27 protein-coding genes are annotated in these 43,327 nt (G+C 56.1%); 5 read left to right on the top strand and 22 right to left on the bottom strand.

The window, feature by feature from the left end; genetic code table 11:
* From J7M22_18260 to J7M22_18230, 7 genes are all read right to left on the bottom strand, one after another.
* A partial coding sequence (locus J7M22_18260) for a hypothetical protein (GenBank protein ID MCD6508550.1) occupies positions 1 to 207 on the bottom strand: 207 nt, incomplete at its 3' end.
* 272 nt (positions 208 to 479) lie between these two features.
* Positions 480 to 1,547 carry a hypothetical protein gene (locus tag J7M22_18255; GenBank protein ID MCD6508549.1) on the bottom strand — a complete coding sequence of 356 codons (1,068 nt, stop codon included), beginning with the start codon at positions 1,545 to 1,547 and terminating at the stop codon, positions 480 to 482.
* Between the two features lie 202 nt (positions 1,548 to 1,749).
* Positions 1,750 to 2,727, bottom strand: coding sequence for a hypothetical protein (locus J7M22_18250; GenBank protein ID MCD6508548.1), 978 nt, complete (start codon positions 2,725 to 2,727; stop codon positions 1,750 to 1,752).
* Positions 2,728 to 2,736: 9 nt separating this feature from the next.
* Positions 2,737 to 8,718, bottom strand: coding sequence for a tetratricopeptide repeat protein (locus J7M22_18245; GenBank protein MCD6508547.1), 5,982 nt, complete (start codon positions 8,716 to 8,718; stop codon positions 2,737 to 2,739).
* Complete coding sequence (locus J7M22_18240) at positions 8,700 to 9,320, bottom strand: tetratricopeptide repeat protein (GenBank protein MCD6508546.1); 621 nt, start codon at positions 9,318 to 9,320, stop codon at positions 8,700 to 8,702. The genes J7M22_18245 and J7M22_18240 overlap by 19 nt, the downstream gene beginning before the upstream one ends.
* Before the next feature lie 27 nt (positions 9,321 to 9,347).
* Complete coding sequence (locus tag J7M22_18235; protein ID MCD6508545.1) at positions 9,348 to 9,734, bottom strand: hypothetical protein; 387 nt, start codon at positions 9,732 to 9,734, stop codon at positions 9,348 to 9,350.
* 284 nt (positions 9,735 to 10,018) lie between these two features.
* A complete protein-coding gene (locus J7M22_18230) occupies positions 10,019 to 11,239 on the bottom strand; it encodes a PD40 domain-containing protein (GenBank protein MCD6508544.1) in 1,221 nt (406 codons plus the stop codon).
* A gap of 324 nt (positions 11,240 to 11,563) precedes the next feature.
* On the opposite strand from J7M22_18230, the gene J7M22_18225 reads away from it, so the two are divergent.
* Positions 11,564 to 12,223: a hypothetical protein gene (locus J7M22_18225; GenBank protein MCD6508543.1), complete on the top strand. Its 660-nt coding sequence runs from the start codon at positions 11,564 to 11,566 to the stop codon at positions 12,221 to 12,223.
* On the opposite strand, the gene J7M22_18220 is transcribed toward J7M22_18225, so the two are convergent.
* From J7M22_18220 to J7M22_18200, 5 genes are all read right to left on the bottom strand, one after another.
* Positions 12,170 to 20,020: a hypothetical protein gene (locus tag J7M22_18220; GenBank protein ID MCD6508542.1), complete on the bottom strand. Its 7,851-nt coding sequence runs from the start codon at positions 20,018 to 20,020 to the stop codon at positions 12,170 to 12,172. The two genes, J7M22_18225 and J7M22_18220, sit on opposite strands and share 54 nt — an antisense overlap.
* Complete coding sequence (locus J7M22_18215; GenBank protein ID MCD6508541.1) at positions 20,017 to 20,838, bottom strand: hypothetical protein; 822 nt, start codon at positions 20,836 to 20,838, stop codon at positions 20,017 to 20,019. Before J7M22_18215 ends, J7M22_18220 begins: the two co-directional genes overlap by 4 nt.
* On the bottom strand, positions 20,835 to 22,142 hold the full coding sequence (locus J7M22_18210; protein ID MCD6508540.1) for an AAA family ATPase: 1,308 nt from the start codon (positions 22,140 to 22,142) through the stop codon (positions 20,835 to 20,837). Before J7M22_18210 ends, J7M22_18215 begins: the two co-directional genes overlap by 4 nt.
* Entirely contained in the window at positions 22,132 to 23,769 is a 1,638-nt protein-coding gene (locus tag J7M22_18205; protein ID MCD6508539.1) for an MBL fold metallo-hydrolase, read from the bottom strand. The genes J7M22_18210 and J7M22_18205 overlap by 11 nt, the downstream gene beginning before the upstream one ends.
* A gap of 172 nt (positions 23,770 to 23,941) precedes the next feature.
* Complete coding sequence (locus J7M22_18200; GenBank protein MCD6508538.1) at positions 23,942 to 25,258, bottom strand: acetylxylan esterase; 1,317 nt, start codon at positions 25,256 to 25,258, stop codon at positions 23,942 to 23,944.
* A 168-nt stretch (positions 25,259 to 25,426) separates the two neighbouring features.
* Between J7M22_18200 and larA the strand changes: the two genes are divergently transcribed.
* Genes larA through minE form a run of 4 tightly spaced genes read left to right on the top strand, consistent with a single transcriptional unit; the run spans position 25,427 to position 28,535 of the window.
* Positions 25,427 to 26,701, top strand: a complete 1,275-nt coding sequence (gene larA / locus J7M22_18195; protein MCD6508537.1) for a nickel-dependent lactate racemase — start codon at positions 25,427 to 25,429, stop codon at positions 26,699 to 26,701.
* A gap of 4 nt (positions 26,702 to 26,705) precedes the next feature.
* Positions 26,706 to 27,395, top strand: a complete 690-nt coding sequence (minC, locus tag J7M22_18190; GenBank protein MCD6508536.1) for a septum site-determining protein MinC — start codon at positions 26,706 to 26,708, stop codon at positions 27,393 to 27,395.
* 33 nt (positions 27,396 to 27,428) lie between these two features.
* Complete coding sequence (gene minD, locus J7M22_18185) at positions 27,429 to 28,232, top strand: septum site-determining protein MinD (protein ID MCD6508535.1); 804 nt, start codon at positions 27,429 to 27,431, stop codon at positions 28,230 to 28,232.
* Between the two features lie 3 nt (positions 28,233 to 28,235).
* Positions 28,236 to 28,535: a cell division topological specificity factor MinE gene (gene minE, locus J7M22_18180; GenBank protein ID MCD6508534.1), complete on the top strand. Its 300-nt coding sequence runs from the start codon at positions 28,236 to 28,238 to the stop codon at positions 28,533 to 28,535.
* Here the strand turns inward: minE and J7M22_18175 are convergent.
* From J7M22_18175 to J7M22_18130, 10 genes are all read right to left on the bottom strand, one after another.
* Positions 28,502 to 29,932 carry a B12-binding domain-containing radical SAM protein gene (locus tag J7M22_18175; protein MCD6508533.1) on the bottom strand — a complete coding sequence of 477 codons (1,431 nt, stop codon included), beginning with the start codon at positions 29,930 to 29,932 and terminating at the stop codon, positions 28,502 to 28,504. The genes minE and J7M22_18175 overlap by 34 nt on opposite strands.
* A gap of 41 nt (positions 29,933 to 29,973) precedes the next feature.
* Positions 29,974 to 32,868, bottom strand: a complete 2,895-nt coding sequence (locus tag J7M22_18170) for a hypothetical protein (GenBank protein MCD6508532.1) — start codon at positions 32,866 to 32,868, stop codon at positions 29,974 to 29,976.
* Between the two features lie 440 nt (positions 32,869 to 33,308).
* The gene (locus J7M22_18165) at positions 33,309 to 37,811 is read right to left on the bottom strand and encodes an FAD-dependent oxidoreductase (protein MCD6508531.1); all 4,503 of its coding nucleotides are present in this window, start codon (positions 37,809 to 37,811) and stop codon (positions 33,309 to 33,311) included.
* A complete protein-coding gene (locus J7M22_18160; protein ID MCD6508530.1) occupies positions 37,763 to 38,599 on the bottom strand; it encodes a CoB--CoM heterodisulfide reductase iron-sulfur subunit B family protein in 837 nt (278 codons plus the stop codon). The genes J7M22_18165 and J7M22_18160 overlap by 49 nt, the downstream gene beginning before the upstream one ends.
* Positions 38,600 to 38,610: 11 nt before the next feature.
* Positions 38,611 to 39,138 (bottom strand): 4Fe-4S dicluster domain-containing protein, encoded by a 528-nt coding sequence (locus tag J7M22_18155; GenBank protein MCD6508529.1) that lies wholly within the window; start codon positions 39,136 to 39,138, stop codon positions 38,611 to 38,613.
* Positions 39,139 to 39,198: 60 nt separating this feature from the next.
* Positions 39,199 to 40,239 (bottom strand): GGDEF domain-containing protein, encoded by a 1,041-nt coding sequence (locus tag J7M22_18150; protein MCD6508528.1) that lies wholly within the window; start codon positions 40,237 to 40,239, stop codon positions 39,199 to 39,201.
* 12 nt (positions 40,240 to 40,251) lie between these two features.
* Complete coding sequence (locus tag J7M22_18145; GenBank protein MCD6508527.1) at positions 40,252 to 41,568, bottom strand: 4Fe-4S dicluster domain-containing protein; 1,317 nt, start codon at positions 41,566 to 41,568, stop codon at positions 40,252 to 40,254.
* Between the two features lie 10 nt (positions 41,569 to 41,578).
* A complete protein-coding gene (locus J7M22_18140) occupies positions 41,579 to 41,878 on the bottom strand; it encodes a BMC domain-containing protein (protein MCD6508526.1) in 300 nt (99 codons plus the stop codon).
* 1 nt (position 41,879) lies between these two features.
* The gene (gene pduL / locus J7M22_18135) at positions 41,880 to 42,824 is read right to left on the bottom strand and encodes a phosphate propanoyltransferase (protein ID MCD6508525.1); all 945 of its coding nucleotides are present in this window, start codon (positions 42,822 to 42,824) and stop codon (positions 41,880 to 41,882) included.
* Between the two features lie 6 nt (positions 42,825 to 42,830).
* Complete coding sequence (locus J7M22_18130; protein MCD6508524.1) at positions 42,831 to 43,118, bottom strand: BMC domain-containing protein; 288 nt, start codon at positions 43,116 to 43,118, stop codon at positions 42,831 to 42,833.
* Between the last annotated feature and the right edge of the window lie 209 nt (positions 43,119 to 43,327).

Here is a 43,327-nt window from a genome sequence, read left to right as displayed (position 1 = left end):
ACCTTCATTCGTATCCACAGGGGAGTTGCAAAATACAATCTCCCTCTTTATGTGAGTTTGTATCAGTTGCACATCAGGGTTGCGAGTATGAATCTGTTTGATGGTTTCAGGTATGTAATGGAGGTGACACTCTCTGAGGAACCTTCTCATCCCACCAACATCCTCGGTAAATAAGAGCGTTGAGGATATATCTCTCATGATCTTCATACATGAGCCTCTGACTCCCCTTCATCAGTATCACCGATAGGGGGCAGGAAGCAGGAAGCAGGGGAGACAGGGTGACAAGGAGACAAGGGGACAAGGAGAGGAAAGAGACGTATTGCGTAGGGCGTATTGCGACCGGCATGAGCAAGATCATAAGCGTGGGAAAACCTGCCTCCTGCTTCCTGTTTCCTGTCTCCTTCCAACTCTGAGAAATAAGCTCTTCTGACCTCTCAGATCTCCGCTACACTTAACGATAATATAAGCGAAGCCGATTGTCAGGGGATACCCCAGGAGGATAGGGCTTCGCCCCAGAATTCCACCCCACCGTCTCTTAAAAGCACAACGCTTTGTTTCTCAGCGTAATCCCTTCCCCCCTTAGTCACCTCTTCCCCACAGACCACAGGAACTGCTGAATAACCCGCCTTTCTCAGTAATTTCGCACGTTGGACAGCGCGAAGCACATCATTCCTATCCACTACAGATGAGATCTCCACCGCCAGCATAATCTCCGGCGATTCAGGAAGATGCCGTAATCTTCCGCTCACGAGGAGGTCTATTTGAAGCATATCGCGAAGCTCTTCAGAGGTGAGCGCGGAGGTTAAAACATCATCTATTGAGGAGAGGTCTACGACTTTCACCCGTCGCAGCAGAAGGCCGAAATATGCTGATGCTTTCCTTTGATAGTTCATCTCTAGGAGAGTGCCTTTCATCCTGCCAACCGTATCGGTCAACAAATCCACCCGTTCAGTCAGCCGTTGTTGTCCTTCGGTTAGCGATCGGACTTGTTCTGTCAGCCGTTGTTGCCCTTCAGTTAGCGCACGGACCTGCTCAGTCAGCCGCTGTTGCTCCTCCCTCAGCTGTTGCTGTCCCTCGGTTAGCAAGCGAACCTGTTCTGTCAGCCGTCGTTGTCCTTCGGTTAGCGATCGGACTTGTTCTGTCAGCCGTTGTTGCCCTTCAGTTAGCGCACGGACCTGCTCAGTCAGCCGTTGTTGTTCCTCCCTCAGCTGTTGCTGTCCCTCGGTTAGCAAGCGAACCTGTTCTGTCAGCCGTTGCTGTCCTTCGGTTAGCGCACGGACCTGCTCAGTCAGGCGCTGCTGTTCTTCCGTCAGCCGTTGTTGCCCTTGAGTTAATATGCTAACTTGCTTGGCCAGCCCTCTTACCTCTTCAGCAAGAGCGCTTAACCTCCTCTCGGTCTCCCGCTGTGCTTTAGTTAAATCCTTAACCATCTCAGGCAGAGCAAGCAGTTCTGAAGTAAGGAGCAAGCGTCGTAGCTCTTCCCTCCACTCCGGATGTTCCCAAAGGAGCCTTACCAAATCATGGTAATCTTCCACGGTAAAAGCCATTCGTCTTCTTCCACCTCTCTTAACAGCCTTTAGCTTTCTCAAGTCCACAGCTATATTTTATCAACCTGTAGGAGATGATGTCAACATCCCAAGGTTTTCCGTTAATCCCCATCCGGTATTAAAGTAGATCCCTGAGGTAGCCTTTTCACCCCTCATGTTTCCCCCATCTCATCTGACAGCCTTATCCATGGTGATATAAAGCTCACGGTTCTCCCCTTATCCTCCCCCAGGTGGTTATCAGCTTATCACCGGGGATGACATCGAAAGCCCTGCCTGATATCAAAATGTTGCCGTTTCCCGATGAATCCTCATATCTAAGGCTTCTTGGAGGCTCATCGAAATGCCACAATGCCAGAGTGTGAAGGTCACTCGCGAAACCGCCCTTCGGTATCGGCGGCATATCGTGATATCGAGCGATATCTGAGATCCGAAGCTCGTCTATCATCGCCTCGGTCGGCACGATTCTCGGCAGAGCGACCCTGATCCACACGGGCTCAACGAAGGGCTCGTCAAGTGCTCTCCCTCCCAAGTAAAAGGGCCTATCGCTGTCCAAGGTATCCACCTTCTCCCATCCTTTCAGCTCGCCTTCATAGCACCATTTCCCATCTATACTTATCAAGGTTTTCCTTCCTTCCTGTTGAAAGACCATATAGTGCCATTTACCGGGTTCTATAACGGGCATATTGATTACCTTCCTCTGACCTACCTCTGGAAGAGAAGTCACCTGGATTTGGAGGATAGGTATGTTCTCCTCCTCAACATATTTCGTGAATGCCCAGTCCACAAGCCAGTCTTTTCCTTTCCCCCACACGGCATAATAGCTCGCCAGATATACGACATAGCTTCCCGCTTTCTCGATGATAACTGATACCGCTGCCCTCATAGGTGAACCGCGTAGCTCAGAATCAGGCGGTGGAGGTGGAATTCTCTTCGGATAAATCCAGAACTCTATCGTCCACTCGTTCCCCAAAAGGGCATCTAAAGAGGGGTTATCCTCTGCCAGGTAATATCCCTCCGACAGATCCAGATAGTTTCCCCCAGCAGGTGATAGCTCCGGCTCCTGAGCGCCTGTGAAAGGAATGGCGCAGCCTATAACGACAACGATCGTCCATACCAAGCTACCGCCGAACCCCATGGAGCTCACCTTTCGGATTTGGAACGCTGAGCTTCCGGGAGACACCCTCACCCCTCAACGGTTGATCGACAGAGGATTGCCGTCCACATCCGTGAATCGCAGGTAGAAACCCCAATACCCGGCTTCATCGCAGACTTTGACCAGGATTGAATTCTCCCCCTGCTTGAGCGTTACCGTAACGGTGTCCTGGTCGATGGACGCCGGGCGAGCCTGATCATATGTGAAGACCAGCTTGCCGTTAAGCCAGACCTTGATTTGATCGTCGCTGCCGATCCGCATCTGCGCGTTCCTCTCCTCCGGAGATGTGACCGTCGTGAAGGCATAGGCTGTGACCCAATCCAGCTTCCCGCCGAAGATCTCGTTCAGATCCACGAACCCGTCGAACACCTTATCCTGTAATTTCCGCCATTTGACCGTACCGTCCAGACCGGGATATTCGGCCTTCAGATCGATCTGAGTTGCCTCCTCGGGGATGAACTCTCGTTCGTAGCCTATACCGCCCGTGTTATCGAACGGGCCGATGATCCACCAGGCGTCCTCCATGATGAATCCCGTCCTGTTCATATAAGCCTTGGCCTTCTCCTCATCTCCCCTCTCCCGATGGAAGCTCGCCAGGGCGATGTCGGTGTACAGCCTTGATTTGCCCTCCTCCGGGACGAGCTTCGCCAGATCCATCACCAACTGGGCGAACCGCTGATCGTCCTTAAGGGTCCTACCGGCCTTGATCACCTCCGTCCACGTCTGTCGGACGTAATCCTCGACGATACCCCCCGGTCGGTCGAGCCCCTCCTTTAGCTTCTCAACTGCCTTTTCGTAATCCCCGTTCGCAAGATAGGCGCGCGCCAGGGTGAGGGGCGAGTAGTAATAGTTCAGATTGAGGTTATAGGCCCGTTTGGCCAGCTCCAGCGCCTTTCGGGGCATAACCCCCTTGTCGAGGATCTGCCGGGCGAGGTAATCGTAATTCCAGGCGTTCCCGCTCTTATTGACCTCAGCCTCCCTCAACTCGATCCACCTGGCGTAGGCGGCGTTCGCACTCTCCTGATCTCCGATCTCCCTGTAGGCATCCCCCAGCAGCTCGTAGAACGTGGAGTTCCCCTTCATCTGCGGCTCAAGCTCCTTCAGAGCGGCGATCCCCTCCTTCTCCCGCTTGGCCTCGACATAGAGATCCCAGAGCCCCGTCAATGCGGCGTTTTTCTCGGATCGGTTCGATGAGGAGGTGATGGTGTTTCGCAGTTCGGATATGGCGGCATCTATCTCGCCGGATCGCTTGTAGAGATCGATCAGGACGTTTCGCTTCTGGATCCTCTCACCCGCCGTGTCCGTCAGGCGAATAAGGCGCCTGTAAATACCCTTCGCCTCCCGTAAGTCCTCGTCCCCGCCTCTGGCTAGATACATCCTTGCCAGCGATTCCAGGATGATCTTGTTATCCGGGCTGAGCTCATCGGCGCGCTTATAGGCACTTATCGCCTCATCGTACATCTCATTCCACTCATAGACCTGTCCCAGGGCGTAATATGCGTCGGGATCATCGGGGTTGTCCTTAACGGCCTGCTGTCGTTTGGCTATCAGCTTGTCGTACATCCCGCTCTCCTTGTAGATCTTTCTTATCGCCTGTTCGGCCTCCCGGCGATCGCTTTCGCTCTGTGCCACGTTCGCCACCTGCTGATAGGTTCGTATAGCGTCCTCATACCTTTTAGCTCCGAGGTAGCTCCGAGCAAGCCCGCGGTATACCATCACCCGTTCGCTCCCCCAATGGTAGAAACCGCTTTGAGAGAGGGCGTCCTCGAACAGCTTGATGGCGGCGTCATACAGCTCGCCCTCGAGGCAGATGGTTCCGAGCGCTGCGAGGAAATAGAAATCCCCTCTCCAATTGCTGGTGGAGAGGGCGGCTTCGCCGCTTTTCACCATCTCCAGCGCCTTCTCCTTCTCCCCGCATCGGTTGAACTCCGCCGCCGCGTGATAAAAGGCGAGCACATCCGCTGAGCCGAGCTTGTATATCCTCCAGTAAGCCTCGGCGGCCTTGGCGTGTTCTCCCCTTACCCTGTGGATCTCCGCCACCATCCTGAGGAGGGCTGGATCTTTGGGATTCTCCTCGAGCTTCTTCTCGAAGCGTTTTAGCAGGTCCCCCAACCTTCCCTGATCCTTATACGCGTTTATGAGCGTATCTCTGACCCGGCCGCCGCCGATCTGAACCTTGATACCGGTTGAGCTCGTGGAGATCGACATGCCTCCGCTTGAAGAGGTGCGGAAGATCTGTTCGTAGAGCCCTATCGCCTCATCATCCTTTCCCTGGCGGGCGTAGATCCCTATCAGCTCGTTGGCGACGTTCTCCCGATCCCAGCTCTGCGTCGCCATATCCATCGCCCTCCTGTAAGAGGCAGCCGCCTTCTCCAGATCGCCCCGGTTCAGGTAGTATCGCGCCCGTTCCTGCCACATGTCGAACGTCATCCTGTCCTCCTGTTCCGCCTTCTGGAACATCTCCTCGAGTTTCCCCTGTCGCCGGTATATCTCCATTATCTGTCGCTGGATCTGCCGTCGCTGCCAGTCCTGTCCGGTGTATTTCAGCGCCTCCCTGAAGGATCGCTCGGCCGATTCAAGATCGCCTTTACGCATGTAAAGTCGGGCGAGCTCCTGATGGACGCGCTGATCGCCGGGGTTGAGCTCGATGGATTTGCGATATGCCTCGATGGCATCGTCGACCCTGCCACAGGAGGTGTAGATCCGTCCCAGACGGGCGTAGTTGAAGCTATCGGGGTTTTTCTTGAGATACCCCTGGGCGAGCTTGAGCGCCTCGTCGAGCCTGCCCGCCGACTGATACGCCTCTATGAGGCCGTCCTGGTATCTCGTGTTTTCGGGATCGACCTTCAGCAGGGTCTTCCACAGGGCTATCGCTCTCTCGTGCTCGCCCTCTCGGGAGTAGATCTGGGCGAGCATCCTCTGCGACTCGTAATCCTCAGGCACCTCTTTGACGATCTGCAGCAGCAATTTCCTCGCCTTGTCGAGCTCGTTCCGCTGCATGTATTGCTGGGCCAGCGATCGTTTGACGCCCACGCTCATCCGTGAGGTCTTCCTCTCGATCCGTGTCGTCGCGGACACCCCTGATATGCGTTTCTCGATCTCCACCAGTTGACGCTGGGCCTCATCGCGGAAGAACCGATACGCTAAGGGATCGTTCATTATCTCCATGTACATCGCCTTGGCCTCCTCCCACATCTCGTTCTGCCTGAATAGATCGGCCAGCCGCCGTTTATCCCAGGGGTTGTTGTTTCTCATAAGCGTGATGCCGGCCATCTTGCGGAAGATCCCCTTCGCCCTCTCCTTATCCCCCGACTGAGCGTAGAGCGTCCCGAGCCTCTCATAGATCCGGGTGAGCTCATACGAGCTGTAAAGTTCACCTCCCGCTGCCCGCTCAAGCAGCCGGATCTCCCGCTTTCTATCGCCCACCTTGCGATAGGCATCCGCCAGCGAGAGTAGCCAATTGGAGCTGAGAGGGGCGGTCCCGCCCATCAGTTTTTCGACGAGCGCATCGGCTCCCTCGAGATCCCCCCTTCTTATCTTTATCATGGCGACGACGTAGTTGAGGAACCTGTCGTCGGGATTCGAGGTCAGCTTGCCCTCATATTCCTCCGCCAACGAGGCGATATCACCTGATCTCTCATACAGCTCTATCAACTTCATCGCCAAATGGGATCTTAAGTATGTGTCCTGAGCGATCATCGGGTCATCCGATTCCAGCTTCTCCCTGATGAACTGAATCGCTCTCTCCCGCTCCCCTGCCGAGGCGTAAGCGGTTGCGAGCTGGCGGCATGCATAGGAGTCATTTGGGTTTATCTCCAACACTCTCTCATATATCTCCACGGCCTCTCTCGGCCTGTTGTTCTGCAGACATCGGTCTGCTACCGAATAGGCGAAGGATAAGCTGAAGTTCGTCCCGACGGTGGGTCTCATCATATCCTTCGTCAGCGAGACGAGCTCATCCACCTTACCCGCCTGGAAGAAAAGGTTCGTAACCTCCCAGTAGTTATAGCCGAGGATGTTCGGACGTTCTCTGAGTAGGATCGTGTACTGTTCGACCGCTTCAGCGAGCTTGCCGGCCTGCCCCAGCATCTGTGCGTATCGCATGCGCGTGCTGATATCCTTCGGACGCAACTCGAGCGCCCTTTTGAAATATAGGGACGCCTTGTCGAACTGCTTGATGCTCTCATAATAGGTGGCTAGATCGAGCTGCGCACGGAAGGAATCGGGGTTTTTCCCGGCGATCTCGATCAGTCGTGCCTCCCTCTCCTTGGAGGCTCTGCTGCCGCGGATCAGGTTCAGCGCCTGCCCGTAATAATAGCCGCTCATCATCCGACCATATCCGCTCCAGTTCATAAGCCGTACCGCCCGCTCGGCCAGGATGGCGGCATCCTGGCCCCTTCCCAGATCTTCCAGATGTCGGCTCAGCTCCATCATGAAGTTCGGATCGCCCTTCCACATCGCCAGCTTCATCGCTTTTTTAGCGGCCGCTATGGCGTACTGAGTCAAGCCTCCCTGTTGGAGCTTCCGCGAATACTGATAAAGCTCGCGCTCGGTGGCGAAGGAGCTGAGCAGCTTCGATAGAACCTCCCGAATCTTGACCGTATCGCCCATATAGGTGGCCAACTGGAGGATAAGATCGTAGTATCGGCCGCGATGCCTGGGATCCTCATCGGCGATTTGACTCAGCAGGTCTATCGCCTCCCTGTGTTTGCCCGTATTGATGGAGACGAAGGCGGCGTTGAGCTTAAGGGTGAGATCATCCGGATTCTCCCTTTGAATTTGTGCGAGTATCTCCTGGGCCTTCTCGCGCTTCCCCTCCCACCAGTAGAAGTAGCTCAGGGCCAGTCCGGGAAATATCCGATCCCTGCCCTCCGCCCCATCGAACTCGGCCTGGAACTTCGCATATAGCGGCTCAAGCTGATTCCTGATCCAAAGCCGTATGAAGATCTCCTTCAAAAGCCTCATCCGGTTATCGTCGTAGTAGAGGTTCGAGGAGGGGAAAGCGGTGTTGACGGGGGTATAGCCGGAGTATGAGATCGGGGCGTAAGAGAGAGGGGTCAAATATCGGCCCGTCGATATCTCCGGTTTCGTCCGCTCAAGGGTTTCCCAGAGGAAATCGACGGCCTCCTTCATCCTCCCCTCGCGCAGATAGGCGGTGATGAGGTTTTGGCATGCGTCGATGTAAATCGTCGGAATGGGAGCGGTCTTCAGGGAGCCGGCCATCGCACGGACGTCCGAGACGGAGATACCATCGAATATCCTCCTGGCAAGATCAGGTTTACCCGCCCGGGCGAGCGATATGACGAGCGTCAAACCCGACTGCGGGCTTTTTATCTCTATGGATTCGATATCGGGGAGCATCTTCTGAGCCTTCTCCGGCATCCCCCGCCTTTCGAGGTGAGATGTGTAGGTGGCGAGACAGGAGAGCCATGTCTGTGGGTCGATCTCTTTCAGCTTCTTCAGCGCCTTTTCAGCCGATTCCTCATCGGATCTTCGCAGCGAGAGTGTGAACACCAGGTATTGATACGTCGGATCGTCGGGCGAAAGGGAGGCCATGCGCTTGACGGCCTTCAGGGCTTTATCGTTCTCCTCGGTGAGCATGTAGATCTGAACGAGCCTCTCAAGAACCTTCAGGTCATTCGGGTTCTCCCTCGCCTTAGTTTCGAGCTGTGTGATCAGATCGTTCAGTTTACCCTCCATGGCGGATATCATGACGATCCGTGCCAGCGCTCCCGCCTGTGCCTCCTCGAAATTGCTCGGCGTCCAGGGCCGTCCCGCGGTTCCATATCGTCTCCCTATCTGATTTGTCAACCTCTGTGGCAGCAGGAACCGATTGACGCCGGCGGGGACCAAGGTGCCGTAGGAAGGAAGGCTCCCTGTCGTCTTACGCTTTTGAACGGTAGCGGCGGGCTTGGGCATCTCGACCACCTTCCAGAAGGTCCGGAGGGCGCGATCCGGCTCGTTTATCTCGGCGAACGCCGCGCCGATCTGATAGAGCGTCACCGCGTCCAGCGCCAATATTGCTCGATGGCCAGACGGTAATCGCCCGCTTTGACACAGATCTCCGCCAGATCCCTTCGTAGCTCGGTGGATTCAGGGCGGAGTCGGACGGCCTGTTTGAGGTTATCGATCGCCCCCTTATAATCGCCTTTCCGCCCGGCGATCTCCGCCGCCAGCCGATATCCTTCGGGATTCCTCGGGCTGTGTGCGATCACCTCCCTGGCCATCTTCATCGCCGAGTCGAGATCTCCGATCCTCATGTAAGATCTGGCGATACGCGAGTAGTACTCGCGGGCGTTCCCCCTGTCGAGCTCGGCAAGACGCTTGCCCCACAATATCTTATCGAAATGCCACAACGCTATCGTCTTGGAATCGTCTTTGAAGCGTCTTTCAGGGTTAATCTTCACGGCTCTCAACTGAAAGGGGTATCGCAGCCCCTCTGATATCCGCACCTCATCTATCATCCCCTTAAAGGTTCTGCTTCCCGAACTCCATGGTATCTGCCCTTCCAAGGTAGGTTTCACTCCGCCTATGAAAAGAGGCTCGTTGTTTTCAAATGGAGGAGCGTCAGATGTGTTCATCCCATGTGACCATCCATCCACGAACCCGTTACTAAGCACTCCCTTGATCTGAAAGGCGATATGTATCTATCTGCCGGCGGGAGATTGGCCACCTCTCATCAAGGTGGTGAAGCCGCCCCATGAATTTGGCCTCCGGCAGGTCCAAAAGCTCACGAAGGTTGCGCCCTCTGGCAGATCGGCATCGAGGGGTGAATGTGGATCCTTCCCTCTGAGCAGTATGACATAAGAGTCGGGCTTTGCGATCACAACTTGAGCTTCACGCCAATCCCTGGGCGGCTCCTCGATCAATATCCACGCCTCGATCGTCATACCCTCCTTTATGGGATCGAAATCGCCGTTGTCCTCCACATATGCGTATCCGCCCGGTTTAAACGTTATGGCGTCGTCAATCGGCAGCTCCCAGTTTCCCCCGAAGTCCAAATAAGACAGAGCAAAGCAAGACTGTAAACCCACATATCATCTCACCTCCCGGATTATCAAGAAGGATTACGCAACAACCGTGCCAGTGATGAGATCCGATTTAATGCGGCCCGCGGATAAGATAAGTGCCCCAAATCGTGCACATGCACCCTAAAAGTGCCCCATTTCGGGCAGTTAGGCCTGGCGTAGCAGCAGCATCGACAACCCCTAGTATCTTCACATCCTCCGCCGCCGGGACGTCGAACCAATACAATGCCTATCTTACTTGGAAAATTGAAATCCCACCTTCAACATCCCCCAAAGGGTTAATCTCTTATCTAACGGTTATCTAACGGTCCCACCTCCATCTCACCCAAAAACGGGGAACAGTGGGGATAGAACTCATTGACGAAAGGGGTCTTAGTCAGATTAACCAGACCCTTACCCCCGAAGTCTATCGAGTAGAGATCCCACGGAGCATCTCCTTCCCTACCGCTAAAGAAGATCCTACGCCCATCCGGGGAAACGGCCAACCTGTCCCAACACACGATCGATATCCTCGGATCAACGAGAATCCTCCTGATGTGCCTTGTCTCAAGATCCATAACCGCTATATCCCACCTGGTATGATCAAACATATTCGAGAGAAAAAGCAGCCTGTCCCCATCAGGCGTGAATATCGGTGACCTCTCTTTCGTGGTGCGATTAGTCAGATCGATCGCATCCTCCCCATCCACGTCGCAGATGAAGATATCAGGATCATTCTGATTTTTATACCTCGTGAAAGCTATCCTTCTCCCATCAGGTGACCAGCAGGCTCCTACCCCATCTGTTATCTTTCTCGTTTCACCACTTTCAAGATCCAAAAACCATATCTCTCCCTTAAGTGGAAGGATTCTGGTTGTGAAGCTGATCTTCTTTCCGTCGGGAGACCAAGCTTCCTTCCCCTTAAAGGTTATCACCCCGCCATCTGGTAACACAGCTGGCCTCCAAGTAGCAACGACCTTCCCTCCTACAGGCAGCCGCTTCACTTCCCTCCCCGTTAGGTTCAAAACGAAAAGCGAGGGGGTATCTTCTCTCCTGGACACGAACACCACCTTCTTACCATCGGGGGTGAAGACAGGTTGTTGATCCGAGGAGGGATGATTGGTCAGCCTCCTTCTATTTCTCCCATCGGCATCGCATATGAATATCTCAGCGTTTCCGGATAGAATCGACTCAAAAAGTATCTTCTTACCATCGGGAGACCATGAGGGATAAAAGTCACAAGAGTTCGGAGGCGATATCCTTTTGCGCTGTCCTGTTTCCAGATCCAAGATGTGGATCGCCATCTCCGAGATGAAAGCTATCCTCCTCCCATCCGGCGGCCAAGAGGGGTTTCGTTCCCAATCCATGGGCGTATCGGTCAGATTTTTCAGATTCCTTCCGTTGATATCCATCATGAATATGTCCGTTGGGGCACCCTGTACGGCGGATGCTTCGAAGACGATCCATCTGCCATCTGGTGAGAATGATGGATGGCCTGGAGAGGAAACGCTAGGTATTGTGATTTGTCTCACATCAGCTCCATCCGGATTTATGAGGCGGACCCCACCTCCAGCGATGAAAGCAAGCTTATAACTTGCCCCTCCATGTTGGGCAGACCAGCTAAGTAATAAGAAGGTAACTGCTAATAAGCTTCCGGCAAACCTCGCCGTACTCCGGGGCAATAGATATACCAACCCCCTCCTAGCCATTTCCATTCCTCCTATCCCATTTTACCCTTTTCGTCTTGGATTTTGGGGATGGTTCATAGTTATGGTAGCAGATTACAGAGAACCTGAGATCAGCCCATCAGCCTCAGCCTCTTTTGCGCTTAATCAGAGAGGGAGGCTCTGGAATTTTTGAAAAGTCGAGGAGTCACGCATATCGTCCTCAGCTATTCTGACTTGAAGAGGCTGGATATGATATCCGCTTTGGGCTCTGATGAGAAGTTCGATAGGCTCTTTCGGTTGATACCATTGACACCCCTGAGGAGTGGAATCGAAAAGGATGTTCTTCGCCTATCCCCCATCGCCTCACAGGGAGAGATAATCGAGGTGAGGTTTTCCAAGGTCAAGCCTGAAGAGGCCAGCTTGGTTAGGGGCAGCGATGTTTTTCCCATTAAGTATATCTGGTATAGAGGGGTTGAGCTTAAATCGGATTCCCCTTCTGCGAAAAGGGCTTTGATTCTCTTCAAATCTCCATCGAAACGAGAGCGTTGGCGTGGGTTTCTCCTTCCGGAATATGGCTATCGTTCCCTTATTATTCAGCTTCTATTGTTGAACCATCCTTCATCCCACTTCACACTTGTCTACAGAAACGATGAGGTATACATCTGGCAGGTTAAGTATCTCAAAGGAATAGCCCCGAATCCATCTTACCTCGTCCAGCACTTCCCCGATAACGAACTGAGGAAAAGCTGGATGTTCGCAGGTTACCGGCACATCCACGGCGGATTCCCCCTCAAGCTACTTGAATACGACGACCACCCTCCGGACCGAGAAGGACCTCCCGGAATGTGATGCGGTAATGATCAGGAAATATCTGCCGTTGTGAACCAGATCGCCGTCCTTATCCCTGCAATCCCACATCTCAAGGTTGCGTCCCGGATATCTGGCGACTTCCTTCACGATCGTCGCCACCACCCCATTCATCCCGATCAGCCTCATCGTCACCTCAGCCGGGCCGCCGTCGGGCGTTATGAGCGTGTATCCTATCGACATCCTGTTGACATCGGGGGCGTAAAAGGGATTGGGCCATATCTTCACATCCTCCACCCTAAGATCGCCCCTAATCCGAAACTCCCTGCCTGAAACGAGGGCGAAAGTGCCGAGATGGTTAACGGCGATCTCCACCCCATCGCCGATACACCTGCCGGCCAGTTTAACCCATCTCTCGGAGAAGTCGTCCCAGAAGGCCGGGACCACCGTTTCAGTCTCCACGGGACGGTTGGGACGTATCATGAGCGAAGCGGGCCTGTGAAGTATCATCCCCTCAGGCTCGATCCGGTAGACCCTGCTGTAAACCCTCTCGTTCCGGCTGAACCCGAAAGGGGGAACGATGGAGAATCTTATCTCCGTCCCGCCGTCGATCGCCCCCGGTGGGAGGATCAGCTCCATCTCGGCGCATTTGATCCTACCCCCTTCCCTGCCGATCGTTATCCTTTCAGGCTCGACCTTGACCGGTATCTCGGCCGAGACGCCGCCCGATGAAGCCCATATCTTACCGCTGCCGATGAAGGTGGCGAGGAAGCTTATCAGGTCGCCCTCCTGGGACATCTCACCTACATCCCCGCGCACCTCGCATCTGGGGGATTCGAGCTTTATCTCGTTGCCCATCTCGTCCGCACCGGATATCAGCACAGTGTAGCTCCTGCCCGATTCGGCCTCGAGCCGGGTGATCCTCTCCCCTGAGAGGTAGAACCTTATCTCCTTCAGGGCGCCCGGCATGACCTCGATCGTGGAGGTGGCCTTGAGATCTTTGTATCTCGCCGTGATCTCCGCCCTGCCCGATCTGCGAGCGATGAAGTCCGCCCCCATTTCTGAAGGCTTCAACTCTCCCACCCCTTTGAGCTCCCATGAGATCCGGATCGTGCCGATGGAGTTATCGAACCTATCCGAGGAGAGGGCCTTGATATGGAGGTTCTCCCCGGCGTGAATCCGGACGGAGGCGGGCTCCAGCCTCAGCTCGACCGGCTCGGAGGGGGAGATCCTGAGGACGGCCTCGCCTGAGATGCCGGACTGCGATGCACGGATCCTCTCCGATCCCGCTTTCCTCGCCGTGTAGCGGATCTTTTCTCCCTCGCCGGCGATTCGACCGAGCCCTTCGATCAGGCTCCATGTGGGCGAGAGGGAGATGGGATTTCCGAAGGCGTCGAACCCCTTAGCTATGATCTCAACCGATGAGCCCGCCTCCAGGTCGATCGATAAGGGCTCCAGCTTGATCTCGCTCAGGTTCGCCGGGACGAGTTTGACCTTCATCTCATCCTTCAGCTCGCCCATCTCGGCCACGAAGGAGATCTCATTCACATCCAGTCCCTGTGGCGCCGTGTAGCTCCATAGGTTCTCCGATACCCTCTCCAGCTTCCCGACGTTCGGCTCGACTCTGAGGTCCGCCTTTTCCAGCCCTTTCGTCACGACGTTTCCGTTGCGATCTATCCCGGTCAACCTCACGTCGGCCCTTCCGCCCGCCGGTATCTCCCGCGGTTCCACCTTGAACGACAGCTTCACCGGCTCGCCTATCTCACTGGCCACCGAGACGGTTGCCATCCCGAGGATCCCATCCGTTTCAGCCGTCACCATGCTTATGCCTTCCGATCGGGATGCCCTGAAGAGGCCCGTTTCATCTATCTCGCCCCTCCCCGCGACCTCCCATCTGACAGTTATCCCTTGAATCGGATTTCCGAACCGATCGAATCCCTCGGCTGAAAATCTGATCGTCTCGCCGGGTTTAAGGGAGACGGATTCGGGCGAGATGGATATCCGCGCCAGATCCCCCGGCAGAACGATCAGGTTCAGCTCGTCGCTTATACCATCCCGCTCAGCCACGACCTTATAACTTCCCGTTCTCGTGATTGAAACCCTCCCGTCGGGGCTCACCATCCCCTCGCCACCTTCCAGGCGCAGTTTGGCGGGGCCGGGCGGCGAAAGGGCTAAGGTTAGGAGGTCACCGGCCCTGACGTGCACGGGGGACGAGGACGATCCGAGTTCAGGGTTCCCCGGCCAGAAGAGATCCAGCTCGCCCTGGGGGGACTCGACCTCTATCTCGGCATATCCATATATGCCATTGGATCTCGCCGTCAGGAACGCGCTGCCCGGCCTCTCACCCCTGATCCTCACGCCATTTCCGTCGCTTCCCTCGACGGAGATCCCCCCAGAACCCTCCCATCTCAGCGATCGTAGTTCCGTCGAATTGCCGAAAGCGTCGTATCCATAGGCGGTCAGCTTAGCCGATTCCCTCACCTTAACCGTGAGATGTGAGGGACGGATCTCTATCCGATTTGGCGGACCGGCGATGACCTTCAGAAACGCCTCGCCCCAGGTCCCTTCGGCGATCGCCCTCACCCTGAAGGTTCGGCCAAGGGGAAGGGAATCGGTCGAGACGGTCCCGTCCTGCGACATCTCTCCCGCCTTTCCCCCCGACTCGTCGAGCAGCTCCCATGAGACCTCGATCGGAATCATTCTGCCGGCGGAGTCCGTCCCGATCGCCCTGAATCTCACCCTTTCGCCCCTGACCGCCTCGTATGATCCAGGCTCAACCCTGATGGAGCTTATCGTTCCCTCACCTTCGACGATCACGCGCGCCCGCGCGCTGAGATTGAGCTTCGGCGCGATGACCACAACCTCGCCCATATCGGGCGCTTTGAGATCCGTTTTCAACCTCAGGGTCCCCGTCCCATCCATCTCCCCGATATCCCCGATTAACCTCCAGATCAGATCGGGTCTCCCCGGGATCAGATCGCCGCTTTGATCGAGGAGATGCACGTTGAACTTCAGGGATCTCCCCTCCCCAGGGCGGACGAAGACATATCTGGGCGTGATCTCCATCCTGACGGGGAGATCCGAGCCTTCCGTTTCCCCGGCGAGGGCGGGTTCATCCCAAAACTCCTTTCCCGCTCCCGCTTCGACCGTATATCCGGCGACCGCTCGCCACCCGTTTGAATCCTCGGCCAGAAGATATCCCAGCCCGTCCCCCTCGACCCGCAGGACCTTCGCCACATCCATCCTCCTCCCCGAAAGGCCGTAGCAGAGGGAGGAGGAGGGTTCCAGCAGGTTGATCTCATCGAGGGTCAGAAGCTCGGCCTGAGCTCTCACGCCTCCGAGGGCGGACTCAACGGTGAAGTTGCCGGGGGTTTCAGGGCGAACCACGCCGGTGGGTGAGACGGATCGGATCGGGAAGAGCTCATCCCCTTCCAGACCGATCTCCAGGAACCTCTGAAACATGCGGGTTGGTATGGATGTGTGATCGGGAAACAGGAAGCAGGAGGCAGGAGGCAGGATTTCCCTTTCCGATCTTATCTCGACGATCGCAACGGTTGAAAGTCCCTGGAACTGTGCCGTCACATATCCGCCGGACGATCCCTCCCTCATCTTCAGAACCCCGTCGTCAGAGATCTCCCCCAGCTCGCCCGCGCATCTCCAGGTCGGGTTGATCCTCGTCTCGTTGCCCATCTCGTCGAGGGCGTAAGCGGCGAAATGTATCACATCGCCTTCCCTCGCCCTGACGAAGGGAGGGGATATGCAGAGCTCGACCGGATCGCCCGGCGTCACCTCGATCTCAACCTCATCCTCGAGCCCATCCTGGTATGCCACGATCCGTCCCTTCCCCGCTCTGATCGCCAGGAAGGTTCCGTCCGGGGATATCCTGCCCACGTTTCCCTCAACCCGCCAGCCCGGAATGATGCTCATTCGGTTACCGCCCGCATCGTATCCGTCCGCCTCCAGCGATATCGTCTCGCCGGCCCTGAGCTTTAGAGGGCCGGAGGGACGTATCTCCAATTTCCGTGGCGATGATCCGACCGCCCTCACATAAACCATGGCGTATCCCTTCACGCCGTCCGATTCCGCCTCGACGGAGTGATATCCCGGCCTTGAGGCCATGAAGAGGCCGTCCGGAACCGACCATCTGAGTGAGCCGAGTGGGATGATATCGCCGAAGCTGTCATATCCCCGCGCTGTGAAGCGGATCGATTCGCCGGGATGGAGCTCGACGTATCGGGGGAGGACGGATATACGGGCCAGATCTCCGGGGGTCACCTCGATCGAGATCGAGTCCGAACATCCCAAGGCGCTGGCCGTCACCCGACCTCTACCCGGCCTTGAGGCCACGAAGGTGCACTCGCCGGTGATGTATCCCACCCCGCCCATCACCTGCCAGGAGGGCAGGACAGACATCCGGTTTCCCCTCGCGTCGAACCCCGTCACCTCCAGGTCAACCCTCTCGCCCACTGTGAGAAGAAGGGGATCGGGCTTGGATGGGAAACCCTCAGGCGATATCTGAAGCCTGGAGATCGGTCCAGGAGGATTTAGCTGGATCACGACCACGCTCTTGGCGAAGTGTCCGCCGGAGAAGGCGAAAACGCTGCCGTTTATGACCACGTTTCCCACGGCCGCCCCGCCGGTCTGATCGGTCGCCGTGAAGAGCCCGCTGCCGTCGATCTTCCCTGCGAGCGGATCGGTCTGCCATCTGACATCGCCATAGGGGACCGGATTCCATTCCGAATCCCAGCCGAAGAGCAAAAACAGCTTCCTCCTGATCCGATCCGGCCTTGAGAGCGGCAGGTATTCGACATACGGCTCGAGCGTCAGCCGCTCTAATTCCCCGCTTTTGACCTCAATCGTGGCCGAGGCGGATATGTCGCCCAGGAGCGCGACCACCTTCCCTTTGCCCGGCCGCTTGGCCCTGAACCGTCCCTCTCCATCCACCTCCCCCACCCCTCCCTGCACGAGCCAGACGGGATGGAGTTTTTCGATCTCGTTCCCCGCCCCGTCAAAGCCTCTCACATGAAACCCCACCCTCTCGCCGACACGTAAGGTCGCTTCAGGAGGATCGATCTCCATCTTGAGGACCTCCCCGGGATAGACCTCGACGGGGACGGAGGCGGAGAGTTTTTCGTACTTGAGCTTGATCTCGCCTCTCCCTGTCCTATCGGCGACGAAGAGGTTTCCCTCAACCCGCCCCAGATCCGGCGGATCGAGGGAGATCGTCAGCTCGGACGGATCGAACTCCACCTCATTGCCGAACCTATCGAGGATCAGGATCAACATCGGCATTCGATCGCCCGATGAGGCGCGGATATGTTTGGGGATAACGGATATCCGATAGGGATCGGCGGGGATGACCTTCACCATGATCTTCCCGACGACGGGCCGCCCATCAGCTCCCGGCCGCATCGTGACGGCGCCGATCCATCCCTCCCTCCCCTTCGGCTCAACGCATTTTGTAGCCACCAGCTCCCCTCTTCCCAGCATCATGCCCACGCCGTTCGATGAAAACCACCTGACGGGCACGTCCAGCCTCGCCCCCTCCTCGTCCATCACCTCAGCCTCAAAGGAGATCCTTTCGCCGGCCCGTATCACGAGAGGCTGGGGCGAGGAGGGATGGATCCGCACGGCGGCGGGGGATTTCGGCGTGTAGATCAGATATCCGGAGGGCGGAAACCTCGTCGAGCGCGTCGATCCCGAATCACCGGGCAGATCTCTCGCCTCAACGGCGTATCTCACGCTCCCCGACAGCGCCAGCTCGGCGCTGAAGAGACCGTCGACGCCGGTCATTCGGACGGGACCTCTCCCCTTAACGAGCAGGTTTACCTCGCTGATTCCCCTGTTATCCGAGGCGAGAGCCTCGAACCTGACCTTTCCGTCTGCCTCAAACACCCTGAGATCGGATATCCGCGGCGGGGTCGTATCCTGGAAATTGATCTGAACCCGATCGCTCGAGCCGACGTTGCCGGATCGATCCCTCGCGAAGGCCTTCAGGAAAAGGAGCGGATGTGCTTCGGAGGGGGATATGCAGAAGAGGAGGTAAGGCGTAAGGCGTAGGGCGTAAAGCGTAAGACGTTCCGCTCCGGAGGCCGACTCACCCCTATCGATCTCAAGCCATGCCGAATCGAGGGAATCGTTCTCATCGACCCTCACCCTCACCTCCACAGGCATACCCCACTCGGCCGGAGAGGGGGACTGGAGGATCAGCCGAGGCGGACTCGTATCCCCGACATCGATCTCGCCCTCCCTGACGGTTGAGCTTCCATCGTTCCCGGTGAGTTTCATCCTCCAGCTCCACCTCCCGATTTGGGGAAGCGAGGGTTTCCAGATGATCTTCTCGCCTCCCATGAGATCCGGGTCGAAGGAGAGAGAGATTTCGCCGAGGCGGAAGGAGAGAGTGGCCGAGGTGGGGCTCACGGAGGACGTTCGAACGACGACGTTGAAGGATGAACCTACCTCGACCCTGGCGGGGATCTGAACCGATTCGATCTGGATCTGAGCCCGGGGGATCGTCACGTCGAAATGGGCGATATCCTTAAGCTCGCCGTATATCCCTCCTTCCATCGAGGTCTCGACCGTATATCTGCCCGCGATCGCCGTTTTGGAGAGGGAGAAAGTGAAATGGAAGAACCTATCCGGTATGGGATCGCTGACGATCTCGTATCGGTTGTCGGCGATGACCCTCCCCTCGGGATCTCGGACGATGGCGTAGGGGAAGATGAGGCGTGCGCTTGAAAAGTCGAACGCCCTGGTCATCCGGTTTCCCCTCGTGTCGGTGATCCGAAACGTCAGGGTCACCTGATCTCCGGGGCGATATGATTCCCTCCCCGTCTCCGCCTTCAGCTCGAAGGGTTCCTTTCCCGTATTTCCCATCCGATACTCGCCCGGCGTAAGCACCTTACCGGGAGGTCGGATCTCGTATGCGTATGACTCGCCGTTACGGGTGACGACGTAGCTGAGGCTGATCGTATAATTCTGGCCGGCCGAGAGGATCACGGGGATCTGAGGGGTTATCAGGGAGTAGACCTTCGTGTATGCGGCGTCATACCCAACCGTCTTCTCGATCGCCTGGACGATCTCATAGGTGTGATCGGTCTCCAGAACCTCGTATATGGCGGGAAAGCTGCCGGGAGGGATATCGAAACGAACCTTGGCCGTGGTCTGAGGTGACGGTGCGAATCGTAGGATCATCCTCCGGCCTTTGACCTCTACGGCGGGCCGGACGAGATAGAGGTAATGGAAGGAGCTGGCCAGAACCACGTTATAAGTCCCTGGGGAGACGAGGCAGCGAAGCTTTCCGTCGTTTCCCACAAAGCCCACGTTTCCCCGAGCGCGCCTGCAGGGTCGGAAGAAGATCTCTGAGGCGTCGGCGGGAGAGCCCGATTCGGTGAGGGCCTCCACGATCACCTCCGTCGCCTTCGCTGCCGAGAGGGTCAGATCGGTACTCACCCCGTTCAGTTGAACTCGATCGAGAAGCGCGAACCGATGAACGTCCCGATTGGAGAAGGCGAAGACGGTATACGTCCCGGAGGGCAGATCCAGCTTAAGCGAACCGTCCTGGGAGGTCTCGAACCCGACCACACCGTCGGATCGGGGTTTGGAGGGCTTGATCGGCTCCGTGTCATCGTCAGGCGAGGGCGTTCCGGGGAAGATCTGCACCAGAGCCCCCGCCGCCGGCTCCCCCGATTCCGTCAGCACGGATATCCTGAGCTCGGACGAGAGGGCCGAGGATGTGAGGAGAAACAGGAGCGCTATCGTTAATGGGATTTTGGCACGTGGACTCACCTTCCTTATCAACTTAACGGCTATGTCGTGGATGTGAGCCCTCATCATCATGGCCAATCCATCACGCGTCCATCCACGACCCTGATCACCCCCATCTCCGCGGCCAGTATGTCGGCATCCTCCATAATCACTTTCCCGGCCACAACGGGCAAAGCCTCAAATCCCACCTTCCTCAGTATCCCCGCTCTTTTCTTCGCCCTCTCAACGTCACTAACCCCGACCCCCCAAGACACTTCGACCACAAGGTATATCTCCTTATCATCCTTCCATTTTCTGCCTCGAAGTATCACGTCCGCCTGCCCTATCTCATCGGCTTCTTCTCTGGAGATCAGACCATCATCCACCCAATCGGCTATCATCCCCGCCAGCTCATTTGACGAAAAGACATATGCTCGTTTTACGATACGACCGAAGTATGAGAAGGCCTTCTGCCTGTACTGCTGTTCCAGCATATAACCCTTCAATTGTCCCACATCTCCCGTAAGAACATGGAGAGTTCTTTCCGTCTTTTCCTGTGCTTCAGCCAGTGCATCCACTCTTGCCGTCAGGCTCTCCAGCTTCTCAGCCAGTGCATTCACTCTTGCCGTCAGGCTCTCCAGCTTCTCAGCCAGTGCGTCCACTCTTGCCGCAAGGCTCTCCAATCTCTCCTCTGTTCTTCTCTGTGCTTCAGCCAGTGCGTCTACTCTTGCCGCAAGGCTCTCCAGTCTCTCCTCTGTTCTTCTCTGCGCCTCCACGAGCTCCTTAACCATCTCCGGCAGCTTCAGGAGCTCATCGGTCAGCACCAGGCGTCTCAGTTCCTCTCTCCACTCCGGTCTTTCCTCCAGAATCTTTATGAAGTCATGAAACTCCCTCACGGTGAAACCCTTCATCTTCGATCCTCCTCAATGCGTATCCGTTTGGCTATCTTCCTCTCATATCCCTGATCGCCCGGCTTATACCATCCTCCCTCGACGCCTTCGGGGAGATATCTCTGTTCGATCCAATGGCCGGGGTAATCGTGTGGGTATTTGTATCCCCTGCCGTGTCCCAAGGCACGGCCATCGCGTGAGGGATCTTTAAGGTGATCGGGCACCTCCTTGGCACCATGCTCCTCGATCTCCTTAAGGGCCTTGAAGTATGCTCCGACGCTGTTGGATTTCGGGGCAGTGGCTAGATACAATGTGGCCTCTGCCAGGTGATACTGAGCTTCAGGCAACCCCACCCATTCGAGCGCCCTCGCACAGGCCGACGTGATCACGACCGCCATCGGATCGGCCAGACCTATATCCTCGGCGGCCAGGATAAGCAGCCTTCGCATGATGAACTTCGGATCCTCGCCGGCGTGGATCATCTTGGCGAGCCAGTAAAGGGCAGCGTCCGGATCAGATCCCCTCACGCTTTTTATGAAGGCGGAGATCGTGTCATAATGTTCGTCCGCTCCCTTATCGTAATGGATCGTTCGCCTCTGGATGGCCTGCTGTGCTATCTCCATGTCTATCCTTATCAGGCCGTCCGAGTCGGGCGGGGTGGATTCGACGGCCAGCTCGAGGGCGTTGAGGGCACAGCGAGCATCTCCGTCCGAGACGTCGGCCCAGAACTCCAGCACCTCCTCTTCGACCTCCACCTTTTGTCCGCCGTATCCCCTGACGGGGTCCTCGAGCGCCCGGCGCATCAGGAGGATCAGATCCTCCTTCGAGAGCGGTTTAAACTGGAAGACGCGCGCCCGGCTGAGCAGGGGAGGGATCACCTCGAAGAAGGGGTTTTCGGTCGTGGCGCCGATGAGCACGATCGTGCCGTCCTCCACATGAGGCAGCAACGCGTCCTGTTGCGCCTTGTTCCAGCGATGGATCTCGTCCACCAGAAGTATCGTCCTCCGTCCCGATCCACGTCGGCGTTTCCGGGCCTCGGTGATGATCCTACGCAATTCGCTCACCCCGGCGAGCACGGCGCTTAACCTTTCAAAATGTCCCTTCGTGCGATTGGCGATGATGGAGGCGAGGGTCGTCTTTCCGGTTCCGGGGGGCCCCCAGAGGATCAGGCTCGAATATAGTCTATCTAACTCTATCGCCCGTCTGAGCGGCTTTCCGGGGCCGAGGATGTGCTCCTGGCCGATGAACTCGTCCAGATCTCTGGGCCTCATCCTCAGCGCAAGCGGCTTTCTCTCCTCCTCGAACAGCGTCAGCTCATTCCTCATCCTCCGCTCCCTCCTCATCTTCCTCGTCTGAGGGCAGTTTCGCCCTGATCTGGAGCCGCTTGCCGAAGAACTTGGCCCTTACCTCCTCATATCCCTCGAAGAACTGCCTCCACTGAGGGGACTCGACCAGATCGGGGCCGAACTTGATCGCCACCCCGCCGTCCACCGTATACTCAAGCGTGCCGAAGAACTGGTTCCTCTCGGCATCTATCTGCAGAAGCCTATGTTCCGTCAGCCAGTCCGGCGCCCTGAGCGGATCTATGGTCTTGCCGTTCGGTGCGACGAAGACGAGGCTCTTGAGGACGAGCTTCTCCCTGAGCTCTTTGATCGATCCGGGTTCGCCGTGGACGAGTATGATCGATTGGGGCTTCATATAGCTTACCTGTTGGCAGAGCTGCACCTGGTCGGCATGGGCCGAGAGGTTATATCTGCTAACCTTGCATTTCACCTCCACCTCCTGGCCGTCCAGCTCTATCGTGCCCCCCTGCTCCAGCTCCTGTAACCTCCTTCCGGGCGATTCCTCGTCCTGATATCCGGTCAGGAATATGGCGTTTCTGGGGTTTGATGCGAGCCATTTGGCGTAATAGACGCTCGGCCCGCCGGTGAGCATCCCCGATGAGGAGATGATACACTTGGGCTCCGGCAGGAGCAGCGATTGTCTCTCCTCATGCGACAGTATCTTGGTCACCTTGGGCATTCCCCTCCCCTCAGCCGACCAGAAGACGGGCTGACGGGAGTTGGCGATGAAGTTCTGCAACCTTTCGGGCAGGAAATCTATGAGCTCCGTGTAGAGATCACATATGGATCTCACCAGCCCGTCCACATATATCGGGAACTTCGGTATCACCCCGCTGAGCATGCTGAACTTGAGGATCAGGATTATCTCCTGAGCCCTCCCGAAGGCGAAGGCAGGTATGAGGACCGTTCCACCTTCCTCTATCACCTCCGCCACCGCCTTCGCAAGGCTTCCCTCCTCCGCCTTTCTGGAGGGATGTTGCGAATCCCCGTATGTGGATTCGAGTATCAGCAGATCGGGATGGAAGAAGTCTATCGGGGTCATCCCGGCAACCGTCCTCTGAGATACGGTCGCTATATCGCCGCTGTAGACGACGGTAGCTTCGGGGGTTTTCAGGAGTATCGAGGCCGCTCCCATGACATGGCCCGCGGGGTGAAAGTGGAACTCATACTCCGGATCGTCGAACGGTCTGATCCACTCATGATACGACGCCGTCCGGATCGCCCATACGGCGCTTTTGACCATATCCAGCGTGTAGAGCTGTGCCTCCGAGTCCCTGTCCTCCGCCTCCTTCTCCATGATCTTGACCGTATCCTGTAGCAGTATGGCTGCTATGAGCTTGGTCGGGGTTGTGGAGTAAACCGGGGTTGCGGGGAAGAGCTCATGGAAGATCGGAAGGGCGCCGCAGTGGTCCAGATGGGCATGTGAGATGAGGATCAGATCGAGCCTGTCATCGGTTAGATCGCGCAGCAGCTCGATATCGGGTAGGGCCTCCTCGCCCCGTCTGTTAACCCTTATACCGGCGTCAAGCAATATATTTTTGCCCGCTATCTGCAGGAGGTAACAGCTTGCGCCGACCTCCATCCCGCCGCCGAGGGCCGTGAATTTCATCCGATCGCACCTGCCTTCGGAGGGGCAAAAGATCTTTTGCCCTTACTTACGAAGGAAATTATAACACCAAGCCGATATTGAAACAAGCTGGGCCGGTGAGCTGCACCCCTTTCCGGAACCTCCTCGCCGAATCGAGACAAGTCAGGATAGACTCAGCAGCGGAACCTTCATCTCACCTCCTGTGACCATAATGCAAATCTGCGAAATCCATGTACCTCTCCCAGTCATATTCGGTGAGAGCGTGTCCGCCTGAGCGGATGTGATAACCGATCCTACCCATTACGGGCGTATCAAGCGGAGGCATCCCATCCGCGGGAAGCCCATCGGTTCCCAGAAGTCTATAAACCGGATCGGCCGCCTTTGCGGCGAGAAATTCACCTCTTGGGTCCGCCCATAGATCCTCATCGGCGCTGGCGACATACACCGGTCGGGGAGCGATCAGAGCGATGAGCATGTGCTGATCTATCGGCAGTTCATCCTCCTTATCGTTGTATCGCTTGAAATTCTCGCAAAACCAGTGGGGGAAAGCCTTGTTTATCAATGTCACCGTTTCGCCAAATCGGCGACGGCTCAATGCCGCTCCGCCGCATCCTGAATCGTTGGATATAACGATGGCGAACCTTTCGTCCTGAGCTCCCGCCCACAACGCCGTTTTCCCAAGCCTGGAGTGACCTAAGACGGCAACGCGCTTCGAATCGATCTCCTCATCTAACTCGATATAATCCATCGCCCTGCTTAACCCCCAGGCCCATGCCCCTATAGCGCCCCATGCGTCGGCAGGACGTTCCTCGCCGAACGCTCTATCAAATGCGGCGAAAACTCCGTGATCGAGCGAGCCGGGAAAATCCGGGGCGATATCCCCATAGTAGATCGTCGCAAGCCCGTAACCGCGGGAGAGGATTCTCCCGAGGGGAAACGAGCTGGCATCCTGACCACGGCTGTTTTCATCCGGCATCATCGCCTCTCCGGTCCTTCGGTCAAAGATCGGTTTTACACGGATAGCTGAATCATCGCAGATCGCGTGATTGCCGTTGAAATTGAGGAGCAGGAAAAGAGGCACCGGACGGGGAATATCGTTAGGCAGATAGATGAGCAGATCCATGTTCGGTCCGTCGGCCTTGCCCGTGAAGCGGATTTGAACCTGTTTTCGGGTCGCTTTCCCGTCGAAGGCGTTTCTATCGTAGTCGAAGAGCTCAAAGCTCATCCCCTCCGGCCTGCCGATAGGCGCTCGCCCGTACATATGCGAGCGGAAGAGCTCAAGGATCTCAGGGCGGCGTTTCTCCCGCCAGATCTCCGGCGTGGTTACCTTCGTACCATCAAGGCAGGTGAGGAGATCCGGAAGTGTATATTTCGGCACTTTCGCCTCATCATAGATGACGTTAGGTTGCCTCTCGCTCAGCCTTTTAACCAGATCCGGTTTCGGTTGCCAGCCGATCCGCCCGCTACCAGCGAGTTGAGATGTGGCGGCGATAAACGTCAATGTCAACATATTACCCTCCTTAAAGCTCAAGTGACACGGATACCTTTTAGAGTGTAGCACACCGATTTCTCTCCGTCAATGTTCCGGGCGGGGCTGGATCAAAGATGTTTAGACGGAGAATTGACTTAGGCGAAGTATTGATTTATAATTTAGCTACCACGTCCTGGAGGTGTTCAGGTGAAGGTTCCCATCAGGTTCGGCAGGGGAGAGGTGCAGATCGAGATTCCGGATGAAAACCTCGGCGGAATTTTGAAGATGAATCCGGTTTCACCGATAGATGATCCTGTCTCCGCCGTATACACCGCCCTGCGACGTCCCATAAAAACTCCTCCGCTTTCGGAGCTTGCTAGGGGAAAAAGCTCCGCATGTGTGGTGATCTCCGATATAACCAGACCGGTACCGAATAGGATAATCCTGCCACCTATCCTGGAGACGCTTGAGAAAAGCGGAATCTCACGGGAGAGGATCGCAATCCTCATAGCAACCGGTATCCACCGGCCCAATCTGGGCGATGAGCTTAAGGAGCTGGTGGGTGAGGAGATCATGCGGAATTACAGGATCGTCAATCATTACTCCGGCAAACCCGAGACACACCTTTATCTGGGCAGGACGAAACGGGGCACGCCTGTATACCTCGATAGAACCTATCTGGAAGCTGATTTGAAAATACTTACCGGCCTGATAGAACCTCATCTGATGGCGGGTTTCTCCGGCGGCAGAAAGTCTATCTGCCCCGGCATATCCTCAGTGGAGACGATGAAATACGCCCACGGTCCGATGTTGCTGGAGGATGAGCGGGCCGCTCCGGGGATACTGGAGGGCAACCCCTTTCACGAGGAGGCCACGGAGGTGGCCATGATGGCTGGCGTGGATTTCATCCTCAACGTCACCATAGATGAGAAACGTCGGATAACGGGGGTATTCGCGGGGGATCTTGTGGAGGCCCATCTGGCCGGAGTAAGGTTCTGCGAAAAGGCCGTTAAGGTGGTGGTGGATGAGCCTGCTGATATCGTTGTCACATCTTCGGCGGGATATCCGCTGGATACCACCTTCTATCAGGCGATCAAGGGAGCCGTGGGTGTTCTGGACGTGGTTAAACCCGGCGGAACGATAATCCTTATAGCCGAATGCAGCGAGGGGATAGGCAGCGAGCCCTTCACAAAGCTTATGATCGAGACGAAAGACCTTGACAAATTCATACGAGACCTTTATGATCTGGATAAATTCGTCGTGGATCAGTGGCAGTTTGAGGAGCTGGTAAAGGTGCTGAGAAAAGCTGAGGTTTACTGTTACTCGACCGGGATAGATTACGAAACCCTGAAGGAACTCTTCGTCATTCCACTTCGTTCTCCGCAGGAAGGGCTCGATCGGGCGCTTGGAAAACATGGGTCCCGTGCCAGGGTATATGCTGTGCCGGAGGGACCATATGTCCTTCCAATGGTGAGGAGATGACCGAATGGAGGAGTTGATCCAACTTAAAGGATATAGAGGAGGATTGAGAGTCATAATAGATGAGGAGGTTCCTCTGGCCGAGGTGGAGATCGCTCTGATCAAAAAGCTCGAGGGTTTAGGGGACTTCATCGTCGGAAGTGCTATCACGCTGGATGCAGGCAAGAGAGCCCTTTCGGACGACGATATCCGAAGGCTTCAGAACGTGCTCCTCAGAAAGTTCGATGTGAGGATCCAGGGTATCATCTCCTCATCCACCAAGACGAGACGCCTGGCAGGAGTTCTCGATATACCCGCCTTTGAAAAGGCTGAGCCGGTTCGGAGCGAGGTGGCCGAGATGTTGGAGGAATTCCCGACGGCCAACGCCCGACTGGTCAAGCGAACTTTAAGGGCGGGACAGGAGGAGAGATTCCTGGAGGGTAGCGTGATTTTGATGGGAGATGTCAACCCGGGGGCGGATGTGATAGCCTCCGGCGATATCATCGTATTGGGCTCTCTCAGGGGAAGGGCCTTCGCCGGAGCACTGGGGGATAGATCCGCCGTAATAGCCGCCTTGAACTTCGATCCCGTCCAGATAAGGATCGCCGATTGCATAAGCATCCGACCGGAGGAGGGGGGAAGACGAAGGCGATTCCGATCGGCGATGGAGATCGCCAGAATCGAGGACGATAGGATCGTGGTCAGCAGATATAAGTGAAATTTATCCGATCAAGGAGGGGAGATAGAGTTCATGGGAAGATCTATCGTTATCACCTCAGGCAAAGGGGGTGTCGGCAAGACCACCGCCACCGCCAATCTGGGCACAGCCCTTGCCAAGATGGGAAAGAGCGTGGCTTTGGTGGACGCCGACATCGGACTGAGAAACCTGGACGTGGTTATGGGGCTTGAAAGCAGGGTGGTTTACACCTCGATGGACGTCATCGAGGGCAAGTGCGAGCTGAAAAAGGCGCTTGTCACCGACAGACGCATCCCAAACCTGAAGCTGCTCGCAGCGTCGCAGAAGGCCAACAAGGAGGATATCTCGCCCGAGCAGATGAAGGAGATCTGCGGAAAGCTTAAGGAGGAGTTCGATTACGTCCTGATAGACTCGCCGGCCGGTATCGAGAGGGGATTCAAAAACGCTGCAGCAGGGGCTGAGGAAGCGATCGTCATTACCACGCCGGACGTCGCCGCCGTCAGAGACGCCGATAAGATCATCGGACTGCTTCAAAATGAGGGTATTCAGAACCCGGGCCTGATCCTCAACAGGTTCTCCCCCCAAATGGTCAAAAAGGGAGATATGCTCAGCCAGGAGGATGTGCTTGAGATACTCGCCATAGAGCTTTTAGGGATCGTGCCCGAAGATAAGAACATCTTGATCTCATCTAACAGGGGGCTTCCGCTGATGTTGAATGCGAGCTCGATCGCCGCCGAGGCTTTCAGCAGGATAGCGAGAAAACTGGAGGGAGAAGAGGTGGATTTCCGGGATATCATCGAGCCCGAGGGTCTGATCGCTAAAATCAGAAGGTTCTTCGGCAAGAACGGAAGGGGGTGAACCTTGATACTCGACAGAATACTCAAGTTTCTCAGAAAACAGCCCGAAAGCCGACAGATCGCCAAGAGCAGGCTGAAACTGGTCATAATACAGGATAGAACGGGAGTCGATCCGGAGATAATAGATGTGCTGAAAGAGGAGATGTTGAAACTGCTATCGAAATACTTTGAGATAAACGTCGAAGGGGTTGAGGTCGACCTGCATAGGGAGGACGAGTCAGTAGCGCTCGTGGCTAACATACCGATTCTGAGCATGAAGACGAGGAAGATTCAGCCTGAGGAACCCGTCCAGGCCGAAAGCTGATCGGAGGCGAAATCGCACCAAAACCTCAGAAATCCCCTGACGAGCAACCTCACGAATTTACGGTTTTTATATCCTCCAAGCTTTCGAAGGTATCTCATCCATAGCTTCGGCCTGAGGTAAAATCGGATCTGTGCCTCCGAAGCCCTCCTTTTGAGATATTCGGAGGGAAATCGTCCCAATCCTCTGGCGCTGTCTGCGAGCACCTCTTCCTCATCCTCCCTTATCAACCCCTTATCCACCGCCTCGGCCCATAGATCCGATCCTCTCGCGTAATTGAGCACACTGAAGAAAACCACGTCGAGTGGAATCTCATAAGCGTATCTTACCGTCCGAGCCAGATGAGCTTCCGTCTCTATCGGAGCACCAAGTATGAAACTTCCGCTGGTGAAGATCCCATATCTATCGGCCAATTCCACCGCTCTGATCCCCTGTTCTACGGTCGTCCCCTTGCGATAGAAATCCAACACATCCTGGTTTCCAGATTCCAGACCGAAGGAGATCAAGACGAAACCGGCCTCTTTCATCTTGGCGAAAAGCTCGTCCGATGCCGTCGAGACCCTCCCTTGTGCTAGGATTGCCAACCTTATCCCGCGGGATATGATCCCATCCAATATCCTGTTAACCCTTCTGATATTGACCGTGAAATTGTCGTCCACTATGTAGAGCACGTGATATCCCTGTTGATAGATCCTCTCTATCTCATCTATGACGTTTTCGGCCGATCGCTCCCTATATCCGTCAAGCCTGAAGGCGGATCGGGTGCAGAAACGGCATCTGAAGGGGCAGCCTCGCGAGGTTACGATGGAAGCGCCCACGCCCGGATTTCTCAGCCCGAAGATCGTGTATAAGTCTTTTTCAGCGATTCCTCTTTCAGGTTCACGGAGTGAATCGAGGTCGAGGTTGGGCTGATATGGTCGGCCATGGCGTATTCGTCCGGCGCTATCCCTGAAGATCACGCCGGGACATCCCGAAAGCATCTCGTCGCGGCGGGGTTCAGGCTGTGTGAGGGCCTCGAAGATCTTCACAACTGTCAGCTCCGCTTCGCCGAACGCCACAAGGTCTGCCCCTTTAGGCAGATGGGGATGATATGGATCGAACTCCGGCCCGCCCAGGGCTATAGGGATAGAGGGATTTACCGATCTTATGATCTCGATAAGCCGGATGGCTTGATCTCTCGTGTAGCTCGTCACGGAGATCCCCACCGCATCAGCCCCGTTTAGCGACCGCTCAAGCCTCGATCGATCGAAACCTCCAGCGGAGAAATCCAGGAACTCCACCTGGAATCGCTCCTTCAGGTGGGCGGCGAGATATAGCGGGCCGAGCGGCGGAGCATAGCTCCGAATACGTGTGCCAAAGGCGCTTAAAGGCTCATCCACATCCGGGAAGATCAGCAACACCTTCATCATCTGTAGCTTACGGATCCAAGCTGAACGAAGAGTTAGATATCCGAGGAGGGATCCCTACCTTTCCCTTTCCTATCATGAGTGCCTGAGAGGATATAGCTAAATGCTCCTTTCATAGGCGTTACGTAGATAAGGCCGCATGAGCGGCGCAGCTCAACCTTACCGATAGGTTTACGGTTATAGTCAATAGCGGTGGCATCGGTCGCGTCGATGGCAAAGCCACATTTGGAGCCGTTGTAGAGGATAATTTCGCATCTGTTGTCACCGAGGATTCGGCAGACTCCGATGCCATTGCCCGCGGCTTTCGGCATTCGCACGAAGTGTCCGCGTCCGTCGATATATATGTAGGTTGGCGTTGCTGCGTAATCGAAGCGATGGCCATCTACATCAGCGCTGAGAACATCGATATCGCCGTCCTCGCTCCATCCGGCGTAGCCGTTCGGCGGTAGGTCCAGCTTACGACCGAAAGCCTCCACCTTCATGCGTTCTGTCTTATTGCCGTTGGCCGCCACGACGCAGCCGTTGGTATATCTGACGACGACCTGTGATCGCTTATAGGCCCCTGTGGCCACGGCCATGGTCGTGTCGAGAAGCCGTCCGTGCTCGTCGACATAACGGATCTCCCCAACGCTGGCTTGGGTATATCGGCTGGCGAGCTGCTGGATCATATAATAGCTCCGCAGGGCCTTATCGAAACCGCCACTCATCACCAGGAAACCCGGATGGCCGAAGGCTACGGTGGCGGCGAGGAACCGGTCGACATAAGCGTCGATGCCGCCGTACTCCTCCGGACCCTTACGCACATAGAACATCCCGGGGTTGCCCATACCGAAATTACAACATAGATCATGCAGGCGACGTAGATCGAAATCCACAAGCCACGGATTGTCGGCGATACGGTAATCCTGATCCTGAGCGTAGTTGCCATCGGTGAGACCACAGTACATGAAGTGGTGATTGCCCTCAGAGTACACGGGGCCGCCCCATGCCTTTTTCTGCAGCAGCATGATTTCGCCGAAGGAGTAGAACACCGCCGTGAAGGTTCCCGCGCCGGGGACACGGTGGTCATAATCCACACGACCCCATGGTGTCACGGCGGTATGTACGTCGCAATAAGCGGTGTTAAAGTGGAACTTATCCTGAATGATGGGAGCCAGCCTCTCACACATCTCCACGGCCCACGCGGGCTTCGGCGCGTAGCAGCGTGCCCAGGCCCGTTGAAGCTGATTGTCCGGCGTGCGCGAGACGCGGTTGATATCCCAGTATTCGTTGACCGGCGCGAAGTCGGTGAAGTTGTTGTACGGACCGTAGACGAAACCGAGCTTGTCAATCATGAAACGGGTGTACTCATACTGACCCTCATCGCCGCCTTTGCCCGGAGCGGCTTTGGTGCGAAATGTGAAGCTCTCGCCGCCGTCCCGCCACATGGTCTCGTGGTCGGTGACCACCATCTGCGTCATGCCATAGCGGTGAACGCGCGTCCAGTACCCCTTATCCCTCTCGCGGTTGCTAGCGCCATGAGCCCGCCAGACGCGCGTGCCGGTGATATGCTTCCACGGAGAAATCGGATTGGGGATGATCGGCAGAACCTCTTCGTAACGCGGAGCGATGGTGATGAAGAGGCGCTCATAGCAACCGTTACGTTCCCCATCGGTCTTGGGAATGTAGCGCGTGCCGCCGTTGTAGAGCACCTTGCCGTCCGAGATAACGTTCTGCGCCCAAACTGTGGAAGCGTTGGACAGATACCAGTCGATGGCGCCCGCCAGGAAAAGCGGTTTGTCTTCAGGTCCGAAAACGACCACCGCCGGTCGACCGGGGCTGTATACATAATACGGATTGGTCACCAGACGCGGGTTTTCAAGACCTTCAGCTGCTCCGAACCGCACCTCCCCCACATTTCCGCCCGGTGCCAGCACCTCAATGACCAGCGACTTGTTCCAGATACGATACCGATATGTCACCTCGGCCGAGACATTACCGGCCGAAAGGCGCCATTGGGAAACCACCACATCGCCTTCAATATGGCTGCCCAGATGATCGGCCTTCTCCGGCGCGACGGTCTCACCGCCGATGACGAGATAGACCCCACCGTCCACGCACGGCCTGATCGATCCCGGATATCCGCTCCAGTGAGCGCTGATATCGGAGAAGGTCCCTGTCCTCGGCTCAATACGGTAAATCAGCTCGCCGTCGTCACCGGAGTAGGTTAGCAGGAAAGCCCCCTCGCTCTCGATAACCCCTGTTGAAAAGTTCTTCGTCGTGTTCGGCGGAAGGATCGTCTCTTTCCGCGTCGGAAACGGAAGCCGGCCAGAGCCGGTGTTCGTCCCAACCGTTTGACCTGGGAACATATCGATCCCGCGTTTCGGCCGCGGCTTGAATTTCAGCGGAGGAAATTGTTCCACGAAAACCGCTAGGTTATCGAAATACAGCGATCGATCCTCTTTGTTATGTCCGTTTGTGATTCGGAAACCGAGGAATCTGCCTCCCTCGCGGACACGCTCGATCAGCTCCGGCGTCAGGCGACGGTGGACCAGGAACCACTCCTTCCATCGCACGCGCGTCATGTACACTTCGAAGGGCTTACCCTCAACATCCTCGAAGAGAGCGATCACATCGACCTGTGGCGTGGTGGGATCCGGTGCCCAGGCCCAGTTATTGCCGTATATCCATACCGTGACCGCATCGAACGGCCGATGGATTTCAATAGGATGTGGCGGCAGGATGGTCACCTCAGGATCAGCCCCGGCGGAACGGTAGGTAAGCTTACCCACGAAGCTATCCCATATCTGTTGTTCGTCTGTTCGCTCGAACTTCGCCACGGCGTCCTTGACCTTCACGTGCCAGCCCTCCAGGTTCTCAAAGTCAACCAGAGGTGGATGATCATCCTGATACCGCCCGGCCCAGTCGAGCTCATATGGTCTCTTGCTCACAACCTCACCTCCATACCGTATCAACGTATTATGATACACGGTCAAAGCCGCATATACCGGCAGCCCAACTAAAAGGGTTAAAAGGACGCTGAGCAGCGTTCGCTGATGTCTCAGAGACATAACCAATCTTCTTTCCGCTTATTTAGTTCGCTCTTATTTCCCTTGAGTGTAGTGGTTATCCATGAGGAGGAGCGAGGTGAAGGGAAATCCGTTGCACGTTCAACGTTTAACGTTGTAACGTTTTCTACTCCTAGTTCCTCTCTCTGCTACACAATATGAGCGGTCTTTTTTGTCTCTCGACTCTTGACTCTCGACCATCCTCTGGGCTGAGCTTCGGCGGAAGTTCGAACAAAGGATTAAGAAGGACGTGGTCATACCTGGCGGTTCGACCTCGTCAGATAGGTTCGCAATTAGTTAACAATTTCCGCATTTTCCTTATTTCACCACAGCAATGCGTCGATCGATTCGGCCAATTGCTCATCCTCGAACTTCTTCAGCGTTATCGCCTTGCCGAAACAGGCCGCCGCGCACACACCGCATCCGTGACATTCCGCCGGCTCTATCTCCACAACGCTCTTTTCCTCGTTGAATTTCGGCACCTGATAGGGACACGCGCTGACGCATGCCAGACATCCGACGCACTTAAGAGGATTGACGACGGCGACCATGCTCTCCACCGGAAGCTCATCCTTGCTCAAAACGGTCGCTGCTCTGGACGCGGCCGCCATCGCCTGTGCCATGCTCTCATCCAGGAACATCGGCGAATGGGCCATCCCACAGACATATACGCCCTGAGTGGCGAACTCCACCGGCTTGAGCTTGACATGTGCCTCCATGAAGAAACCGTCCTCATCTATCGGCACGCTGAAGATCTTGCTCAACCGCTTTGCCTCCCCATCGCTGACCACCGCCGCGCTCAGGATGATATAGCTCGCCTCGATCTCACCCTCGACCCCGGAGTTCAGATCACGATAGCTCACCCTGATGATATCGCCCTCGTCCCGTAAGGAGGGCTTGTGTTCATCATCGTATCTGAGGAAGATCACGCCTCGCCGTCGGGCCTCCCTGTAGAACTCCTCCCGGAATCCGAAGGTTCGGACGTCCTTATAGAGTATGTAGACCGGGAGGTCGGGATACATCTTTGTGAGCTTAAGGGCGTTTTTGATCGCCACCGAGCAGCATATCCGGCTGCAGTAGTTCCTCTCCTCGTTCCTACACCCGACACACTGGATCATGACCACCGGCCTTTTCGGCCTCTCCATCCGGCCCGAGGCCAGCCTCTCCTCGAACTCCCTCTGGGTCATGACCCTCTCCGACTCACCGTAGAGATATTCATTCGGCCTGTATTCCTCGGCTCCCGTGGCGATTATCGTCACTCCGTGGCTTATCTCGATCGGCTCGTCCGGATTTTCCCTGGGGGCGATTCGGCTTTTGAAGTTACCGACGAACCCCTCGGCGTCGATCAGCTCACATCCCATGTGCAGGGAGATCAACGGATGGCTCTTGACCCTGTCGATCATATCCTCCAGCAGGTGATGCGGATCGGTATCATCGAGGAGGTATCTGAGATGTCTGAGATTGCCTCCCAGCTCGTCCTTCCGTTCCACCAGATGGACGGGGAATCCCTGATCGGCCAACGCCAGGGCGGCGGTCATACCGGCGGGACCGCCTCCTATCACCAGCGCCGATTTCGTGACGGGCAGTTTGATCTCCTCCAAGGGTTCCAGCAGCCGAGCCTTAGCGACGGCCGCCGCCACCAACTCCTTGGCCTTTTCCGTCGCCCTATCGGGTTCGTGCATGTGCGGCCATGAACATTGATCCCGTATGTTCGCCATTTCAAATAGATATCTGTTCAGCCCCGCCTCACGGATGGCGTTCTGGAAGACCGGCTCATGCGTCCTGGGGGTGCAGGAGGCGACCACCACCCTCGTGAGGTTCATCTCCTCGACGGCCTGGCGGATGCGTTTCAACCCGTCCGGCGAGCAGGCGTAGAGGAGGGTTTCCGCCAGGACCACGTTTTCGAGTTTCGAGGCATGCTCCGCCACCTCCTTGACGTCCACCACGCCGGCGATGTTGTTGCCACAGTGACAGACGAAGACGCCGATCCTGGGCGGCTCGCCCCGGATATCCCTTTCAGGCGGATACTCCCGCCTTCTGATCATCGTTCCACGGCTTTCCGAAAGCATCCGGGCGGCCATACACGCCGCTGCTCCCGCCTGAACCACGCTGGAGGGTATGTCCTGAGGTTCAACCGCCGCCCCGCAGGCGAAGATCCCCTGCCGACTCGTCTCAGTCGGCGCGTATCGATCTACGCTTATGAATCCGAACTCGTTAAGATCAACTCCTAGCTTTTCAGCCAGATCGGAGATCCCCTTTGGAGGTTCCAATCCCACCGATAGGACGACCATATCGAACTCCTCTTCGATCACCTCGCCCGAATCATCCACATATCGTATCAGCAGGTTTCCCGTGCGTTTGAGCTCCTTGACCGATGAGATCATCCCCCTGATGAATCTGACGCCGAACTCCTCCTGCGCCCTGCGATAGTATCTCTCATATCCTTTGCCATGTGCGCGCATGTCTATGAAGAAGATGGTCGGTTCCAGGGAGGGGAGGTGTTCCCTTGCGATGATCGCCTGTTTGGTCGCGTACATGCAGCAGACGGAGGAGCAGTAGGGATTACCACGTCCGGTCACATCACGCGAGCCGACGCACTGGATGAAGGCGATCTTCTTAGGCTCCCTCCCGTCACCGGGTCTGATCACATGTCCGTTTGTGGGGCCCGACGCGCTGAGATATCTTTCGAACTCGGCGGAGGTTATCACGTTGGGATATCTGCCATATCCGTATTCGCCGCGGAGTTTAGCGTCGAAGGTGGAGTATCCTGGCGCGAGTATAATCGCCCCCACCTCCAGGTCGAGGGTCCGTGGGGTCTGATCGTGTTCTATCGCCTCGGCTTGACATACTTGGACGCATTGCATGCACTCGGAGCAGATGCCGCAGTTGAGGCATCTTTTGGCCTGTTCTATGGCGGTCCGCTCGTCGAATCCGAGCTGGACCTCATCGAAGGATCTGATCCTGTCGGCGGGTGAAAGCCTCGGGATATCGGCTCTAGGGGATTCGTACGGTTCGGTGGGAGGCAGAACCTCCTCCTCTATCGGCGGCAGGTCCCTGGTTTTGAGCTCCCATTGAAACGGCTCTCCCATCTCCTCGCCGTTGAGATATCTGTGAATGGCCCTGGCAGCCCTCTTGCCCTGGGCGATGGCATCCGTCACGGTGGCCGGACCGGTGACGATGTCGCCTCCGGCGAACAGCTTCGGCACCCCTGTCCACAGGGTTTTCGGATCGACATCTATGAACCCGTTTCTGGAGAGCCTGATATCGGGTATCTCCAACATAAACTCGCCATCGGGCCGCTGTCCTATGGCGAGGATCACCACATCCGCCTCGACCCTGTATTCCGATCCGGGGATGGGAACGGGACGGCGCCTGCCGCTCTCATCCGGTTCTCCCAGCTCCATCCTGATGCATTCCATCTCCCGGACCTTGCCGTATCGGCCGATGAACTTCAGCGGCGCCGTGAGGAATTCAAACCTGATGCCCTCCTCCTCGGTTTCCCTCAGCTCCCATTCATCCGCCGGCATCTCGCGGCGCGATCGACGGTAGTAAACCGTCACCTCTTTAGCGCCAAGGCGAATCGAAGTTCGGGCGGCGTCCATCGCGACGTTCCCCCCGCCGATCACGGCGACCCTAGCATTGCGGATCAACGCGCGGGGGAATCGGTTAAGGTTGACCTGTCTTAAAAAGTCCACAGCCTCTATCACATTTCGAAGGTTCTCGCCCTCGACGCCCAATTTCCTGCCATGGTGGGCGCCGGCGGCGATAAATACGGCATCATACTCCTCCACGAGCCGACGAAGCGGTATGTCCTGGCCGACCCGCGTATTGAGCTTTATCTCCACCCCTTTGCGGGCTATGAGCTCTATCTCCTTGTTCAGTATCTCCTTTGGCAGCCGATACTCCGGTATTCCCACGGCCAACATCCCACCTGCCACCGGGAGCGCCTCGAAGACCGTGACGGAGTGGCCCAGCATCGCGAGGTCGTTGGCGGCGGATAGTCCCGCCGGGCCCGATCCAACGATCGCCACACTCCTGCCGGAGGAATTGGGACGTTCGGGCATCGGCTCAAGCCGCTCGGCAAGTCCGTTCTTGAAAACCCAGTCCGTCACAAACCTCTTGAGAAACTGAATCGGCACCGCCTCGTCTATCCTGTTCCGCAGACACGCCTCCTCACAGGGATGATGACACACCCTGCCACAGATGGAGGGGAAGGGATTAACCTCCTTGTTGATCCTGTAGGCCTCCTCGAACTTACCCTGGGCGATCATGGCGATGTAGCCTTGAACGTTGGTGTGGATGGGACAGGCCGATCTGCACCGGGGAACATCCTCCTTGCTGATGGCGAAGGCCGCCGGAACGGCTTGAGGGTAACGTTTGTAGATCGCCCTGCGCCGGTTTATACCGAGGTTGAACTCGTCCGGAACTTCGACGGGACAGACCTCCAAGCACTTGCCACAGGCGTTACATCTCTCGAGATCGACGAACCTTGGTCTTTGGAGCAGCTTGACGCTGAACCGGCCGGGCTTACCTTCGACCGATAATAGATCGGCGTTTGTGATGATCTGAACGTTTTCGTTTCGGGCGAGATCTATGAGTCGGGGGGACATGATGCACATGGAGCAGTCGTTGGTCGGAAAGGTCTTATCCAGTCCCGCCATCATGCCGCCGATGGCGCTTTCCCTTTCAACGAGATATACGAAATACCCCTGCTCTGAAAGGTCCATAGCGGCCTGCATCCCGGCTATCCCGCCGCCTATGACCATAACCGAGCCGATCATCTTTTCCCCTGGAGTCTGACCGGAATCATATGTCTTTTGAACCATCTCTCAGGATCCAGTCCGAGAGCCATTCCCACGAGCTCGGTGATGTAAAGAACAGGCATGGTCTGGATGCCGAACCGCTTGACGGCGGCTTTTTGTCTGCCATCCAGGTTGGCGTGACACATCGGACAAGCCACTGAGATACAATCCGCTCCGGCCTCATGGGCCATCTCGATCAATCTGGCGACCAGCTTCAGGACCAGATCGGTTCTGGCTATCGACAGCCCCGCTCCACAACAGTCCGTTTTGAACGACCAATCCAGGGCTTCACAGCCGATGGCGCGCACTATATCGTCCATCATCTTTGGGTTTTCGACGTCGTCGAAGCTCACAACGTCCGGGGGTCTCACGAGCAGGCATCCGTAATAGCAGACCACCTTCAATCCGAGCTTCTTTTGAACCGATCGTTTGATCCTCTCCAGAAGAGGAGGGCTTGCCAGCACTTCAATAAGATGTCGCACGCCGATCGAGAGCGGTTTCCCGTCGAGGAACTTCGCCCGGAGCGACTCGTCCTCAGCTAACTGCACGGCGGTCATCTTTTCCCTATTGAAACAGGCGGCGCATGGCGCCAGCATATCAAGTCCCATCCGATCGGCTATCCTGAGATTCCGGGCGGGCAGGGCGAGGGCGAGGGTGGAATCGAGGCTGTGAGCGGATGTGGCGCCGCAACAGTTCCAGTCCGGAATCTCAACCAGCTCCACGCCGAGCGCCTTACATATCTCCCTCGTCGATTCATCGAACTCCCTGGCCGAGGATTCAAGTGAGCATCCGGGGAAATAGGCGAATCTCAGTTTCCCCTCGCTCATCCCTTCTCTCCTTTCACCGACTCGATGAGCTCCCTGTAGTCCTTTCCCTTAACCCTGGACGGCAAGAGTTTAAGCTTCCCCCTGAGGAACATCCCCGCTCCCAGCATCAAGTCCGAGAACAGGTCCTTCGTCCTCAGCTTGTATCCCATGATCAGCCCTACCTCATGCATCCTCCCCTTTCTCCTGAGCTCTTTAAGGAAGGTTCTATGGAAGGTTTCGATCCTCCTTTCGGGTATCTCGATCTCCTTTTCGAGCGCGAGCTGTTTGCAGAAATCCATCACGGGGGCCATGTTTATGTCGTTCGGGCATCTTGCCCCGCAGGTCTCACAGCCTGTGCAGATCCAGATCATCGATGAGAAGAGGACCTTGTCCGTTTTACCCAGTTGTAAGAGTCTGACGATCTGGCTGACGGTATAGTCGGCCGAGTCGGCCACGGGACACCCTGATGAGCATTTGCCGCACTGGAAGCAGAGCGCCAGATCCTGTCCCGTTTCCTCATTTATGCGCCTGAGGATATCCTCCATTTCTCGATTCTCCCTGAAATACACCTGTCGGATGGTCCGATTGGTTTTGAATCCTTAAATCTACCCTTCCGTTTTAGCGATTCCCACACTACCCCTTCCTGTGCGTTTGGCATTGGCAAGCGCCTGGAGGGCGGCTTTTATAAGCTGATCGCCGCTAAATATGGAGGAGGAAGGCATAGAAGCTATCCCAACACAGCAGGTTACCGATATCTCCACGTCAAACTCATATATTCTTTTCTCCCCGATCAGGGTGACGATTCTCTCCCCGATCGCCTTTGCGCCCTCCAATCCCGTTTCAACCGCCAGTATAGCAAACTCATCTCCCCCATATCTGGCCGCTATATCTGAGATCCTGATAGCATGTGAGAGAAGCTTGGCGAATTCCACCAGGACGGCATCCCCTATCGGCCCGCCGTAGGTCTCATTTATCTCCTCCAGGTTGTCTATGTCGAAGATGAGGAGCGAAAGCGGTCTGTTATATCTCTGGGATCGGCTGACCTCCTCCTGAAGCCGTTGGAGAAAGAATCTTCTGTTGTAGAGCCCCGTCAACGGGCAGGTTATTGAACTGGCTTCCAACTCCTCAGCCAATGCCTCATACTCCTCATCGGCCTTCGCCTTTTGAATCCTGATGGCCAAAAGAGATGAGGTGACTTTTAGCAGTTTCTCCTCCTCGGTCGATAGGGATTTAGGCTTGGGATAGTAGTACGTCAGAACTCCTAGGGTTGATCCATATGCGATCAGAGGAAGCGAGGTAAGGGAGATGTATCCTCCCTCTGAGGCCCTGACGTCATCCACCCTGGGATCGGAGTGAACATCCTCGATATGTATAATAGATCTAGTCGTGACGACATCTCTGATATACCTGGGGGTATTGCTGAACTCATACTCATCCCCCTCCCTGAAACTCCCCTCTTTAAGAAATCCCCTTGCCATGACCACCTCAAAGGTGATCATCGTCGGATCGAGCGTGCAAAGCGTACATTTATCGGCTCCGATTATCTCAAGAGGAGCAAGCGCCAGCTCCTCTTGGACCTTGAAAAGGGGATCGCTCGAAACCGCCATTTGAACTAAATCGAAATATAGATCTCTCGCGTCAGACATAATCTCCCGACCTCAACGTTTTATCGAGATAAATCTTTCATCCACCGAGACCACCGTTCCGGAGATAGAAGCATGAATCCTCGCTCCCAGGTCGCCCTCAGGGATCTCGCCTATCGGCTGACCGAACTTCACCTTCTGACCGACTCGAACTATAGGTATGGCAGGTGCTCCGATGTGTTGCTTGAGCGGAATTTTGACATGTTCAGGTTCATACTGGAAATCGGCCATCGGAGCTGGAGAGTCGAACTCCTTCAATCCTAAGCTCAAAAGCAACCTGCCGGTGGGCACTTTCCTGTAATCCCTGAAAGGCGAAGGCTTGAGTTCTGAACGTCGGTGAGGGTTCTTAACCCCTGCCTCTGAGAGCCTGCGCTTGAGCATGACGTTCACCTCACGTGGGAGGAGATCTAACGGGCAGATGAAGTCGCACAGCCCACATTCAGAGCAGAGGAAGGCGTTCGTGTAGGAGCTGATATCGATCATACTCGAAAGTGCCATCGCTCGCATCGTGCGGCTGGGATATATCTCGTGTCCGAGCAGATTCCGGGGACAGATATCGGTGCACATATTGCAGTGACAACATATCATCGAGAACTTAAGTGCCGTTCGATCTTCCGCTATCAATTTTCGCACCCATCTGTGATCCCTGGGCAGGAGCAGCACTCCGTTTGTGGTCTTGGTGATCGGCGACGATGGGTCCTCCACAACTTTCCCCATCATCGGACCGCCGTCCAGCAGGATGTAATTCTCAACCGTCGCTCCTCCCGCCAGCTCTATCGCCTCAGCATAGCTGATGCCGACAGGGAGTTTCATCGTAAGCGGTTTTGCAACGGTTCCCGTGACGGTGACGAGTTTATGTGTCACGGGTATTCCCTCGATAGCGTTTGCGATGTTGTAGAGAGTTTCGACGTTGTTGACCAAGGTTCCCACTTGAAGCGGTATGCCGCCTTCGGGTATCACCCTTCCTGTGATCTCATATACCAGCGAGAACTCATCACCGGCGGGATAGAAATCCTGAAGTTCGAAGATTTCCAATCCCTCGTATCCGGTCATTGCCTCCTTGAGAGCCGTCTTCGCCTCGGCGTATTTGGCCTTGATGCCTACGATCCCGCGCTCGGCGCCGGTGTGGCGCACAACAGCCTGGAGTCCCTCGATTATCCTCTGAGGTTCGGCTTTCATGAGGTGTTGGTCCCCGTGCAGCAGTGGCTCACACTCCGACCCATTGGCTATAACGGTATCGACCTTAGCATCTATCTTGACATGGGTGGGAAATCCGGCGCCACCGGCTCCAACGACGCCTGCTTCCCTTACCAGATCGACCAGCGACGGCACCTTAACCCCCCTAGCCTCTTATGGCGTCAACGGCGGCCTGGACGGCGGATGTGTCGCCGAAAATCGCCATGACGATTATCTGCTGGGGGCAATTTCCGATAACTTCCTCGACGATCACGTTCGCCGCCTTTTCGGCTTTATCGGCGGCGGCGAATATCTCCGCCAACGGCCCCTGTATCAGCGCCACGGCACCCCATCTCCTGGACTCTATGACCTCCCTCTCCTGCGCCTCCAGATATCTCATCCTTCTGCATAGCCGCCTGATGGTGCCCTCAGTAGGAGCGTTTATCATCTCCACCCTGATCGCCATCTCAGATCAGCCTCCTGCCCTCTTTGGTCACGATCTGTATTCCCTTTTCACGGGCGGCATCCTTCGCCAACGGGGTGATGATGACGGGATTTGGAACCAGGAGCTGTTTAACCTGTGGGGATAGCGACTCTATAAAGGAGGCTGTCACGACCGGTTTGCCCCGTTGACCTTCCGGTTTGAACTCGACCGTTTCCACAATCGGCTCCCTCTCCTCCACCGCTACCTCCTCGGACGGTGAGAATATGCTTCCATCCGGGAGGATTATCTCCACGGCCTCGCCTCCCTGCAGCCCCGCTGCGTTCCCCTCGTCGGTGTCGAGGTGGAGCTGGAGCAAGACATTTTCGCCTATCTTGAGCCTGACGTTCTCGAATGTCAGTCCTCTCTCGCCGGGGACCCTGACGGAGACGAGATCCTGAGAGGTGAGTCCCATTCTCTCGGCATCTTCAACGGGCATATGGATATGCCTGGCAGCTATGATGGCGCCGTGTTCGAGGAAGATCGATCCTTTGGGTCCGACGATAGTGATCGGGGCGGCATCATCCAAATCGCCCGAATCCCTCACGGGCGGATCAAGCCCAAGCCTCACGGCATCCGTTCGGGCGAGCTCCACCTGCGTGTAATCCCTCAGGGGACCTAGGATCCGAACCCTTTCTATCGCCCCCCTCGGCCCGACTATGGTGACGGTTTCTTTCGCTGCGAAATTCCCTGGCTGGTAGAGATCGACATGATGTGTCAGCTGCGCTCCTCCTCCGAAGAGAACTTCCAGATGTTCGGGTGTGATGTGAATATGGCGGGCGGAGATGCCGACTGGAACCTTATGCCTCTGTGCGACAAGATCACAAGCGCGGACGGTTGAACATGATCTTGTCGCACAAAAGCCGCAGGAGATACAAAGCTCCTCTAAAACCCTCTCCGTGATGAGTTCGACCAGTTCTGCCTCACGCATCGTTTATCAGTCTGTCATCTCGCCCATGCTCTCAAGCATTCTGCTCACTTCCGCATGCGGCCTGGGGATGACGTGGACGGAGATAAGCTCGCCGACACGTCTGGCCGCCTCGGCACCGGCCTGAGTGGCGGCCTGAACGGCTCCTACATCGCCTCTGACCATGACGGTCACCAGTCCACCGCCCACCTTTTCACAGCCTACAAGTGTGACGTTGGCAGCCTTGACCATAGCATCGGCTGCCTCAATGCTGGCGACAAGACCCCTCGTCTCAATCAATCCCAGAGCATCTCCCATTGAAATCCTCCAGACATAGCTTGCCGGTTTTGTGCGATTCAAGTATACATCAAAAGCTCTTGAAAGTCAACAGTCCCGAAAGCAGGACTTCGCAAAAACTTTTGAAGAATGCAGATGGGGAAAGGCTTAGATGGTGTAAGTGATTCAAAGGAAATTCGCGCTCTAATCTATCGCGAATTTGCTCAAAAACCCTTATGCTGCCTAGATTT

Source organism: Candidatus Poribacteria bacterium, from assembly GCA_021162805.1.
Lineage (GTDB): Bacteria > Poribacteria > WGA-4E > B28-G17 > B28-G17 > JAGGXZ01.
The sequence above is the reverse complement of the archived record's forward strand: the minus strand, read 5'-3'. Positions and strand labels throughout refer to the sequence as shown.

What these genes read in the sequence shown, in the direction of transcription:
- J7M22_18150 (MCD6508528.1), bottom strand. Translation starts at nt 40,239, where the DNA reads ATGTCTGACGCGAGAGATCTATATTTCGATTTAGTTCAAATGGCGGTT.
- pduL (MCD6508525.1), bottom strand. Translation starts at nt 42,824, where the DNA reads ATGCGTGAGGCAGAACTGGTCGAACTCATCACGGAGAGGGTTTTAGAG.
- J7M22_18205 (MCD6508539.1), bottom strand. Translation starts at nt 23,769, where the DNA reads ATGAAATTCACGGCCCTCGGCGGCGGGATGGAGGTCGGCGCAAGCTGT.
- J7M22_18140 (MCD6508526.1), bottom strand. Translation starts at nt 41,878, where the DNA reads ATGGCGATCAGGGTGGAGATGATAAACGCTCCTACTGAGGGCACCATC.
- J7M22_18200 (MCD6508538.1), bottom strand. Translation starts at nt 25,258, where the DNA reads ATGTTGACATTGACGTTTATCGCCGCCACATCTCAACTCGCTGGTAGC.
- J7M22_18165 (MCD6508531.1), bottom strand. Translation starts at nt 37,811, where the DNA reads ATGGTTCAAAAGACATATGATTCCGGTCAGACTCCAGGGGAAAAGATG.
- J7M22_18220 (MCD6508542.1), bottom strand. Translation starts at nt 20,020, where the DNA reads ATGATGATGAGGGCTCACATCCACGACATAGCCGTTAAGTTGATAAGG.
- J7M22_18130 (MCD6508524.1), bottom strand. Translation starts at nt 43,118, where the DNA reads ATGGGAGATGCTCTGGGATTGATTGAGACGAGGGGTCTTGTCGCCAGC.
- J7M22_18155 (MCD6508529.1), bottom strand. Translation starts at nt 39,138, where the DNA reads ATGGAGGATATCCTCAGGCGCATAAATGAGGAAACGGGACAGGATCTG.
- J7M22_18255 (MCD6508549.1), bottom strand. Translation starts at nt 1,547, where the DNA reads ATGGCTTTTACCGTGGAAGATTACCATGATTTGGTAAGGCTCCTTTGG.
- minC (MCD6508536.1), top strand. Translation starts at nt 26,706, where the DNA reads ATGGAGGAGTTGATCCAACTTAAAGGATATAGAGGAGGATTGAGAGTC.
- J7M22_18210 (MCD6508540.1), bottom strand. Translation starts at nt 22,142, where the DNA reads ATGAGGAATGAGCTGACGCTGTTCGAGGAGGAGAGAAAGCCGCTTGCG.
- minD (MCD6508535.1), top strand. Translation starts at nt 27,429, where the DNA reads ATGGGAAGATCTATCGTTATCACCTCAGGCAAAGGGGGTGTCGGCAAG.
- J7M22_18215 (MCD6508541.1), bottom strand. Translation starts at nt 20,838, where the DNA reads ATGAAGGGTTTCACCGTGAGGGAGTTTCATGACTTCATAAAGATTCTG.